The 56,042-nt window shown below is 61.8% G+C and carries 54 protein-coding genes and 1 tRNA gene (2 of these 55 running past the window's edge); 26 read left to right on the forward strand and 29 right to left on the reverse strand.

Annotated elements, in window-relative coordinates:
• On the forward strand, positions 1-30 hold the 3' end of the coding sequence (locus tag K3756_RS01670) for a hypothetical protein (protein ID WP_259990283.1). The gene continues 150 nt to the left of window position 1, outside the view; the window shows 30 of its 180 coding nt (coding positions 151-180); its start codon lies off the left edge, out of view; it ends in the stop codon at positions 28-30.
• Here the strand turns inward: K3756_RS01670 and map are convergent.
• Both map and sfsA read right to left on the reverse strand, forming a co-directional pair.
• Positions 24-833, reverse strand: a complete 810-nt coding sequence (map, locus tag K3756_RS01675) for a type I methionyl aminopeptidase (protein WP_259990284.1) — start codon at positions 831-833, stop codon at positions 24-26. The genes K3756_RS01670 and map overlap by 7 nt on opposite strands.
• A 29-nt stretch (positions 834-862) precedes the next feature.
• Positions 863-1,576 (reverse strand): DNA/RNA nuclease SfsA, encoded by a 714-nt coding sequence (gene sfsA / locus K3756_RS01680; protein WP_259990285.1) that lies wholly within the window; start codon positions 1,574-1,576, stop codon positions 863-865.
• Between the two features lie 45 nt (positions 1,577-1,621).
• Between sfsA and K3756_RS01685 the strand changes: the two genes are divergently transcribed.
• The 4 genes from K3756_RS01685 to K3756_RS01700 are packed head-to-tail and all read left to right on the forward strand — an operon-like array spanning position 1,622 to position 4,572.
• A complete protein-coding gene (locus tag K3756_RS01685; RefSeq protein WP_259990286.1) occupies positions 1,622-2,341 on the forward strand; it encodes a molybdopterin-binding protein in 720 nt (239 codons plus the stop codon).
• Positions 2,338-3,048 (forward strand): GNAT family N-acetyltransferase, encoded by a 711-nt coding sequence (locus K3756_RS01690; RefSeq protein WP_259990287.1) that lies wholly within the window; start codon positions 2,338-2,340, stop codon positions 3,046-3,048. Before K3756_RS01685 ends, K3756_RS01690 begins: the two co-directional genes overlap by 4 nt.
• 7 nt (positions 3,049-3,055) lie before the next feature.
• On the forward strand, positions 3,056-3,625 hold the full coding sequence (locus K3756_RS01695) for a peroxidase-related enzyme (RefSeq protein ID WP_259990288.1): 570 nt from the start codon (positions 3,056-3,058) through the stop codon (positions 3,623-3,625).
• Positions 3,622-4,572, forward strand: coding sequence for an OmpA family protein (locus K3756_RS01700; RefSeq protein ID WP_259990289.1), 951 nt, complete (start codon positions 3,622-3,624; stop codon positions 4,570-4,572). Before K3756_RS01695 ends, K3756_RS01700 begins: the two co-directional genes overlap by 4 nt.
• On the opposite strand, the gene K3756_RS01705 is transcribed toward K3756_RS01700, so the two are convergent.
• Complete coding sequence (locus tag K3756_RS01705) at positions 4,564-5,622, reverse strand: PAS domain-containing sensor histidine kinase (protein ID WP_259990290.1); 1,059 nt, start codon at positions 5,620-5,622, stop codon at positions 4,564-4,566. The two genes, K3756_RS01700 and K3756_RS01705, sit on opposite strands and share 9 nt — an antisense overlap.
• Positions 5,623-5,892: 270 nt before the next feature.
• On the reverse strand, positions 5,893-6,798 hold the full coding sequence (locus K3756_RS01710) for a LysR family transcriptional regulator (RefSeq protein ID WP_259990291.1): 906 nt from the start codon (positions 6,796-6,798) through the stop codon (positions 5,893-5,895).
• A 214-nt stretch (positions 6,799-7,012) separates the two neighbouring features.
• Here K3756_RS01710 and ppk2 point away from each other — a divergent pair, with 214 nt between their 5' ends.
• Entirely contained in the window at positions 7,013-7,903 is an 891-nt protein-coding gene (ppk2, locus tag K3756_RS01715) for a polyphosphate kinase 2 (protein WP_259990292.1), read from the forward strand.
• Positions 7,904-7,920: 17 nt separating this feature from the next.
• The gene (locus K3756_RS01720) at positions 7,921-8,160 is read left to right on the forward strand and encodes a YdcH family protein (protein ID WP_259990293.1); all 240 of its coding nucleotides are present in this window, start codon (positions 7,921-7,923) and stop codon (positions 8,158-8,160) included.
• Between the two features lie 44 nt (positions 8,161-8,204).
• Here the strand turns inward: K3756_RS01720 and K3756_RS01725 are convergent, their stop codons facing one another.
• On the reverse strand, positions 8,205-10,232 hold the full coding sequence (locus tag K3756_RS01725; protein ID WP_259990294.1) for an NADPH-dependent 2,4-dienoyl-CoA reductase: 2,028 nt from the start codon (positions 10,230-10,232) through the stop codon (positions 8,205-8,207).
• A gap of 127 nt (positions 10,233-10,359) precedes the next feature.
• On the opposite strand from K3756_RS01725, the gene K3756_RS01730 reads away from it, so the two are divergent.
• From K3756_RS01730 to K3756_RS01740, 3 genes are read left to right on the forward strand one after another with little or no spacing between them, the layout of a single operon-like run.
• Entirely contained in the window at positions 10,360-10,788 is a 429-nt protein-coding gene (locus tag K3756_RS01730) for a GNAT family N-acetyltransferase (protein WP_259990295.1), read from the forward strand.
• Positions 10,785-11,267, forward strand: a complete 483-nt coding sequence (locus tag K3756_RS01735; protein ID WP_259990296.1) for an RNA pyrophosphohydrolase — start codon at positions 10,785-10,787, stop codon at positions 11,265-11,267. The genes K3756_RS01730 and K3756_RS01735 overlap by 4 nt, the downstream gene beginning before the upstream one ends.
• Positions 11,267-11,758, forward strand: coding sequence for a hypothetical protein (locus K3756_RS01740; protein WP_259990297.1), 492 nt, complete (start codon positions 11,267-11,269; stop codon positions 11,756-11,758). The genes K3756_RS01735 and K3756_RS01740 overlap by 1 nt, the downstream gene beginning before the upstream one ends.
• On the opposite strand, the gene K3756_RS01745 is transcribed toward K3756_RS01740, so the two are convergent.
• The 3 genes from K3756_RS01745 to nth are packed head-to-tail and all read right to left on the reverse strand — an operon-like array spanning position 11,751 to position 13,983.
• Positions 11,751-12,341 (reverse strand): N-acetyltransferase, encoded by a 591-nt coding sequence (locus K3756_RS01745; protein ID WP_259990298.1) that lies wholly within the window; start codon positions 12,339-12,341, stop codon positions 11,751-11,753. The genes K3756_RS01740 and K3756_RS01745 overlap by 8 nt on opposite strands.
• Complete coding sequence (locus tag K3756_RS01750; RefSeq protein WP_259990299.1) at positions 12,341-13,333, reverse strand: adenosine kinase; 993 nt, start codon at positions 13,331-13,333, stop codon at positions 12,341-12,343. Before K3756_RS01750 ends, K3756_RS01745 begins: the two co-directional genes overlap by 1 nt.
• The gene (gene nth, locus K3756_RS01755; RefSeq protein ID WP_259990302.1) at positions 13,330-13,983 is read right to left on the reverse strand and encodes an endonuclease III; all 654 of its coding nucleotides are present in this window, start codon (positions 13,981-13,983) and stop codon (positions 13,330-13,332) included. Before nth ends, K3756_RS01750 begins: the two co-directional genes overlap by 4 nt.
• Positions 13,984-14,073: 90 nt before the next feature.
• Here nth and K3756_RS01760 point away from each other — a divergent pair, with 90 nt between their 5' ends.
• The 3 genes from K3756_RS01760 to K3756_RS01770 all read left to right on the forward strand — a co-directional run bounded on the left by K3756_RS01760 (position 14,074) and on the right by K3756_RS01770 (position 16,409).
• Positions 14,074-14,928 carry a methylated-DNA--[protein]-cysteine S-methyltransferase gene (locus K3756_RS01760; RefSeq protein ID WP_259990304.1) on the forward strand — a complete coding sequence of 285 codons (855 nt, stop codon included), beginning with the start codon at positions 14,074-14,076 and terminating at the stop codon, positions 14,926-14,928.
• A 124-nt stretch (positions 14,929-15,052) separates the two neighbouring features.
• Positions 15,053-15,724: an OmpA family protein gene (locus tag K3756_RS01765; RefSeq protein ID WP_259990306.1), complete on the forward strand. Its 672-nt coding sequence runs from the start codon at positions 15,053-15,055 to the stop codon at positions 15,722-15,724.
• A 139-nt stretch (positions 15,725-15,863) separates the two neighbouring features.
• Positions 15,864-16,409: an NADPH-dependent FMN reductase gene (locus K3756_RS01770; RefSeq protein WP_259990308.1), complete on the forward strand. Its 546-nt coding sequence runs from the start codon at positions 15,864-15,866 to the stop codon at positions 16,407-16,409.
• Here the strand turns inward: K3756_RS01770 and K3756_RS01775 are convergent.
• The gene (locus K3756_RS01775; protein WP_259990310.1) at positions 16,406-16,819 is read right to left on the reverse strand and encodes a VOC family protein; all 414 of its coding nucleotides are present in this window, start codon (positions 16,817-16,819) and stop codon (positions 16,406-16,408) included. The two genes, K3756_RS01770 and K3756_RS01775, sit on opposite strands and share 4 nt — an antisense overlap.
• 26 nt (positions 16,820-16,845) lie before the next feature.
• Here K3756_RS01775 and K3756_RS01780 point away from each other — a divergent pair, with 26 nt between their 5' ends.
• Positions 16,846-17,649: an acyl dehydratase gene (locus K3756_RS01780; protein WP_259990311.1), complete on the forward strand. Its 804-nt coding sequence runs from the start codon at positions 16,846-16,848 to the stop codon at positions 17,647-17,649.
• On the opposite strand, the gene K3756_RS01785 is transcribed toward K3756_RS01780, so the two are convergent.
• The gene (locus K3756_RS01785) at positions 17,646-18,677 is read right to left on the reverse strand and encodes an FAD-binding oxidoreductase (protein WP_259990313.1); all 1,032 of its coding nucleotides are present in this window, start codon (positions 18,675-18,677) and stop codon (positions 17,646-17,648) included. The genes K3756_RS01780 and K3756_RS01785 overlap by 4 nt on opposite strands.
• A 58-nt stretch (positions 18,678-18,735) precedes the next feature.
• On the opposite strand from K3756_RS01785, the gene mnmD reads away from it, so the two are divergent.
• Both mnmD and K3756_RS01795 read left to right on the forward strand, forming a co-directional pair.
• Positions 18,736-19,398 (forward strand): tRNA (5-methylaminomethyl-2-thiouridine)(34)-methyltransferase MnmD, encoded by a 663-nt coding sequence (mnmD, locus tag K3756_RS01790; protein ID WP_259990315.1) that lies wholly within the window; start codon positions 18,736-18,738, stop codon positions 19,396-19,398.
• Positions 19,395-20,264, forward strand: coding sequence for a DMT family transporter (locus tag K3756_RS01795; RefSeq protein WP_259990317.1), 870 nt, complete (start codon positions 19,395-19,397; stop codon positions 20,262-20,264). The genes mnmD and K3756_RS01795 overlap by 4 nt, the downstream gene beginning before the upstream one ends.
• On the opposite strand, the gene K3756_RS01800 is transcribed toward K3756_RS01795, so the two are convergent.
• Positions 20,229-22,202 carry a lytic transglycosylase domain-containing protein gene (locus K3756_RS01800; protein ID WP_259990319.1) on the reverse strand — a complete coding sequence of 658 codons (1,974 nt, stop codon included), beginning with the start codon at positions 22,200-22,202 and terminating at the stop codon, positions 20,229-20,231. The genes K3756_RS01795 and K3756_RS01800 overlap by 36 nt on opposite strands.
• A 162-nt stretch (positions 22,203-22,364) precedes the next feature.
• Here K3756_RS01800 and dapA point away from each other — a divergent pair, with 162 nt between their 5' ends.
• Entirely contained in the window at positions 22,365-23,240 is an 876-nt protein-coding gene (dapA, locus tag K3756_RS01805; protein WP_259990321.1) for a 4-hydroxy-tetrahydrodipicolinate synthase, read from the forward strand.
• 61 nt (positions 23,241-23,301) lie between these two features.
• Here the strand turns inward: dapA and K3756_RS01810 are convergent, their stop codons facing one another.
• The 10 genes from K3756_RS01810 to K3756_RS01855 all read right to left on the reverse strand — a co-directional run bounded on the left by K3756_RS01810 (position 23,302) and on the right by K3756_RS01855 (position 35,351).
• The gene (locus K3756_RS01810) at positions 23,302-23,715 is read right to left on the reverse strand and encodes a GNAT family N-acetyltransferase (RefSeq protein ID WP_259990323.1); all 414 of its coding nucleotides are present in this window, start codon (positions 23,713-23,715) and stop codon (positions 23,302-23,304) included.
• 53 nt (positions 23,716-23,768) lie between these two features.
• Positions 23,769-24,641 carry a DmsC/YnfH family molybdoenzyme membrane anchor subunit gene (locus K3756_RS01815; protein ID WP_259990326.1) on the reverse strand — a complete coding sequence of 291 codons (873 nt, stop codon included), beginning with the start codon at positions 24,639-24,641 and terminating at the stop codon, positions 23,769-23,771.
• Entirely contained in the window at positions 24,641-25,399 is a 759-nt protein-coding gene (locus K3756_RS01820) for a 4Fe-4S dicluster domain-containing protein (protein ID WP_259990328.1), read from the reverse strand. The genes K3756_RS01815 and K3756_RS01820 overlap by 1 nt, the downstream gene beginning before the upstream one ends.
• A 72-nt stretch (positions 25,400-25,471) precedes the next feature.
• Positions 25,472-28,297, reverse strand: a complete 2,826-nt coding sequence (locus K3756_RS01825) for a molybdopterin oxidoreductase family protein (protein WP_259990330.1) — start codon at positions 28,295-28,297, stop codon at positions 25,472-25,474.
• 13 nt (positions 28,298-28,310) lie between these two features.
• Positions 28,311-29,312, reverse strand: coding sequence for a phosphate acetyltransferase (gene pta / locus K3756_RS01830; RefSeq protein ID WP_259990332.1), 1,002 nt, complete (start codon positions 29,310-29,312; stop codon positions 28,311-28,313).
• Positions 29,313-29,350: 38 nt separating this feature from the next.
• Positions 29,351-31,129 carry a sulfoacetaldehyde acetyltransferase gene (xsc, locus tag K3756_RS01835; protein WP_259990333.1) on the reverse strand — a complete coding sequence of 593 codons (1,779 nt, stop codon included), beginning with the start codon at positions 31,127-31,129 and terminating at the stop codon, positions 29,351-29,353.
• 86 nt (positions 31,130-31,215) lie between these two features.
• On the reverse strand, positions 31,216-32,700 hold the full coding sequence (locus tag K3756_RS01840) for a PLP-dependent aminotransferase family protein (protein WP_259990335.1): 1,485 nt from the start codon (positions 32,698-32,700) through the stop codon (positions 31,216-31,218).
• A gap of 286 nt (positions 32,701-32,986) precedes the next feature.
• Entirely contained in the window at positions 32,987-33,244 is a 258-nt protein-coding gene (locus K3756_RS01845; RefSeq protein ID WP_259990337.1) for a glycine zipper 2TM domain-containing protein, read from the reverse strand.
• Positions 33,245-33,319: 75 nt separating this feature from the next.
• Entirely contained in the window at positions 33,320-33,904 is a 585-nt protein-coding gene (locus K3756_RS01850; RefSeq protein WP_259990339.1) for a bifunctional 2-polyprenyl-6-hydroxyphenol methylase/3-demethylubiquinol 3-O-methyltransferase UbiG, read from the reverse strand.
• Positions 33,905-33,953: 49 nt separating this feature from the next.
• Positions 33,954-35,351, reverse strand: coding sequence for an aspartate aminotransferase family protein (locus K3756_RS01855; protein ID WP_259990341.1), 1,398 nt, complete (start codon positions 35,349-35,351; stop codon positions 33,954-33,956).
• Positions 35,352-35,729: 378 nt separating this feature from the next.
• Here K3756_RS01855 and K3756_RS01860 point away from each other — a divergent pair, with 378 nt between their 5' ends.
• Complete coding sequence (locus tag K3756_RS01860) at positions 35,730-36,731, forward strand: ABC transporter substrate-binding protein (protein WP_259990343.1); 1,002 nt, start codon at positions 35,730-35,732, stop codon at positions 36,729-36,731.
• A gap of 63 nt (positions 36,732-36,794) precedes the next feature.
• On the opposite strand, the gene K3756_RS01865 is transcribed toward K3756_RS01860, so the two are convergent.
• A complete protein-coding gene (locus K3756_RS01865) occupies positions 36,795-38,921 on the reverse strand; it encodes a DEAD/DEAH box helicase (RefSeq protein WP_259990345.1) in 2,127 nt (708 codons plus the stop codon).
• A gap of 177 nt (positions 38,922-39,098) precedes the next feature.
• Complete coding sequence (locus tag K3756_RS01870; protein WP_259990348.1) at positions 39,099-40,271, reverse strand: aminotransferase class I/II-fold pyridoxal phosphate-dependent enzyme; 1,173 nt, start codon at positions 40,269-40,271, stop codon at positions 39,099-39,101.
• Positions 40,272-40,406: 135 nt separating this feature from the next.
• Here K3756_RS01870 and K3756_RS01875 point away from each other — a divergent pair, with 135 nt between their 5' ends.
• From K3756_RS01875 to K3756_RS01890, 4 genes are all read left to right on the forward strand, one after another.
• Positions 40,407-41,114 carry an ImuA family protein gene (locus K3756_RS01875; RefSeq protein WP_259990350.1) on the forward strand — a complete coding sequence of 236 codons (708 nt, stop codon included), beginning with the start codon at positions 40,407-40,409 and terminating at the stop codon, positions 41,112-41,114.
• The gene (locus tag K3756_RS01880; RefSeq protein WP_259990352.1) at positions 41,008-42,555 is read left to right on the forward strand and encodes a DNA polymerase Y family protein; all 1,548 of its coding nucleotides are present in this window, start codon (positions 41,008-41,010) and stop codon (positions 42,553-42,555) included. The genes K3756_RS01875 and K3756_RS01880 overlap by 107 nt, the downstream gene beginning before the upstream one ends.
• A gap of 86 nt (positions 42,556-42,641) precedes the next feature.
• Positions 42,642-45,956, forward strand: a complete 3,315-nt coding sequence (locus K3756_RS01885) for an error-prone DNA polymerase (protein ID WP_259990354.1) — start codon at positions 42,642-42,644, stop codon at positions 45,954-45,956.
• A gap of 54 nt (positions 45,957-46,010) precedes the next feature.
• Positions 46,011-47,291, forward strand: a complete 1,281-nt coding sequence (locus K3756_RS01890; RefSeq protein ID WP_259990356.1) for a glycerate kinase — start codon at positions 46,011-46,013, stop codon at positions 47,289-47,291.
• On the opposite strand, the gene K3756_RS01895 is transcribed toward K3756_RS01890, so the two are convergent.
• The 5 genes from K3756_RS01895 to K3756_RS01915 all read right to left on the reverse strand — a co-directional run bounded on the left by K3756_RS01895 (position 47,284) and on the right by K3756_RS01915 (position 52,580).
• On the reverse strand, positions 47,284-48,801 hold the full coding sequence (locus K3756_RS01895; protein WP_259990358.1) for a trimethylamine methyltransferase family protein: 1,518 nt from the start codon (positions 48,799-48,801) through the stop codon (positions 47,284-47,286). The genes K3756_RS01890 and K3756_RS01895 overlap by 8 nt on opposite strands.
• On the reverse strand, positions 48,798-51,200 hold the full coding sequence (locus tag K3756_RS01900) for an FAD-dependent oxidoreductase (protein WP_259990360.1): 2,403 nt from the start codon (positions 51,198-51,200) through the stop codon (positions 48,798-48,800). Before K3756_RS01900 ends, K3756_RS01895 begins: the two co-directional genes overlap by 4 nt.
• Before the next feature lie 105 nt (positions 51,201-51,305).
• The gene (locus tag K3756_RS01905) at positions 51,306-51,935 is read right to left on the reverse strand and encodes a LysE family translocator (protein ID WP_259990362.1); all 630 of its coding nucleotides are present in this window, start codon (positions 51,933-51,935) and stop codon (positions 51,306-51,308) included.
• A 133-nt stretch (positions 51,936-52,068) separates the two neighbouring features.
• A tRNA-Ala gene (locus tag K3756_RS01910) sits at positions 52,069-52,144 on the reverse strand.
• A 106-nt stretch (positions 52,145-52,250) separates the two neighbouring features.
• A complete protein-coding gene (locus K3756_RS01915; RefSeq protein WP_259990364.1) occupies positions 52,251-52,580 on the reverse strand; it encodes a TIGR02300 family protein in 330 nt (109 codons plus the stop codon).
• 125 nt (positions 52,581-52,705) lie between these two features.
• On the opposite strand from K3756_RS01915, the gene K3756_RS01920 reads away from it, so the two are divergent.
• The 4 genes from K3756_RS01920 (at position 52,706) to K3756_RS01935 (ending at position 55,128) form a co-directional block, all read left to right on the forward strand.
• Entirely contained in the window at positions 52,706-53,392 is a 687-nt protein-coding gene (locus K3756_RS01920; RefSeq protein ID WP_259990366.1) for a M48 family metallopeptidase, read from the forward strand.
• Between the two features lie 60 nt (positions 53,393-53,452).
• Positions 53,453-53,797 carry a DUF3140 domain-containing protein gene (locus K3756_RS01925; protein WP_259990368.1) on the forward strand — a complete coding sequence of 115 codons (345 nt, stop codon included), beginning with the start codon at positions 53,453-53,455 and terminating at the stop codon, positions 53,795-53,797.
• 30 nt (positions 53,798-53,827) lie between these two features.
• Positions 53,828-54,478 (forward strand): GntR family transcriptional regulator, encoded by a 651-nt coding sequence (locus tag K3756_RS01930; RefSeq protein ID WP_259990370.1) that lies wholly within the window; start codon positions 53,828-53,830, stop codon positions 54,476-54,478.
• Positions 54,479-54,675: 197 nt separating this feature from the next.
• A complete protein-coding gene (locus K3756_RS01935) occupies positions 54,676-55,128 on the forward strand; it encodes a GNAT family N-acetyltransferase (protein ID WP_259990372.1) in 453 nt (150 codons plus the stop codon).
• Between the two features lie 7 nt (positions 55,129-55,135).
• On the opposite strand, the gene K3756_RS01940 is transcribed toward K3756_RS01935, so the two are convergent.
• Positions 55,136-56,042: the 3' portion of an acetyl-CoA carboxylase carboxyltransferase subunit alpha gene (locus K3756_RS01940; protein ID WP_259990374.1), read on the reverse strand. The gene runs 56 nt beyond the window's last position; only the last 907 of its 963 coding nucleotides appear in the window; the start codon falls outside the window, past its right edge; the stop codon is at positions 55,136-55,138.

The raw sequence follows: 56,042 nt of genomic DNA on the forward strand, positions 1-56,042 counted from the left end.
ATGGGCGATCGCGATCTCAGGGATCAATAGGTCGGGTGAAACTTGCCCGCGGGCGAGAGTGTGAAAATTTCGAACCCGTCTTCTGTCACGCCGATCGAGTGTTCAAACTGCGCAGATAGGGATTTGTCGCGGGTGACGGCTGTCCAATCATCTGAAAGCGTTTTGGTTTCGGCGCGCCCCAGATTGACCATCGGTTCAATGGTAAAGAACATTCCGGGTTCCAATACCGCCTTGGTCCCCGGCTTTCCGTAATGCAGAACATTCGGTGGCGCGTGAAAAACGCGGCCCAGACCGTGGCCACAGAAATCGGTGACGACCGCCATCCGGTGGCTTTCGACAAACGTCTGGATTGCGTGGCCGATATCGCCAAAGGTGTTACCGGGTTTGACCGCTTCGATCCCCAGCATGAGCGCGTCATGGGTGACCTGAATGAGCCGTTCCGATTTGCGCGACAGTTTGCCCGCCACGTACATCCGCGACGTATCTCCGAACCAGCCGTCGACAATCACGGTGACGTCAATGTTCAGGATGTCGCCGTCCTTGAGTTTCTTGTCGCTCGGTATCCCGTGACAGACCACGTGGTTGACGGAAATACAGCTGGCGTGCTGGTAGCCTTTGTACCCGATGGTCGCCGACGTCGCGCCGGCATCGTTGACCTTCTGTTCAATGATGCGGTCAATTTCGCCCGTCGTCTGTCCGGGAAAGACATGCTCGGCAATCTCGTCGAGGATGGACGCCGCCAGCTGCCCCGCCGCCAACATGCCGGCCGAGTCGGATGGATTGTGAATGCGGATGCCGTCTTTGGTGGTGCGGCCCGTGTGCAGATCGTTCACTGCGCTCTCCGTATGGTGTTTAGGCCTGTTTAACCGCTGTGACGGCCAAGGACCAGAGGCCCGCCAATCACGACCTCTTCAGGACTTAATGTGGTGGCGATGCAAATTGTTTCAACGCCTGCCTCGGTCGCCGCTGCGTGGGCGCGGGCATAGGCCGGGTCGATGTCATCGGCGATGGTGACATGCGTACAGTCGGTGCGCTGCACAAGATAGAGCAGTATGGCGCGATGACCCTCCCGCGCGACTTGGGCGAGACCATTCATGTGTTTGGTGCCGCGTGCCGTGACGCTGTCGGGAAATTCGGCCTGACCCGGCGTTCGGGACAGGGTGACCGATTTCACCTCGACAAAGGCATCGGGCAGACCGTCCGCCGTCAGCAGGAAATCGATGCGGGAGTTGCTGCCGTATTTTACTTCCGGCCTGACGGTATCGTAACCGCCGAGCGCCATGATGCGGCGCTCCTGCAAGGCCTGCTTCAACACGCGGTTCGGCAAGCTGGTATCGACACCGGTGAAGTGCCCGTTCTCGTGATCCACCAAGCGCCATCCGTAGCGGAGCTTTTTGCGCGGATCATTGTTCGGCTCCAACCAGATCTTTGTTCCCGGTTCCGCCAACCCCATCATGGAACCGGGATTGGCGCAATGTGCGGTTACCTCTGTTCCGTCAGCAAGTGTGCAATCAGCAAGAAACCGTTTGTAGCGGCGGATCAGGCGAGCGGGGACAAGTGGGGTTTGAAAGCGCATGAGCGGGGCCTATACCGTGGGGAACACATGCTCAAGGAGGCAGATATGACCAACCCCAAGGCCGCGATGCTGGTGATCGGTGACGAAATCCTGTCGGGACGTACCCGGGATGCGAACATGCATCATCTGGCAGGAAAGCTGACCGAAATCGGTGTCGATCTGGCGGAAGTGCGGGTCGTGGGCGATGACCGGGATGTCATTGTGGATGCCGTGCAGTCGTTGTCGGACCGGTACGCGACGGTTTTCACATCCGGTGGCATCGGACCCACGCATGATGACATCACCGCGGACTGTATGGCCGCTGCCTTTGGCCAGACGATTGACGTGCGCGATGACGCCCGCGCGATCCTGCAGGCCCATTACGACAAGGCGGGAACCGAGCTGAACGCGGCGCGGCTGCGTATGGCGCGCATCCCAGAAAAGGCCGTATTGATCGAAAATCCTGTGTCGGCGGCTCCGGGTTTCACCATCGGCAATGTGCATGTGATGGCCGGGGTGCCATCGGTGTTTCAGGCGATGGTCGAATCCGTGTTGCCCGGTCTGACGGGCGGCGCACCCCTGCACAGCAAAACCTATACCGTGCACCGTGGCGAAGGCGATATCGCAGGGCCGTTGGGCCAGATCGCGCAAGAGCGCCCGGAGCTTTCGATCGGAAGCTATCCTTTTCAGCGCGACGGGCGTTATGGCTCCAACATCGTCGTGCGCGGGACCGATGAGACGGTGATCGCCGCCGCAATTGCCGATTTGCAGACCGCCTTGGGATGAATGATCTGGCGCGCCTTTACCGGGTGATCGAGGCCACATGGCCGCCCGCACGCGTATGGCGTGAGGCGGGTTTCGATTTGCGCGACGGGGATGGGGGCGGAAAACGCGTGTCGGCGGCGACCGCGGTAGATGCTCCCGACATTGACGCTGCCGAAACAGCGATGCTGGAGCGGGGTCAGCGCCCGTTGTTCATGATCCGCGCGGGAGAGGACGCTCTGGATAGTGCGTTGGCCGAACGGGGGTACGCGCGGATAGACGAAGTCATTCTTTATGCCCGGGATTGCGCAGGTCTGACCGAAAAACCGATGCCCCCCGTGACATGTTTCACGATCTGGGAGCCCTTGGCGATCATGCAGGAAATCTGGGCCCAAGGGGGTGTGGGTCGCGCGCGGTTGCGGGTCATGGGGCGGGCAGCGGTCAAGACCGCAATCCTCGCGCGGTGGAACGAGAAGCCGGCAGGTGTTGCTTTTGCGGCCATCGCCGAAGGCATCTGCATGGTCCATGCCGTCGAGGTCCTGGCCCACCAACGCCGACAGGGGGTCGCGGACTGGATCATGCGGGCGGCGGCCTTTTGGGCGCGGGACCACGGGGCAGAACGGCTTGCGGTTTTATGCGTGGCCGACAACAAAGCGGCAAATGCGCTCTATACCAAGCTGGGCTTTGCCGAGGTCGGGCGTTACCATTACCGCCAATACCCTGATGAATGAGGACCTTATGGCCACTGAACAGCCGACCGCCCTGGATTTGCCGATGGTTGATCCATTACCTGCTCCGACCCGAAAATACTTCGATGTGTGCACGGACAAACTGGGCATGGTGCCCAATGTCCTGCAGGCCTATGCCTTTGACATCGACAAGCTCAATACATTCACGGCGATGTACAATGATTTGATGCTGGGTGACAGCAATCTGACCAAGCTCGAGCGTGAAATGATCGCGGTGGTGGTGTCGGCTGTTAACCGGTGTTTCTATTGTCTGACCGCGCATGGGGCCGCTGTGCGTGATCTTTCCGGCGATCCGGTTTTGGGCGAGACGCTCGTGATGAACTATCGGGTTGCACGCCTCGAGCCGCGCGTGCGCGCGATGCTCGATTTTGCGGTCAAGCTGACAGAAGCGTGCGAAACGATCGAGGAAAAGGATCGCGAAGATCTGCGTGCGCACGGGTTTAGCGACCGCGACATCTGGGACATCGCGAGCGTTGCGGGGTTCTTCAACATGACGAACCGTGTCGCATCGGCAAGCGACATGCGCCCGAATGATGATTACCACGCACAGGCGCGATGATCCGTACCTGCGCCCTTGTGCTGGGCCTGTCCGTCTTGGGCGGGCAGGCGGTAGCGCTGGAGTTGTCCCTGCCTGCGTCCGCGCAGGTTACAGCGCAGCGCAATACCGAGCTCGACCGTTATGCCGCGCCCATTGGCGTATTTGCCGCGTCCCGCGTGCCGGAAGTCACGTTGGACGGCGCAGTGCGGCGCAGCGCATGGCGTATCGTTTCGCCCGGGTTGACACCGCTTCAGGTCATTGGGCCGCTGCGCCAGCAGCTTGAACAGAGCGATTACAGAATTGTGCTGGATTGCGGTGCGCTGGATTGCGGCGGATACGATTTCCGGTTCGCGACCGAAGTGCTTCCCGGTCCGAACATGTACGTCAACATCCGCAACTACCACTTCATCACGGCGTTGCGCGGGCCGTCAGACGCGCCCGTGGCTGCCATCACCGTGCTGGCGTCGACCACACGCGGGTCAGCGTATGTCCAGATCATCGAGGCCGGGCAGTTGGGAGAGGAGGCCGTCATTACGCCCTCGCGTGATGTACCGGCCCCTGTGGCAGAGCCAGCCGTTCCCGCTTTGTCCGCGGGTGATCTGCAGTCGGTTCTGTTTCGCGACGGGCACGTTGTGCTGCAGGGTTTGGAGTTTGACACCGGCGTGTCGCAACTGGGCGATGGGCCCTTCGATGCGTTGCAGAAACTGGCCGACGCGTTGGCCGCGCGACCCGAACAGCGCATCGCATTGGTCGGTCATACCGACGATCAGGGGAGTCTTGACGCAAATATAGCGATTTCGCGGGATCGGGCCCGTTCCGTGCGTCAGCGCTTGATCGAAAAATTCGGCATTGCGGCCAGCCGCATCGAAGCGCAGGGCATGGGCTACCTTTCACCGGTGGCATCGAACCTGACGCAAACGGGCCGCGAGGCAAACCGCCGTGTCGAGGCGGTCCTTTTGTCAGAGTGATTGTGTGCGGGGCATGCGCAGCGTGAATATCGTCTGCGCGTCATCCGAATGCACCGACAGGTTGCCACCGTGACCGCGCGCGATCTGTTGCGCGATGTAGAGACCGAGGCCCAGACCGTTTTGTGAATCGCGGGCGTCCGCGCGGGTGAAGGGTTCGAAAAGCATCTTTTGGGTGCTTTCGGGAATTTTCGCGCCGGCATTTGCCACCGCATACACCAAATCCCCGCCGTCGTCGTGTGCGGTTATCTGGATGGGCTGGTCCTTTTGGCCGTGAAAGGCGGCGTTGGCCAAGAGGTTGGATACAAGCTGCGATATCCGGTCGGGATCGCAGGTGACCGGATCGCAGAATGCGTAGGTTTCGACAAAACTCGCATCCGGGTGGGCGAGACGGATTTCCTGTGTGATTTGCTCCAGGACCGGCCGAAGCGCGACACCGGCCTGCAAATCGACACCGATGTTCCCGCCGAGTTGCGCCCGTGCGAAATCCATCACGTCGGTGATGAGCGCAGACATGCGATCTACGGACTGTTGCGCAAGGTCGATCAGCTGTGCGGATTGCGCGGTTTGCTTTTCCCTGCCGAGCAGCCGCAATGCAGAGCCAACCGCGGCGACAGGGTTGCGCAGATCGTGGCCGAGCACCGCGATAAACCGGTCGCGGAACCGCGCTTCCTTTTCCTGCTGTTCCAACTGGATCGCATTTTGTTTTTCTTCGGTCACATCGCGACCGATACAAAAGAACGCATTTCCGTCCGGCACGGCATTCCACGATATCCAGCGGTAGCTGCCATCGGAATGGCGGAAACGGTTTTCGTACCGGATAATCGGCTGTCCCTTTTTGATTTGCGCATAGCGTTCTGCCGAAGAGCCGAGATCATCGGGGTGCAGAAAATCAGTAAAGGGTCTACTCTCGATGTCCCGCTGGCTGATGCCGAGCACTGTTTGCCACGCGGGGTTCGTCCGGATGAACTGACTGTCGGCACCCAGAATGCCCAAAAGGTCAGGAATGACCTTCCACGTATGGCTATCGGTATCGAACGAGGTGTGGAGCACGGCAATTCCAAGAAGACTGTGAGCTGTCAACCAACGCCCACCCTGATGAGAGATAGCTGCTCTGACGCGATTTCAAGCCTGAGCAGATACAAACAAGAGCGGCGCTTTGACTAAGGGCGTTGCCTGCCGCCAAGCTCGGGCGTTTCTGTCGTGGGAAGGGCACATTGATTAGACCTCATCTGACCATCGTACGCGTAGGACAAAAAAACACCGGCATCAAACATGATGCCGGTGCAAGTATCACCGAGGGGAGATGGTGTTTCGTTTGGTTTACCAGTCGCTTGGGCCTTTTTCGGCAAAAGCGTTGACCAGAAAATCGATGAATGCGCGGACCTTGGGCTGGGTAAACCGGCCGGGAGGGTACACCGCATAGATGCCTTGGGTTTCCTGTGGGAGTTCGGGAATGGCATCCATTACGAGGCCTTTTTCCATCGCTTCCGCATAAAGAAAGCTGGGCAGGTAGGCGATGCCAAGGCCGGAAATCGCGGCATTGAGCAGCGATTGCCCGTCGTTCACAGACAACCAACCTGCGGTCCGCACCTGACGCTTTTCGCCCGACGGGGCGGTCAGCTTCCAGACGTTGCCGGACGACTGGTTGGAATAGTGGAGGAGTTTGTGATCGTTGAGATCGTCAATCTTTTCGGGACGGCCATACTGCTCGAAATACGAGGGTGAGGCGATCATGCGCTTTGTTGTTTCTGTCAACTTGCGGGCGCGCAGGGTGCTGTCTTCAAGCTCTCCGATGCGAACGGCCATGTCGAACCCTTCGGAGATCAGCTCAACATAGCGATTGTTGAGCACCATATTCACCGTGATATCCGGGAAGTCGGACAGGAATTCCGACAAGACCGGCGACAGGTGGTTTACGCCAAAATCCGTGGCGACCGAAATGCGCAGCAACCCGGAAGGGGCAGATTGCATCGACGTCACAAGTGCATCCGCTTCGCCAGCGTCATTCAGGACGCGCCGGGCGCGGTCATAGTAGGCCAGACCGATTTCTGTCGGGCTAACTCGGCGTGTCGTGCGGTTCAGCAGGCGGGCACCCAATCGCGCCTCCAGCGATGATACATGTTTGGAGACTGCGGACTTGGAAATGCCCATCTTTTTCGCGGCGTCCGTAAACCCGCCCTGATCCACCACAGTGGCGAATGCTTCCATTTCTGTCAGGCGGTCCATGTCCCATTCCCTTCGTTTATGCTTCGAAGGCTGTGTATGCGGACCAATCTAGGCGAGATCGGGGCGCGGGTGAGACAGTAGCAAGGTAATTGTGCGCATCGTTGATCAGGCGGAAACATCTGAACGCTGTGTTTCCCGCTCCGTGTTGATCTGGGTCAAAGCGCATGGGCGGGGCTTGCGCCAAGTTTCTTCAGGAAAAAGACAGGAGGTGGGTATGAAGACGTCAGATATTCCCGAGATACCAAAGGGCGACACTGAACGCGGCGCTGCGATCATCGGATTTGAACAGGGCGAGTACCCCTACAAGACAAAACTCGGCCGCTCCGCGTACGAAGCCGAAAAGGCCGCTCTTCAGGTCGAGCTGTTGAAGGTCCAGCACTGGGTGCAGGATACCGGTCAGCGGTTTGTGATGCTGTTTGAGGGGCGCGATGCGGCGGGCAAGGGAGGAACAATCAAGCGTTTCACCGAACACCTGAACCCGCGCAGTGCCCGTGTTGTCGCGCTCAATAAACCCACGGACGAAGAGCGCGGCCAGTGGTTTTTTCAGCGCTACATCAAACATCTTCCAACGGCGGGGGAGATCGTTCTGTACGACCGGTCATGGTACAATCGTGCCGGGGTGGAAAGGGTGATGAGCTTTTGCGAACCTGCCGAGTATCTCGAGTTCATGCGCCAAACGCCCGAGTTCGAACGCATGCTGACCCGCAGTGGCACGCGGCTGTTCAAGTACTGGTTTTCGGTTACCCGCGCGGAACAGGCGCGGCGGTTCAAGTCACGTGAGACCGATCCGTTGAAGCGCTGGAAACTGTCGCCCATCGACCGCGCATCGTTGGACAAATGGGATGACTACACCGAAGCGAAAGAGGCGATGTTCTTTTACACCGATACAGCCGATGCGCCCTGGACGGTCATCCGTTCAAACGACAAAAAGCGCGCGCGGTTGAATTGCATGCGCCACTTCTTGTCCCAACTGGATTACCCCGACAAGGACAGCGCAGTAGCCACCGCCCCTGATCCACTGATCGTGCATCACGCCGACGCGGTTCTGAAAACCACGGACCACATCCTTGCATCCTCGCTTCACCCCAAAAGCCGCAAAGGCTGACCCCTAGGAGATTTTGAATGAGCCACACGCCACACGAACTTGCTGCCGACTTTCCCGAACATGCAGAGGCCATCAGCGCACGCCGGCAGTCGGATGCGCATTTCGCCAAGCTTGCCGATGAATATCATACCCTGAACCGGGAGGTGCATCGTGCCGAAACCGATGTAGTACCTGTCAGTGACGAGCGGATGAATGAAATGCGCAAGCAGCGCATGGCCCTGAAAGATACGCTTTACGGATTGCTCACTAAGGGGTGAGAGGCGAGTGGCCCTCCCGCGCTGTGCTCGGGGAGGGCTATTCGTTAGAGCGTTGCGGCCAGACGTGTGCCCTGATCGATTGCACGCTTTGCATCAAGCTCTGCCGCGACATCCGCGCCGCCGATGACGTGGCAGGCAGTTCCTTGTGCCTCCAGCGTGTCTGCGAGGCTGCGTTCTGACAGCTGACCGGCACACAGAACAACCGTGTCTGCGGCAACAACCGTCGGATTTTCGCGCGCCTCACCGAAGGAAATATGCACGCCGTCGTCGTCGATTTTTTCGTAGTTCACCCCGGCGATCATATCGACGCCCTTCATCGTCAGCGCCGCACGGTGAATCCAGCCTGTTGTTTTGCCAAGCCCCTTGCCGGGCTTGGTGGCTTTACGCTGCATCATGGTGACCTGCCGTGCTGGCGCGTCGGGTTGGGGGCCCTCGGGTGCCAGACCCGCACGGTGATCCTGCGTATCAGCGACGCCCCATTCACGCATCCATTCGGGCAGGTTCAATGTTGGGCTTTCGCCTTCGTGAACCAGAAACTCAGATACGTCGAAACCGATGCCGCCAGCCCCGATCACCGCAACTGTTTTGCCCGGAGTGGCGGTGCCGTTCAGAACATCGATATAGCTGACCACGCCGTCCCGGTCCTGACCCGGAATTTCAGGGTCGCGCGGCACGACGCCAGTGGCAATAATTACCTCGTCGTAGTCCTTTAGATCGGCTGCCGTGACTTCGGTTTCGAGTTTGACGTCGACCCCCTTCAGCGCGATCTGGACGCGGTACCAATCCACGAGACCCCAGAATTCTTCCTTGCCCGCGACCTGCTTGGCGAGGTTCAACTGACCGCCGATTTCGGTCTGGCGGTCAAACAGGGTTACAGAATGGCCGCGATCGGCGGCGGTGATGGCGGCGGACAGACCGGCAGGGCCAGCGCCGACCACGGCGATGCGCTTGGCCTGATCGGCAGGCTCGATCGTCAGCTCGGTTTCATAACAGGCGCGCGGGTTGACCAGACAGCTGGAAATCTTGCCCGAGAACGTGTGGTCCAGACAGGCCTGATTGCAACCGATGCACGGTGCGATGGTTTCGCCCTTGCCCGCCGCCGCCTTTGCCACGAAATCGGCATCCGCCAGCATCGGGCGGGCCATCGACACCATATCGGCGCAGCCGGTGGCCAGCACGTCTTCGGCCACTTCGGGCGTGTTGATCCGGTTCGACGTGATCAGCGGGATCGATACCTTGCCCATCAGTTTCTTTGTGACCCAGGCAAAGGCCGCACGCGGTACAGAGGTCGCGATGGTCGGAATCCGCGCTTCGTGCCAGCCGATGCCGGTATTGATGATTGTTGCGCCCGCCTTTTCGATTTCTTGTGCAAGTTGCACAACTTCTTCGTAGGTGGACCCGTTGGGCACCAGATCGATCATCGACAGGCGGTAGATCACGATGAACTCGTCGCCCACCGTTTCGCGCACGCGGCGCACCACCTCGATGGGCAGGCGCATCCGGTTTTCGTAGGATCCGCCCCAGCGGTCTTCGCGCTCGTTGGTATGCGTGACGAGGAACTGGTTCAGAAAGTAGCCCTCAGAGCCCATGACCTCGACACCGTCGTATCCGGCCTCTTTTGCACGGCCCGCACATGCGGCGATATCGCTGATCTGCTTCTCGATGCCGTCCTCGTCAAGCTCGGTCGGCGGAAACGGAGAAATGGGGGATTTGATCGCCGAGGGCGCCACGCATTTCGGGCCATAGGCATAGCGCCCCGCGTGTAGGATCTGCATCGCGATTTTGCCGCCGGCGTCATGGACACGGTCCGTCACAACGCGGTGGTTTTCGACATCCTTGTCACTGGTCATCATTGCGGCACCGGGCAGCACCGACCCTTCGAGATTGGGTCCGATCCCGCCCGTTACCATGAGCCCCACCCCGCCGCGCGCACGTTCGGCGTAAAACTCGGCGACCCGGTTCCAGTCCTTCGTTTCCTCCAGCCCGGTGTGCATCGACCCCATCAGGACGCGGTTCTTCAGGGTCGTAAACCCAAGGTCGAGGGGGGCAAGCAGGTGCGGATAGCTGGACATGGGAGACCCTTTTGAGAAATGTTGTTGACGTGAAGCATGGCCGCGTCAGCGTGGCTTGTCACGAAGAACGCGGCGTCAGGGAAGAACAGTGCAGATCAGACGGGCAAACGCAAAGGATTATACTGGATTGGGCCAAGTCATGTATGACGCGATACATGCAGAACCGAGCCCCTACACCGAGGCAGAGCGGCGGGCATGGCTTGCCAAACCGCCAGCGGCTGCCGAATGGCATGCAAGGTTGGCACGACAATCTGTTTGGTATGCATCGGACGCCGAGGGCCCCGCTGGATTTATGACGCTGGAAGGCAGCTATCTTGATTTTGCATATGTTGTCGCACGGGGGCGGGGGACCGGTGTGTTCCGCGCATTATATCGCTGTGTAGAAGACCACGCCCGGCGCGGCGGTCAACCGGCAATCCGCACCCACGCCAGCCTTATGGCACAGCCCGCTTTTGCCGCCGTCGGCTTTGCGGTACTCAGGCACGAAGCGGTGCCACGCGCGGGTCAATTCCTGCGCCGTGCCGAAATGGAAAAGAAACTGGAGCCAGCCCCGTGACCCCCGAAGAGATTGAAAAACTGCCCTACCGGCCCTGTGTCGGGATAATGGTCGCCAATGCCGACGGACATGTGTTTGTCGGCCAGCGGGTTGATCGCGACTACGACGCCTGGCAGATGCCGCAAGGCGGGGTAGACAAGGGAGAGGCCCCGCGCGACGCCGCGCTGCGCGAGTTGGAAGAAGAAACGGGCATCACCCGTGACCTGGTCACAATCGAAGCCGAAAGCGCTGATTGGCTGCCCTATGAACTGCCCCATGACCTTGTCCCGAAGCTGTGGAAGGGCAAATACCGCGGGCAGAAACAGAAATGGTTCCTGCTGCGCTTTCACGGAAGCGATGCACAGGTGAACATCCAGACACAGGAGCCCGAATTTGCATCATGGAAATGGATGGCCGCGGCAGAAATGCTGGATGGAATCGTCCCGTTCAAACGCGAAGTCTATGTGCGTGTCGTCGAAACGTTCAAGGACGCATTGTGATGTGGCGGTCTGCTCTGACGGTTCTGGTCGCCGGCTTTCCCCTGCCGGCGCTGGCGCTGTCATGCATGCCATACTCGGTGGAAAATGCCTTTCTCGATGCGCAGGCATCCAAGGCGCAGTTTGTTGTCGTCCGCGGGATGCTGGATTTCGACGAAAGCCTGCTGCCCCGTGTCGATTGGGATAACCAGAGCGCGACACCGCCGCTCACCACGCTCGAGGCAGAGTTGATTGGCACATCGCTGACAAATGCGGGGTTCTCGCTGCCGTTCGACCGGCGGGTCACGCTCGAAATTGCGTGTTTCGGTCCATGGTGTGCGAGCGCCGAAAAAGGAACGGAAATGCTCGCGTTCGTAGAGCTCGGCGCCGATGGACCAGTCGTGGCGACCAACCCGTGTGGCGGGTATCTTTTCGGTCGCGCAACCGACGCGATGTTCAAAACGGTAGAGAGATGCATGAGTGGCGGCGAATGCAGCCCGATGGCTCTCAAATAATCGGGATCCACGCAGCCGCTTCGCGCGGAAGAACGCCAGTGACACGCGGATCGTCGGCAACTTCGACCTGCCGCCGATACGGGGTGAACCCCGACCGGATGTAGAAGTTCACCGCCTGCGGGCTGTCGATGGTGCAGGTATGGACGTGGAAACGCTCAATGTCGTTGCTCCACGCCAGATCAATTGCCTGGTTCATCAAAAAACGGCCTGAGCCCGATCCGATCAGCTTGGGCGTCAGACCGAAGTACGCCAGTTCGCACTCTGCGTCCTGACGAAAGTCCAGCTCGAGCAGTGCCTCGTCCTGACCGTCGCGCGACAGTGTGTAGAATGCGACCTTGGGATCATTCAGTATCTCGGTCAGTGCCGCGTCGTCGAGGACCATGCGCCCGAACCACAGCCATTCCAGCGACCCCACCCGCATGAACACGTCGCGGTACCATTCGAGCGTGGGGGACACTTTGCGAAACGCTACACCCTGCGGCAACGACATCGGCGTCACGTCGGGCTTCGCGTGCATTTCCAGATGGGTCACCACCATCGCAAGCTTGCCCTCGGCGACGTCGTGAAACCCATCCGCCAACATCACAGCAGCCCCAGCGTTTTGAATTCCGCCATCATGTCCTTTTGCGGGCGCGGGCCGACGTGGCTGATGACTTCGGTGGCACACAGGTTGCCCATGCGCGCGCATGTCTCGAGGCTCTGGCCCGTTGCCAGACCATAGAGGAAGCCGGCCGCAAACTGGTCACCCGCGCCGGTCGCATCGACAGGAACAACCCGTTCGGGGGCCGGCACATCAACGCGCTCCGCACCCTGAATGACTGTCACGCCGTCGCCGCCACGGGTACAGACCATCGTGGGACACATCGCGGCGGTTTTCGCCATCGCGGTTTCCAGATCTTCAGTCTCAAACAGCGATTTGATCTCGAGTTCATTGCCGATGACGAAGTCGAGTTCATGCTCGATCATTTGCAGGAAATCGGCGCGGTGACGCTCCACGCAAAACGGATCGGAAATGGCAATACCCGCCTTGCCACCCCCCGCTTTGGCGGATCGTGCGGCCTCGCGGAATGCGGTTTTTCCTTCGTCACGGTCGAACAGATACCCTTCGAGCAGCATGATCTTCGCGTTGCCGGTGACCTCCTGCGGCACGTCCCGCGAACTCAGGCCGGTCGAGATGCCGAGATACGTGTTCAGCGAGCGTTCCCCGTCGGGTGTCACGAAAATCATGCAACGCGAGGTTGGCAGCTCCCCGTCCGGCACAGGTGCGTTTACGAAATCGATGCCGTTGTCGATCATCGCATCGGCGTAGAAGTTGCCTAGCGTATCATCCCGCACCCGCCCGATGAACGCGGTTTGCAGGCCCAGCGCACCCACACCGGCAATCGTGTTCGCCACAGCGCCGCCGGGCGTCTGCAACCGGTCTTTCATCGAGCCGTACAGCACTTCGGCGCGATCCTGCTCGATCAGCTGCATAATGCCTTTTTCGATACCCATATGCCCGAGAAAGCTGTCGTCGGCGTGGGTAATGACATCGACAACGGCGTTACCGATGCCAACCAGATCGTAGGTTTTCATTCTGTCTTGTCCTTGTATTCGCATAGATCGCGGATGATGCAGGTCCTGCATTGCGGCTTGCGTGCCTTGCAGTGATAGCGCCCGTGCAGGATCAGCCAATGGTGGGCATGAAGCTGATAATCCGCGGGGATATGATCTTCGATGGCGCGTTCCACCGCCTCGACGGTCTTGCCCGGTGCGATACCGGTACGGTTGCCAACCCGAAAGATGTGGGTGTCGACCGCCTGTGCGGGTTGTTGCCACCACATGTTCAGCACCACATTGGCCGTCTTGCGGCCCACACCCGGCAGTGACTGGAGCGCGGCGCGCGAATTGGGTACTTCGCCTGCGTAGTCGTCCACGAGGATCTGGCTCAGCTTCATGACGTTCTTCGCCTTCTGACGAAAAAGCCCGATCGTCTTGATGTGCTCGGTGAGCCCATCGAGACCCAGATCAAGCATCTTTTGGGGGGTGTCCGCGATCTGGAACAGCGCGCGCGTCGCCTTGTTCACCCCTGCATCGGTCGCTTGTGCCGACAAAGCCACAGCGACAACCAGAGTGTAGACGTTCACGTGCTCCAACTCGCCCTTCGGCTCGGGTTCGGCTGCGTGGAACCGCTGCATCATGGCGCGGATGGTGTGATAGTCGAGCTGTTTCGCGGGCTTTGTCATGGCGGTCGGTATGCGCGGAAATGCAAGAAGGGGCAAGCATTGCGCAGCTTTCGGGTCGCGCGGCGGGGCTTGCGTGCGTAATCTGGATGCATGAAACACGAACGCCCCCGGGAAAACAGCTATCACTACGGTGTCATGCGCCGCGCAATCGAAATGATCGACGCGGCGGATGAGCCTCTTTCACTCGATGATCTGGCCGCCCGGATGGGGATGAGCCCCGCGCATTTCCAGCGCCAGTTTTCTGCTTGGGTTGGCGTGTCGCCCAAGCGATTCCAGCAATATCTGACGTTGGGCCACGCCAAGGCATTGTTGCGTGACCGTTTCACGACGCTGGAGGCATCGCACGCGCTGGGCCTGTCGGGCAGCGGGCGTTTGCACGATCTGTTCGTGAGATGGGAAGCGATGAGTCCGGGGGATTTTGCGAAGGGCGGTGAGGGGCTGCACATTCGCTATGTCTGGCGCGACACACCCTTTGGCGAGGCACTGGTTGCCGGTACGGATCGCGGCATCTGCGGGCTGGCCTTTGCCGCGGAAATGGGACGCGATGCAGCCTTTGCCGATGTGACATCGCGTTGGCCGGCTGCAACCTTCGGTGAAGGGGGTGACGACCTGCATCAATGGGCCGATGCCGTCTTCTCCGGTCAGGGCGAAGCTACAGTCCAGCTGATTGGCGCGCCTTTCCAGATCAAGGTGTGGGAGGCGCTTTTGCGTGTCCCCTCGGGACAGGTCACCACATATTCCGAGATCGCACAGGCCATCGGATCACCGCGCGCGGTACGTGCCGTCGGAACAGCCGTTGGGCGCAATCCGGTCGGGTATCTGATCCCGTGCCACAGGGCGTTGCGCAAATCGGGCGGTTTGGGTGGCTACCACTGGGGGCTGCCGGTCAAGCGCGCGATCCTTGCCTATGAAAGCGCGCTGGCGGACAACCGCGTATCGCAATAGGTGCGCGGGAAGACGCCGATTCCCCGTAAAGAAGCGTTTTGAAGTCGATCAATATCGCCTATATTGTACGCACACGAAGATGCCCTGCCCGAACGGGGCGCAACAACAGCAAGGCAGTAAAGCTATGACATTTACGAAATTTCCCCTCGCCGCCGCTCTGGCGGGCGTTGTCGTTCTGGGCGCGTGCACTGATACAGGTTCGATTCTCGCGCAGCCGGACGATCCAAACCAGAAGGCCAAGAATGGCGCGCTGATCGGTGCGGCATCCGGCGCGGTAATCGGTGCGTTGTCGAAAGGTGACGGCAACCGCGACAACGGTGCGCTCAAGGGCGCTCTGGTCGGTGCCGCCATCGGTGGGGGCGCGGGCCTCCTCCTCGACAAGCAAGAAGCGGACCTGCGCCGCCAACTCGATAGCCGTGTGGTGATCACCAACACGGGCGACCGGCTGATCGTGACCCTGCCACAGGACATCACGTTCGACACCGACAGCACCGACGTTCGGGCGGGCATTCAGGGCGACCTGCAGGCACTGGCGCAAAACGTGCAGGTCTATGAAAATTCTACCCTGCAGATTATAGGCCACACCGACAGCGACGGCGACGCGGCCTATAACCAGCAACTGTCCGAAGGCCGCGCGGCATCTGTTGCGAACGTGCTGCTGAACAACGGCGTGCCGGGCGGACGTATCCGCACCTTTGGCCGTGGCGAAAGCCAGCCGATCGCGTCCAACCTGACGCCCGAGGGCAAGCAGCAAAACCGCCGTGTAGAGATCGTGATCCTGCCAAACGCGGCCTGATCCCGACACCAAGCTGCAATTCGATGCCCCGCGCCCGCAATGGCGCGGGGTTTTTCGTAAGACGGAGGCGCTGCCCCCTTGAGGTCGGCCGTTTTTGCATCAGGTAAAAGACCTGATTTGTAGAAACGAGGATTTCATCATGGCAGCTCCGAAACTTGTCGGTTTGTCCGGCTCCCTGCGCGCGGCGTCGACCAACACCAAGCTATTGGCAGAGGCGGCACGCCTGTTCGGTGAAGATGCCGATTACACACTGCTCGATCTGGAGTTTCCACTTTATGATGGCGATGACGAAGCGGCCAACGGTGTGCCGGCCAAGGTGACACAAGCCGCGCAGCGCATCGCCGGGGCGGACGCCGTCATCATCTCGACACCCGAATATAACAAGGGCCCGTCGGGCGTGCTCAAGAACGCGCTCGATTGGATCAGCCGAACCGGCGAAAAGCCGTGGGCCGACAAACCCGTCGCCGTTATGTCCGCCGCGTCCGGACGGGCCGGGGGAGAACGCGCACAAATGGTGCTGCGTGCCTTCATGGTGCCTTTCCGGCCGCGCATTCTGCAGGGCCCCGAAATCCATCTGGCGGGATCCTCCGACGCCTTTGACGACAATGACCGCCTAAAGGGCGAGACGTATATCAAGGAACTTGGCGAATTAATGACCCATCTGCGGGCCGAAGCCGGTTTCTAGCGCGACACCGCGATTTCGATAAGGTTGCCATTGGGATCGCGCAGATAGATCGACGTGATCGGGCCGGTTGCCCCCGAGCGGGGAACGGGCCCTTCCTCGACAGCGACATCGCACATATCCAGATGTGCCAGCCAGGCCTCGAGCGTGGCCTGTGTGAGAAAGCATAGATCGGCCGAGCCGGGCAGGGGGCGTTTCGCCTTTGGGTCAAATTCCCGCCCCGCCTTGTGCAGGTTGATTTTCATGTCGCCGAAGCGCAGCGCCCACCGCTGCGATCCGTCCGCCACCTGAAACTGCATCGGCTCCATCCGCAGAACGTCGCGATAAAAGGCGACCGTCGTTTCAATATCCGCCACCGTCAAAACCAGATGATCGAGCTGTTTCAGGGTTCCAGCGAAAGAGGATTGCGGCACGGCGGTAATTCTCCCAAATTCGGTCCATGCAGCATGATACGACCACGCCCGTCCGTCAACGCGACCTGATCGACCCGGCCCGCGCCGACGCACTCATGGCCACTCTGGGTTTGTCCGCGACGTTCCGGGAGGGCGATCCGCTGCCTCCCTTCGTGCACAACATCTATTTCTGGGATGCGCAGCCTCCCGCGCAGCTTGGCCGTGATGGCCACCCGCGGGTAGGTGGGCTGATCCCCGACACGGGTCTGCCGCGCCGCATGTGGGCAGGCGGACGCTTGCTCTTTGACGCGCCTTTGCGGGCCGGGATCGTGGCAGAACGGCACAGCGTGTGTGAAAGCGCCGTGACAAAACGCGGTCGTACCGGCCCGTTGGCCTTTGTGACTTTGCGCCACGAAATCCGGCAAGCAGGTCAAACCGTTCTGCGTGAGTGGCAGGATCTGGTTTATCGGCAGGACCCTGGCCCCGAGGCGCAGGCGCCGGTGCCGCCGCGGTCAGATGACGCCGCGCAAGATACGCGTGTCGCCACGTTCGATGCCACACAGCTCTTTCGCTACTCCGCCCTGACCTTCAATGGCCACCGCATCCACTACGACCGAGCTTACGCCAAATCTGTGGAAGGCTATGCCGGTTTGGTGGTTCACGGTCCTTTACTGGCGCAGCTACTGCTTTTGTGGGCCCATGAAACCGATGGTTCGGTCGACAGCTTCCGCTTCCGCGCCACGGCACCGCTTATGGATTTTGAAAGCGCCACACTATGCCGCGACGGACCGCGCCTGTGGGTACGCGGACCCGACGGGCGTCTGTGCATGACAGCTCAACTCGGCGATTAGAGGTTGTCGGTCACCCGGAAGCCTTCCGGAATGGTGTCTTTGCCCTCGAGGATCAGATCCGCCATCACGCTTGCGACTTTCGGTGCCATGCCAAAGCCGATCTTGAACCCGCCATTCGCGATGTAGTGATCGGGCCGGTCGGGCCAATGGCCCAACATCGGCGCCCGCGACCTTGATCGTGGTCGCACACCGGCCCAACGCAGAATGACCGGCGCATCGGCCAGCGCAGGCACGGCCGCGCGCGCGGTCGCGATAACATCGTCAAGGGCCGCGTCGGTTTGGGCTGGATCATCGTACAGCCGCTCCGAGGTAGAACCGATCGCCACGGTTCCATCCAGATGGGGAATGATATGCACACCCTGCGCAAAAATCTGTGGACGTCCGCGTGCATCGTGAGCCAGCAGCGCGGCCTGCCCCTTTACCCCGGCCCCCATGCTTCGGGTGTGGGTTTCGCTCAATTCGAGTAAACCCGCGACACCGGTGGCCCAAAGCTGCGGTCCGTGCTCGGGTGCATCGGTTTCCAACGTCACGCCCTTTTTCTCCAGTGCGCCCGCAAGGGCGGCGCAGGCTTGTCGGGGATGCAAATGGGCACTCAGGGTATCGTGGATCAACTGCCCCGTGGGGCTGTCCGGCATCCAATCGTGCGTTGATCCGTTCACGATCTGCCAACGCGCGTGATCGCCCCATAACGCCGCGGCCCCTTCCATCCGGCCCTGCGCGAGGCGCAGCGCATGTTCATCTGCAATTGGCTGGAATCGGCCCGTGCGGGCGTATCCTGCCTTTCGGCCACTGATCTCTTCGACGTCTCGCCAGAAGTTTTCTGCCATCAACAGACTGTCGAGCTGAAACGCCTTTTTGGGGTTCCAGTTCTCCGGTACATGCGGCGCCAGTGCGCCGACGATACCGCCCGAACTGCCCGCCCCAAGCCCGTTGGGATCGACAAGCCGCACACGCGCGCCGCGTTGCACGCATGCCCAGGCGATGGACAGGCCAAAAATTCCGGCGCCCCGAATGGTCAGATCGGTCATTGTCAGCCCCTTCGCAATGCGACACAGTCCGCTTGGTCCAAGCATATAGGTCGGCCCGGTGACAAACCCCACAGCAAAGATCGAATGGCGTGACGGCGGTATCCCCGTGTCAACGCAATTCGACGACCCTTATTTCAGTCTCGACAACGGCGCGGCCGAGACGCGGCATGTCTTTCTGGACGGCAATGGCTTGCCCGACCGCTTTTCGGACGGGTTTCATGTGGGAGAGCTCGGGTTCGGCACCGGTCTGAATTTCCTTGTCTGTTTGCAGGCATGGCGGGACGCGGGTTGCGCCGGCACGTTGCGGTTCACCTCTTTCGAGGCGTTTCCGATGGCAATGCCCGATCTGCGGGCCGCCTTGGGGGCCTTCGAGGGATTGCCGATCGAAACAATGGCCTCTTTGGACGCCTTCCCCACCAGATTGCAGGGAGAAGATTTTGACCTGACGGTCATCCTCGGGGATGCGCGTGAAACGCTCCCCGCATGGACGGGCACATGCGATGCGTGGTTTCTCGATGGGTTTTCCCCTGCGAAAAACCCCGAAATGTGGTCAGCGGCGCTGATGGGCGAAATAGGCCGACACACCGCGCAGGGGGGCACTGCGGCGACTTATACCGCGGCAGGTTTCGTGCGGCGCGGATTGCAGGACGCGGGTTTTGATGTAACCCGTACCGCAGGTTTCGGGCGCAAGCGTCACATGACACGCGCGATCAAAGGATGAGCCAATCCAACAATATTCCTTTGGGTATTGGCCTGATGGTGCTGACAACGCTTGTGTTCGCGGTTCAGGACGGTTTGTCGCGCCATCTCGCGGGTGAATACAACGTGCTGATGATCGTGATGATCCGCTACTGGTTTTTTGCGGCATTTGTCATCGCGATCGCACGGCGTCGAGCGGGGGGGATCCGCGCTGCGGCCCGCACGGATCAGCCGGGGATCCAGATACTGCGCGGTCTTTTGCTGTCGACCGAGATTTGCGTCATGGTGGCCGCCTTTACCATTCTCGGACTGGTCGAGAGCCACGCTGTCTTCACCTGCTACCCTCTCCTCGTCGCGGCGCTGTCAGGGCCTGTTCTGGGTGAGCGGGTGGGATGGCGGCGCTGGCTGGCCATCGGTGTCGGTTTTGTCGGGGTGCTGATAATCCTGCAACCGGGTGCCGCTGTTTTCGATCTGCGGGCCCTTATCCCATTGTTGGCGGCCGCGATGTTTGCGGTCTATGGCCTGTTGACACGCTATGCAGGGCGGCGCGACAGCACTGCCACCAGCTTTTTCTGGACGGGCGTCGTGGGGTGTGTCGCGATGACAGTTGCGGGTGTCTGGTTCTGGGAACCGATGACGCGCTCCGATTGGGTCTGGATGGGGGCGCTGTGCCTGACAGGGGTCAGCGGCCACTGGCTGCTGATCCGCTGTTACGAGGTGGCCGAAGCAAGCGCGGTTCAACCTTTCGCATATTTCCAGCTGGTTTTTGCCGCTGCAATCGGTCTGAGCGTCTTTGGCGAAAGCATCCGTGCGAATGTGGCAATAGGGGCGGCCATAATCGTGGCCGCTGGCCTATTTACGTTCTGGCGCGAACGGCAGCAGAGTTGAGCCTACCAATTCGTCGCTGAAAGGGATCGGCAAAGCCTCCTTGCCCAATCGTGCACGGTAGACGGGCAGGCTTTCGGTGACGCGCATGATATAATTCTGCGTCTCGCGAAACGGAACCATTTCGATCCAGTCCACGATGTCGATGTCACCTTTGCGCGGATCGCCGTATGCGGACATCCACCGCGGCGGGCGTGCCGGTCCGGCGTTGTAGGCCGCAGAGACCATAACCACATTCCCGCCGAACCGACCTGCCATCTGGCTCAGATAGGTCGCTCCCAGACGCGCGTTGTACTCCGGGTCCGCTGTCAGTCTATCGGTCGTGTGCTGCGGGCGGACGCCCAGATCGCTTGCCACGTCGCGCGCCGTCGCGGGCATCAGCTGCATCAATCCGCGCGCGCCGGCGCTGGACTGGACCACAGGATCGAATTCGCTTTCGCGCCGCGCAATCGACAGGGTCATTTCCGGAGCCATCGGAAGATCGGCCTCGGCGACAGGGTGCAGGGCGTAATAGGGGGCCGGTATCTGCAGACCCCGCCGTGCGGCGCGTTTTCCGATCATTACCGCGATATGGGGTTGTTGAACATCGATCGCGGCCTGTCCGAGCAGTTCAAGATCGTCGGCCAGCAGTTGGTCGGCGAGGTGCGTCCAGAACCGTTCTGCTAGGTTCATCTCACCCGAGGCCTGCAACAAAAGCCCCGCTTCGAAAAGCGGATCGTCGGCCAGGGGGCTGGTGCGCCAATCCTGCGGCGGTGTCCGGCCCGCAAGCGCGGTATCGAATGGCAGGTTTGCTTTCTCCGCGGCCAGCAGACCATAGAATGAGGTCTGGAACTTCGCGCCTTCACCATATGCTACCGCAGCACCCTCGGGATCGCCCAGGGCCTCTAGCGCGCGGCCTTGCCAGTATCCTGCACGGCCCTGACTGATTGGGCTTTGGACAGCGCTGTCGTGGTTTTCGAAATGTGTGAGTGCCCGCGCAGGATCCTTCAGAAACCGCAAGGCGATGTAGCCCGACAGCCATTCCAGATCCGCGTAATCCGACCCGGGTGCAATAAAGTGCTGCGACGCCATCTTGTAGGCGCGTTCAGGGTCGCCCGAGCGCATTTCACCGCGGGCGAGCGCGCGACGGCGGTTGCCCCACGCGGCCGGATCACCCAACGCCTCGGCAGAGGTCGATGCCGACACCAACAGGTCCTTTGCGCTGTCGGTCAAACCCTTGCGGATGCGCCACTCGAACCGTGCATGGGAAAGTCCGCCATTGCCGAGCAATTTTTCGGGCATATCCGAGACCAGCGTGTCGGCATTGCCGGTCTGCCGGTAAAGCGCGATGCGGGCTTCTGCCAGCTGCCGCGCGTCCGCATCGACAAGCGGGTACATCTGGCGCGCCTCGTCATACTCACGGGCAAAGATCATCGCGTCCAGCCGGGCGGTGTGATGCGTTTTCAAAAGATCGGCGTGATCCTTCAGAAACAGCGATTGGCTGTTTGTGTTCATGGGCATCGTGCGCCACGCCTCAACAATGTTGATATCGGCCTCACCGGTTTCGCCTGCACGCGCCAAAGCTGCCGAATGTGCAAGCACGCCTTTGGGTGTTTGGGGGCCGGTCGTGGCGAAAAACGCGAGGATTTCCTCGTCACTCTGTGCGACGATCACCGGTTCGGAACGGCGGCGCAGATAATCCTCACCGGGCCAGTCTGCGCGACGTTGCAGGAAATCCTTTATTTCGGCGGCGCTGCCTTGGGCTGCGCGCAATTTATGCCACAAAATGACATCGCGGGCGACGGCGCCATCACGTTCTGCGATCTTCAGTGCTGCACCGAAATCGCCACCGCGCATTGCGTCGATAGCCCACCCCAGCGGTCTTGGACGCTCGGCAGCAGCAGGAACGCCAAGCGCAATCGCCAATACCAGCGCGGTCATGAGACGTGTCATCACTTGCATTTCCTATCCTGCTCACCGTAAGTGCAACATAGCCAGCACCGGATGTCTTTCAATGAAGGGCGGTCGCTGCGGGCCACTTCTCACCACACCTTGATCGACAGGGTGGCGGTTTTCTTCATCGCGGGGCGTCTTGGCCTCCAGCACCGAAAAAGGAGCGTGCACATGTTTAAAGGTTCTATGCCTGCCCTCGTCACGCCGTTCAGGAACGGCGAGCTGGATATTGAGACACTCAAGAAGCTGGTGGAGTGGCATATCGGGGAAGGCACCAACGGGTTTGTACCTGTAGGCACGACCGGCGAATCGCCGACCCTGACCCACGCCGAGCATGAAACCGTCGTCGAGGAGGTTGTGAAGGCAACCGCCGGGCGCGTGCCGGTCATCGCGGGCGCGGGCAGCAACAACACCGTCGAAAGCATCCGCTTTGCCCAACACGCGGAAAAGGTCGGTGCCGACGGTATTTTGGTCGTGACGCCCTATTACAACAAGCCGACGCAACGCGGCCTCATCGCGCATTTCACCGCGATCCACGACTGCTGCGCGTTGCCGATCATCATTTACAACATCCCCGGTCGTTCTGTCGTCGATATGACACCCGAAACAATGGCCGAATTGGCCAAGCTTGACCGGATCGTCGGCGTCAAGGACGCGACCGGCGATCTGGCCCGGGTCTGCGACCAGCGCCTGCATTGTGGCCGTGATTTCATCCAGCTTTCGGGCGAGGATGCGACGGCACACGGCTTTAACGCTCAGGGCGGCACCGGCTGTATCTCCGTGACGGCGAATGTCGCGCCAAAGTTGCTCGCCGAGATGCAAGCCGCTTGCGCCTCGGGCGATTATGCGACTGCCTTGAATATTCAGGATTTGCTGATGCCGCTGCACAAGGCGATCTTCACCGAGCCCGGTTTGGTCGGCGCGAAATACGCCATGTCCCGACTGGATCTTTGCTCGGACGAGGTCCGTCTGCCGCTCACTGGATTGAGCGACAGTACCAAAGCACTGATCGACGCCGGGATGCGCCACGCCGGGCTGATCGGCTGATTGCATTCAAAAGGCTTTGACTTCAACGGGCGTCCGAAAGGGCGCCCGTTTTCCTGCGTGGCTAGATTTTTCGCGCCATATGCGGAATGGTGCGATCGGGGATAGACCCTGAAGGCGATGTGCCCTCGAGGTGGAATCCAAGGGTCTGGTAGAACGCGACCGCCGCAGGATCGGCATCCAGCCTCAGCTCGCGAAAACCTCTGGCCCGCGCTTGCAACAGCAGATGGCCCCATAGCGCTCGTCCGATGCCTTGGCGCTGGTGCGCAGGGTCGATGAAGAAGGCGTGCACTTCGCCACAGTCTGGCGAAAGGGAGGTCAGAGCGGCACAGCCGAGTATCTGCGCGCCGCGTTTCGCGACCCAGTAGGGTGTCGCGCTGATCCTGTCCGGCGTGACGCGCAATTCCTCCGCGCACATGGCCATGAAAGCCGCGTCATATCCGTTGGACTGTTTGGACCGCATGATAAGTGCGGTCAACGCCACCGCATCCTGCGCAGCGGCGCGCGTAATTGTGATTGCCGCGCTGCCAGTCACCGTTTGCCGTAGTAAAGGCCGACGACGTGCTCTGCTTCTGCAAAAAACAACCAGCGCGCGGTCAGAACACCTGCCACGTGGCTGACTACCGCGAAAAGCGCGATAAAGTGGTTAAAGGGCAGCATCAGCAGGATCACGGGGACAACGGCCATCAGCAATATGGCGATGATGCGCAGCTTTTGCGCGTGTTTGCGCCCGATTTCGTGCACAAATTCCCGCAGCAGATAATTTGTACCGGTATGCGGCGGCTCGAATGCGCGCACGCTGCCACGATCGCCAAGGCGGGTTGCGGAAGCCATATCGGTACCGCTGTCGCCGAAAGCCTTGTCGCCGGTAAACCAGGTCGCGACCTGAATGGCGCCGGCGAACGCCAGAAGTACGATTGCCCATGTGACCTGACCGGACAAAAGCGCACCACCTGCCAGACAGATGGTCAGGAAGTTACCCGGTGTGAGCGGGCTGTTCCAGCGTGGAACGGTCTTGAGCTGGCCATAGATCATCGAGGTCGTAAAGACGGTGGCAAAGCTCATCACTGCGCCAAGAACCCCCAGAATAGTCCAGCGTTCGCCGAAGAACACCAGGCCTGCGCCATAGATGCCCATCAAAACCAGTGCCGCGACCGCGCACCATGCTTCGCGGCTCAGCCAGCTGGTCTTCCATTGGGTAAACGCCTTCAGCGCGCGCTCGGGATGGCCCAGATGGAAGGTGGACGAAATCAGACCACCGACTGCCAGAAGGTAGGCAATGGTGAAGAACGCAAAGGCGTTCAGACCCGTCATTCCGGGATAGCCCAAGCCGAGAAAGATCAACAGGCCGAAGCCCAATCCCGAAAATGTGGAGAAAAAGATAACGGAAGGTGCCGGGTGCATCAGAGTTTCTCCAATGTCTTGTCGAGCCAGCCGAGGAAGCCCTTGGGCTCGGCGGCGACAGGTTCAAGGAAGGGGGCGAGAATATCGATCTGTTCATCCGCGCCCGAGAGCTGGTCCTTGGGACGGGGGGGCAGATACTTGTTGACGGGCTTCGTGCCCTGCTCGGGCATCAAATCAACACCGCCACGTTCCGCGACAAGCTGGCTCACGTCGGAATCGGGATCGCCCAGATCACCGAAATGCCGTGCCCCCGCCGGACACGTGCGCACACAGGAAGGAACGCGGTCCACTTCGGGTATGTTTTCGTTATAGATCCGGTCCACGCACAGCGTGCATTTCTTCATCACGCCTTCCGCTTGATCCATTTCCCGCGCACCATAGGGGCAGGCCCATGCACACAGGCCGCAGCCGATACAATCGCTTTCGTTGACCAGAACGATTCCGTCCTCGACGCGCTTATAGCTCGCACCGGTCGGGCAAACGGTCACGCATGGGGCATCTTCGCAATGCAGACAGGATTTGGGAAAGTGGATGAGTTGCGCCGCGCCTGCATCGGGCTGCACTTCATAGCTGTGGACCCGGTTGAGGAACGTGCCCGACGGATCGGCACCGTAGGGATCCTGATCGGACAGCGGTGCGCCGTAGTTCTCTGTATTCCAGCCCTTGCACGAAATCACGCAGGCATGGCAGCCGACACAGGTATCGAGGTCAATGACGAGCCCGAGTTTCTTGTCGGTATGGGTTGGCAGTTCAGTCATGGGCGTCTCCCAGCGGGCGGGGGCGTTTCGGGGCGATGTGGGATGAGTTTAAGGGGCAAGATGAAGGATTGATCATTTGCCCACTTTCCACGCCAGTTTTTCCGGACCTGTTCCGACGGGTGATTTGATCGCAGGAAGTTCTGGTTGCGACTGTGCGTCATCGGGCGCTTCGACCTTGCGCAGGTTTACCTTGAGGTCGAACCATGCGGCCTGCCCGGTGATCGGGTCGGAATTGGACCAGCGCAGGCCGTCGCCCTTTGGGGGCAGCAATTCGTGGATCAGGTGATTGAGCAGGAAGCCTTTAGTGGCTTCGGGGGCATCAGTGTCGAGTGCCCAGGCGCCTTTGCGTTTGCCGATCGCGTTCCATGTCCAGATCGTATTTTCGTTGAGCGCGGCCATTTCCATGACCGGCACCGTAATCGCGCCGTGAGGGGAGGTGATTTCGGCCCAGTCGCCGTCGGCCAGATCGTTTTCGCGCATCAGCTTTGTCGGCAGGTACATCGGGTTGCGGCCGTGCAGTTGGCGCAGCCACGCGTTCTGGCTTCCCCATGAATGGTACATCGCCATTGGCCGCTGTGTGAGCGCCGTGATGGTGAAGCCTTCGTTCCCGTGCTGGTCGGTTTCGTACCAAATCGGTAGAGGAGACATGGTCTGTTTGATGCGGGCGCGCAAATGTTCGGGTGGCTGCCTGTCGCCATGCCCTTCGGCGGCCAACTGGAACTTGCGCATCGGTTCGGCGTAGAGCGTAAACAGGTAGGGTGTGGGTTTGTCGTAGAGACCCATTTTGACCGCCCAATCCTGATAGGCGGTATTCCAGGGCTTGTAGTAGTTCGCCCCGTCGGGGATATGTTCGACGAAAAAGCCGCCGTTTTCGATGTAGTTATCCAGCTGGTTTTCATTGACGCCGCCGCGTCCCGCTTGCAGGCCGTCTTCGCCGATGCGCCATCCGGCAAGCGGGCCGACGCCGGGGCGGCGTTCGTGGTTGACGATATAGTCGGCATAGTCTGCGTATCTCTGACTGCCGTCGTCATTTACGAAACCGGGCAGGCCCAGCTTTGCGCCAAGATCGCACAGGGCGGACTGGAAGCCTTTGACATTGCGGTCCGGTTCGACCACCGGCCATCTGATCGCGTCCGCAGCGGCGTCTGCTTCGCAGATCGGCCGGTCGAGCAGCGAAATACAATCGTGGCGCTCGAGATACGTCGTGTCGGGCAGAATGAGATCGGCATAGGCCACCATTTCCGAGCTGTAGGCGTCGGAATAGATGATCCGCGGGATCACGTAATCGCCGTTCTCATCCTTGTCCGTAAGGATTTCCATTACGCCGCCGGTGTTCATCGATGAGTTCCACGACATGTTTGCCATGTACATGAATAGGGTGTCGATCTTGTAAGGATCGCCCGCGTGCGCGTTTGAAATCACCATATGCATCAGCCCGTGTGCGGACATCGGGTTGTCCCAGGTGAAGGCCTTGTCGATGCGCGCGGCAGTTCCGTCTTCTTGCAACATCAGGTCTTCGGGCCCGTGCACGAAGCCGAGATGCGGCCCGTCGAGTGCGCAGTCGGGTTTCACGCCGCAATGCGGTTTGGGATGCGCCGTTGCGGGTTTGGGATAGGGGGGCTTGAACCTGAAACCGCCGGGCACTTCGACGGTGCCCAGAATGATCTGGAGGGTGTGCAGCGCGCGGCAGGTCTGGAACCCGTTGGCGTGGGCCGAAATGCCGCGCATCGCGTGAAAGCTGACAGGGCGGCCTGTCATAGATGTGTGTGTTTCCCCCCGGAAATCGGTCCATTCGTGGTCAAGCTCGAACGCTTCGTCAAAGGCGACGCGTGCCAGTTCGGCGGCGATGACGCGGATGCGTTTGGCCGAAATCCCGACTTTTTCGGCAACCGCTTCAGGGGCATATTCGTCAGACAGATACATCTCGGCCATCTGGTGAAAGACCGGCCGGTGTGTCACGCCCTTGGCGCGGTGGGTCGCGGCGAGATCGGGTTTCACACCGGGTTTGTCAAAAGCGGTCAGCTTGCCCGTGACCCGGTCAATGACCAGCTCTTTGCCGTCTTCATCGCGCAGCTTGAGGCCGAATTCGGGGGACTTCTCGTCACCGTTCACCAGCACTGCCGCGTCGGTGTACTGCGCCAGGTAGTGCAGATCGATTTTACCCGCTTTCATAAGGCAGTGGATCATCGACAGGATGAACAGCCCGTCGGTGCCCGGCGTGATCCCGACCCAATCGTCGGCAACCGCGTTGTAGCCTGTCCGGATCGGGTTCACCCCGATGACCCGTGCGCCGCGGGCCTTGATCTTGCCGATACCCATCTTGATCGGATTGCTGTCATGGTCTTCGGCCACGCCGAAGAGCATGAAAAGCTTGGTGTGATCCCAATCCGGCTGGCCGAATTCCCAGAACGCGCCACCCATCGTGTAGATGCCGGCTGCGGCCATGTTGACCGAGCAGAAACCACCGTGGGCCGCGTAATTCGGTGTGCCGAAAGCCTGCGCCCACATCGAGGTGAAGGATTGCGACTGGTCCCGACCGGTGAAGAAGGCCAGCTTCGCGGGGTTTTCCTTGCGGATCGGCCCCAACCATCCCGCCGCAATGTCGTAGGCTTCTTCCCAGCTGATTTCCTCGAATTCGCCCGAGCCGCGCTCACCAACCCGCTTCATCGGCGCGCGCAGCCGCGACGGCGCGTTGTGCTGCATGATCCCAGCCGAGCCTTTGGCACATAGAACGCCCTGATTGACGGGGTGGTCACGGTTGCCTTCGATATAGGCCACCTCGCCGTCTTTCATGTGCACGTTGATGCCGCACCGGCAGGCGCACATGTAACAAGTGGTCTTGCGAATTTCGTCAGAGACTTTCGGGCTCAGATCCAGCACAGGCTGCTTGTGGGTCATGGTGTCTCCGGTTTTAGGATGGGGCGGTTTGCAGGGTGGTGACCGCGATCATGTTTGTCACATCCTGCGCGGTGCAGCCCCGTGACAAATCGTTCGCGGGGCGGGAAAGTCCTTGGAGGACGGGGCCAATGGCGTCACAGCCTCCGATCCGTTGGGCAATCTTGTAGCCGATGTTGCCTGCGTCCAGATTCGGGAAGATGAGAACGTTGGCGTGGCCCGCAACATCCGATCCGGGCGCTTTTGATGCGCCCACCTCGGGCACGAACGCGGCGTCGAACTGCAATTCGCCATCCGATGGCAGTTCGGGATGGGTGTCGCGCAGGATTTCAAGCGCATCCGTAACCTTTGTCACCCGGTCATGCCGCGCAGAGCCTTTGGTCGAAAAGCTGAGCAACGCCACCTTCGGCGCATCCCCCAGCAGCTGTTCACATGAACTTGCCGATTGAGCCGCAATGGCGGCAAGCTCGGCGGCGTCGGGGTCGATGACAAGGCCGCAATCGCCAAAGACCATCGCGCCGCGCCCCGAGGGGTGATTTTCGGGAAGGACCATCAGGAAAAACGACGATACAAGGGCGGCGTCCTTTGATTTGCCGATCATCGTCAGGGCTGCGCGCACGGTGTCGGACGTCGTGGCAACTGCCCCCCCGACCGTGCCGTCGGCGTCGCCGTTGCGGACCATCAAAGCGGAAAAGATCAGCGGCTCGCGCGCCTGTTGGGCGGCGGCCTCCTCGCTCACACCCTTGTGCTTGCGCAACTCGAGGTAAAGCGCGGCATAGACTTCGGTGCGGGGCGATGTTTCCGGGTCTTCGATGAACAGGTTTTCGCGGTCAGCGGCGCCGTGCTCGGCCACCAGCGCCGATACCGCAGCCTGCGGCCCTACGAGCGTCACAGGGCCCATGCCCGCATCAAGCGCTGCAATGGCACCGGCCACGACCCTTGGATCGTGGCCTTCGCTCAGGACAATATGGGCAGGCCGGGCAGCCGCGCGGCTTTGCAGGTCACGCAGCACTGTCATTCCGGCCTGTCCTTTCTGTATGTGGCGCCTGCGCGCGCTTAGACAGTTTGATCACGCATGTCCGCAGCGTCGATACCGGCCACGGCCACAGGCTTTTTCATCGCGTCACGGCGGAAAGGCTCACCCAGTTCCTGGTTGATCATGGCTTCGATCAGCGTGGTTTTACCGTGCTTCATCTGGTCCTCGATGGCCTTGTTGAGCGCCGCGGTCAGCTCTTCCTGCGTGCGGGCGACAACACCCACAAGACCACAGGCTTCGGCGATACCGGCATAGCTGACTTCTTCGTCCAACTCGGTGCCGACAAAGTTGTCATCGAACCACAGGGTCGAGTTACGCTTCTCGGCGCCCCACTGGTAGTTGCGGAAGACAATCTGCGTCACGGCAGGCCAGTCGCCCCGGCCAATGGCCGTGAGTTCGTTGACTGCGATGCCGAAGGCGCCGTCACCGGCAAAACCGACGACCGGCACGTCCGGCTGACCGATCTTCGCACCGACAATCGCCGGAAGCCCGTAGCCACATGGGCCAAACAGACCGGGCGCCAGATACTTGCGGCCTTCGTTGAACGATGGATAGGCGTTGCCGATGGCGCAGTTGTTGCCGATATCGGAGGAAATGATCGCCTCGACCGGAAGCGCCTGCTGGATCGCGCGCCATGCCATGCGGGGGCTCATCCAATCGGGCTTGTCCGCCCGTGCCCGCTGGTTCCATGTCGTGCCCGGATCGTCCTGTTCTTCGTTCATCGAAGTCAGCTCTTGCGCCCATGCCGATTTGGTCTGTGCGATCAGGGATTTGCGCTCTTCGCGGTCCGTGTCGCCAGCCGTATCGGACAGTTTGGCCGTCAGGGATTTCGCGACTTTGGCCGCATCGCCGACGATGCCGACGGTTACCTTCTTGGTCAGGCCGATGCGATCGGGGTTAATGTCGACCTGAATGATCTTGGCGTCTGTGGGCCAGTAATCAATGCCGTAGCCCGGCAGGGTCGAGAAAGGGTTCAGGCGTGTGCCGAGGCACAAAACGACGTCTGCCTTGTTGATCAGCTCCATACCCGCCTTGGAGCCGTTGTAGCCCAGAGGGCCGGCAAACAGCGGGTGGTTGCCGGGGAACGCGTCATTGTGCTGGTAGCCCACACAAACCGGTGCATCGAGCTTCTCTGCGAGCACCTTGGAGGCTTCGATCCCGCCCTGCGCCAAGACCACGCCCGCACCGTTCAGGATGACGGGGAATTTCGCGGTGGACAGCAGCTCGGCGGCCTTGTTGATCGCTTCCTCGCCGCCGTTGGGGCGTTCGAACTCGACAATCTCGGGGATTTCGATGTCGATCACTTGTGTCCAGAAATCACGCGGGATGTTGATCTGTGCAGGCGCGGAGGCGCGCTTGGCCTGAATGATCACGCGGTTCAGTGTTTCGGCAACACGTGCGGGATCGCGCACTTCTTCCTGATAGGCCACGCAGTCTGCGAACAGGTTCATCTGTTCCATTTCCTGAAAACCGCCCTGACCGATCGTCTTGTTGGCCGCCTGCGGCGTGACCAGCAACAGGGGTGTGTGGTTCCAGTAGGCTGTTTTGACCGCGGTGACAAAGTTCGTGATGCCGGGGCCATTCTGCGCGATCATCATCGACATTTTTCCTGTCGCGCGGGTGTAGCCGTCAGCCATGAAGCCACCGGAGCCTTCGTGCGCGCAATCCCAGAATTTAATACCAGCGGCCGGAAATATGTCCGAGATCGGCATCATGGCGGAGCCGATGATCCCGAAGGCGTGCTGGATCCCGTGACGTTGCAGTGTTTTGACGAATGCTTCTTCGGTGGTCATCTTCATGGGGGGTGATCCTCAGGATTAATGTAAGTCGAATCTGGTTTGGGCGGACAATACCGAAGCCAAACCGCTGCAGTTAGGGCCAGATGCTACGCCGAAATAGGTCCAAGCCTTCGCATCTGGTTGATTTCATGAGCAAGTAATTTCAGCCCTGCGGGTATCCGGCTGGCAGGGATGGAAGAGTATCCCAGACGGTAGAAATTGACCGGTTGTTCATCGCCGCCAAAGAAGGAATGCCCCGGCTCGATCAGAACATCGCGTGATTTCAAGCGCTCAGCCAATTCGCTGGTGTTCACGCCTTCGGGTGCGCGCATCCAGAACGACGATCCGCCATGCGCCCCTTGGCCCGCGATTTCGAGCCCGAGGCCGCGAATGCAATCCTCCATCGTTGCGCGCCGTTCGTGCAGCGCGGTGCTCATCCGGCGGATGAGTGCGTCGTAATGCCCCAGCGAAAGAAAGTAAGACGCCGTGCGCTGGATATGGCCCGGAGGGTGGCGCAGCACGCTCGCGCGCAGGGCGCGGACCTCGCGAATGAAGGGTTCCGAGCCCACGAGATACCCCAGCCGAAGCCCGGGAAAGAGTGATTTTGAAAAACTGCCGACATAGATCACACGCCCGTCGGTATCGAGCGATTTGAGCGCAGGAGACGGGGCCCGCAGGAAGGATGTCTCGAACTCGTAGTCGTCCTCGACGATCAGTGCGTCCATCTCGCGTGCCCGCTCCAGCAGCGCGCGCCGCCGGTCCAGCGGCATCGTCGCATTGGTGGGGCATTGATGGCTGGGGGTCGTAAAAATCACGTCGGTATCGGGGGGCACGGCTTCGGGCGGCAGGCCGTATTGGTCCACCCGGACCGGCGTCACATGGCAACGAGACTGGATCAGAATGTCGCGCAACGCATGATAGCAGGGGTCCTCGAGCGCCGCGCGGCGCCTTTGCGTGAGCAGGACTTGCGCCGTCAGCCAAAGGGCATTCTGCGCACCGAGCGTGATCAGGATTTGCTCGGGCGCCGCATTTATGCCGCGGCGGGGCAGGGTGTGACGCGCGATGAATTCGATCAGCTGCGGATCGTCCTGATCGTAGTAGTCAGACGTCATCGATGTGAAATCGCGCTGCCCCAGCGCCTGCAAAGCGCACAATCGCCAATTGGCGTGATCAAACAGTGTTCTATCGGCCTGACCATACACAAAAGGATGGCGGTAACTGGCCCAATCCTGCGGTTTGCTGGGCGTTACACCGCCGCTGAAGCGTTGCCCCAATGCCCTTGTCCAATCTACGGCGTCCGTGCTTTCGGGGGGCGGCGTAAATGCGGGCGGGGCGGGGGCATTGTCGGAAACGAAGTAGCCCGAGCGCCCGCGCGACGTTAGATAGTCATTTGCCAGAAGCTCGGTATAGGCGATCGTGACCGTGATCCGGCTCACCCCGAGATGTGTGGCAAGCTTGCGGGTGGAGGGCAGCTTTTCACCCTTTTGAAACCGTCCCGACAGAATGCCTTGCGCAATCATCTGCTGGATCTGCGACTGCAACGTGCCCTGTCCATCGGGCTGCAAGAAGAATGTTTCGACTGGAAGGGTCATAAGGCCTGATACAGTGGACCTAATTTAGGATCAATCTGGACCTATCATCGAGCGAAATGATTTCACGCCATTGGACTTAGCATACCAGATGTAATCGAAATTGAAAGTTTAAAATGAGACTTCCGGTTTCATAAGGGCCTCAATGATCGCTCTGCGTGGGGTTTTTCCTGGTTCAGGCGGTCTTGTAGGCGGCCGATAAGGCCAGTTTGCGGAATTGACTGCCGTGTCGCATAAAAAAAGCCCCCGGCACTGCCGGAGGCTTTCTTGTTCAGCGGATGTGCCGAAATCAGGGGCAGGCGGCAGTATACCGGGTGCCGTTGGGGTTCTGATACACACATTGGCCGTTGTTCGCGCGACCGATGTAGTTACCCGCAGCTGCACCTGCCGCACCACCGATCAGTGCGCCGACCACACGGTCGTCATCGCCGGACACGGCGGCACCGGCGGCGGCACCCACAGCGGCACCTGTCAGCGTGCTCTGGTTTTCTGTGTCACATGCCGCGACGAACGCCACGACGGGCAGCATCATCAAAAACTTCTTCATGAGAGTATCTCCTGTTGTACAAGCTCGAAACGCGGTGCCGCGTCTTTGGTTCCCGATATAGCAGCGACCTGCGGTTTAATTCCCTACTTTGTGACAGATAAGCCAGATCCAGCTGACGCCCCCGTTGCGGTTTGCGGATTGTTGCGACGCGGCGCGCAGCGGCGCCACAGAGCGTAACGTATCGGGCAGCGGCAAAGGATGTCTGACCGGATCGACGTCAAATCCGGGCCTGTCCGGATTACAGGCGCCCATCCGCAACGACATCACCAGTACGCCGCCGGGCGCGAGCAGATCGGCCAGCCTGCCCAAGGCGCGCGCCCTGTCCTCGGGATGTACGTGATGCCAAACAGCGCTTAGGATGATCAGATCATGCTGCCCCTGAAGACCCTGCAGATCGGGCAAGCAGGCGTTCCGCCACTCGATGCTTTTCCCCGTCGTCCTTGCATGAACGTTCAGGGCGTCGACCGGCTCGACCGCAGTCACGTCAAACCCCTGCCGCGCAAACCAAAGTGCATCACGACCGGTGCCTGCACCAACGTCCAGCACGCGCGCGGGTGGCTTTGGGAATACAGGCCGGACAGGAGCGTAAAGCGCCGCCGGGTCTATGGCATCATAGGTGGGAATAAGGGTCGCGGTGGCGCGGGCGTATCCGGCGACCACCTTTGCGGTGTGGTCCCTGCCCCCATCCGGGGCAGGGACTTTCGCAGTTTCAGCCTTGGCCAAAAACCCGACCGAGTGCGCCGTCCACGGCGGCGATGATCTGGTCGATATCGTCCTTCTGGGCAATCAGCGCCGGAGAGAAGCACAGCGTGTTGTTCTTGCCCGGCAGCGACCGGTTGGTCGCCCCGATCACAACGCCTTGCTGCATACAATCGGCAACAACCGCACCCACGATCTTTTCGTGGATAGGAGTTTTGCTCGCGCGGTCCTCCACAAGCTCCGCTCCAAGGAACAGACCCTTGCCACGTACTTGCCCGATCACGGCATGTTTGTCCGACAGCTCTTCGAGCTGTTCGAGCATGTAGTGACCCATGTCGGTGGTGTTCTGCAGCAGGTTCTCGCGCTCGATGATGTGCATGTTCTCGATGGCCGCCGCGGGGCCTGCGGTGCAGCCGCCAAACGTCGAGATGTCGCGGAAATAGTTCATCGGATCGTCGGCGTTATCCTTGAACATGTCGAACACCGCTTCGGTCGTCACCAGACAGCTGATCGCGGCATATCCCGATGCCACACCCTTGGCCATCGTCACCATGTCCGGCTTGATGCCGTAATGCTGGTATCCGAACCAGGTGCCTGTACGGCCCACGCCGCAGACAACTTCGTCGATGTGCAGCAGGATATCATATTGGTCGCAGATCTCGCGCACCCGCTCCCAATAGCCATCAGGGGGAGTGATGACGCCACCACCTGCCGTGACGGGCTCGAGGCAGAGCGCGCCGACGGTTTCGGGGCCCTCGCGCAGAATGATCTTTTCGATCTCGTTGGCGGCCCAGACACCGTAGTTTTCCTCTGGCGCGCCCTCTTGCTCGTGCTTGCGATACTCAAGGCAGTGCGGCACGCGGATGAACCCTTCGGGGAAGGGGCCGTATTGCGCATTGCGCTCGTCCTGACCGCCTGCGGCCATCGTGCCGATGGTGCCGCCGTGGTAGTCGCGCTCGCGGTAGAGGATCTTGTGCTTCTTGCCGCCATAGCGCTTGTGGGCGATCTGCCGGACGATCTTGAAACCCTTCTCGTTGGCTTCCGATCCGGACGAACAATAGTAAACGCGGCTCATGCCGGGCATCTTGTCGATCAGCATTTCCGAAAAAATCGATCCGGGGATCGACCCTGCGGTGCCGCCAAAGAAGTTCAGCTTGATCAGCTGGTCGCGCACGGCATTGGCAATCGTTTCGCGGCCATAGCCCACGTTCACGGTCCAGACACCGCCGGACACGGCATCGATATGTTCTTTGCCCTTCTGGTCCCAGACCCGCATGCCTTTGCCTTCGACGATGATCCGCGGATCGGTCGTCTCATAGGGTTTGTGCTGGCTCAGGTGGTGCCACACGTGGGCGCGATCCGCCTCGACGATGCGGGAGATGTCGTTTTCGTTGAATGAACCGTCCATTGGGCGAACCTTTCATAAGAGCGGAAAATTGGGAAATCACGTGCCGAACTCTTCAGCGATACCATACCAGACAGGGTTTCGTCGCGAAAAAATAGGGCCAGTAGGTCCCGATGAATAGAGCCACTTTGAACAGGGATGCAATTTCAGGCGCTTTTTAAAGGGCATCCGGCGTCTTCCTGCGCGACGGCCGAAGTGTCAGAGCTCGGCATCGCAGACCGATATCCTACGTTGAGTGGTATTTCACGCCTCGGAGAATCACCCCCGGGGACCCTGCAAAACCGGTTTGCAACTGTCGGAACCATCGCTCAGGGTGCGGCGGGCGACGGTACGCACGGATAACGCGGTGCCGATAACGAAAAACGAGGGGAGCTCTTGAGAATGATCATGAAAACAGTAAGCGCGCTTATCGCAGGTGCGGCGTTGTCGGTGGCGGGAACGACCGCGCGGGCGGACGGCCACGAAAAGCTGACGATTGCCTATTTCCTCGAATGGCCGATGCCCTTCCAGTTTGCCAAGGTGAATGGCACCTACGAAAAGGCGCTGGGCAAGAAGATCAACTGGGTCAGCTTCGAGAGCGGTGTGGCGATGTCGGCGGCGATGGCGTCCGGCGATATCCAGATTGCCGTGAGCCAGGGCATCCCGCCGTTCGTCGTGGCCACGTCCGGTGGTCTGGACCTGCAGGCCGTGGATGTCGCTGTGTCCTATTCCGAGAACGACAATTGCGTCGTGGCCTCCGCGCTCGAGATCGACAAGAACTCCGCGTCCGAGCTGGCAGGCAAAAAGGTCGCCGTGCCGCTGGGTACTGCCGCGCATTACGGCCTGATCAAGCAGATGAACCATTTCGGCGTTGATCTCGAAAGCCTTTCGGTTGTCGATATGGCCCCCGCAGAAGGCGCCGCGGCGCTCAATCAGGGGGCGGTCGACATGGCCTGTGGCTGGGGTGGCGCACTGCGGCGGATGAAGGAAAACGGCAACGTGTTGCTCACAGGGGCCGAAAAGGAAGAACTGGGCATTCTGGTTTTCGATGTGACCTCTGCACCGGCATCTTACATCGCCGAAAACGGGGATGAGCTGGCCACGTTCCTAAAGGTCACTGCCGAGGCAAACGCCATGTGGAACGACGAAGCGAACCGCGCCGAAATGGTATCGGTGATCGCACGTGATGCCGGCATGGACGAGGATGCAACCGCCGATACGATGGCGACATTTGTGTTTCCGACAGTCGCCGAACAACTGAGCGACAAATGGCTGGGCGGCGGCAGTCAGGAATTCATGGACGGCGTGGCACAGGTCTTTCTGGAGGCCGGGTCGATCGATAACCGGCTCGGCAGCTATGCAGGTACGGTCAACACCGGCCCCCTGAGCGCCGCCGCCCGTTAGCGGCAGACAAAAGGCCCCGAAACACGAGGTTTCGGGGCCTTTTGCTTTGGCCTTGCGACGCGATTACCCTTTGCCGGGTTTGCCGCGTCTCGGTGTCGCTTCTCCGCCGCGTTTGGGTTTGCCCGGAGGGGTAAAGCGTTTGGACGGATCGTTCTGACGCTTGTAGCCGCCACCGTCGCCAGCGCCCGCCGATGCCGCATCTTTTCCCGGTTTTTTCCAGACAGGTTTTGCGCCGGATTTGCCCGCAGGCTTGCCGCGCGGTTTGTCGGCGTCGCGCGAACGCTCTGCGCCGGGTTTGTCTTTCCACACGGATTTTGCCTTGGGCTTTTCGCCCGGCTTCATCGGTGTGCGCTCCGTCTTGTGCGATTTTGACGGGCGGCTTGCGTCACGTTTGCCTTTCGCGGGTGCGGTGCTGCGGGGTTTATACTCCGCTGCGGGCGCGTCATCGCGCGGGGGGCGCGGTTTGCGGGCAGGTTTCGGCGCGTCAGGGTCGAACGATGGTTTGCCGCGATGCGCAGGTTTGGGGCCGCGGTCGTCACGGTCGGCACGCGGACCGCGATCGGGGCGCGGGCCTCGGTCACTGCGGTGATCCGGGCGGGGGCCCTTGGGGCCAAAGTCCGGTTTGCCCTGCATCCGCTCGAGGGTCACACCCTCTTCGGCCTGCATGTCAGTGCCCAGTGCAGCGGTCAGCTTGGCAACCGCGCCTTCTGCCACTTCAACAAAGGAAAAACGCGGCATCGAGCGGATTGCGCCCAGATCGTCACGGCCCAGATCGCCAACACGGCACAACATCGGCAGGAGCGTGCGCGGGCCTGCGCCGTCTTCGCGGCCAACGGATACCTTGAACCAGACCGAAGGCCCGAACTCGGGCCGGTCCTTGGCGGGGGATTTATCTCCGGGATCGGCCAGCTCTTCGGGGGCCGATGCGCGGGCGCGGTAAAGGTTCACGAATGCGGTGGCCAGTTGTTCCTTGGAATACCGCTCGGCAAGGGTCGCCACGAAAGTCGCCGCATCTTCGGGGGCGGGGGTGTTCCACGCATCATCCGACAGCAGGCGTTCTTCGTCGGCGGCGTTGACCTCTGCGGCGGAGGGCGGCACGCCCCATTCCGCGTCCAGCTTGGCCCATTTCAAAAGGCGTGTGGCCTTTGATTTCATCTTGGCGGGCACGATCAGGGCCGAAACCCCCTTGCGACCGGCGCGGCCTGTCCGGCCGGAACGGTGCAGCAACGTGTCCGAATTGGTTGGCAGATCGGCATGGATCACCAGTTCGAGGTTGGGCAGGTCGATGCCGCGGGCCGCCACATCCGTGGCCACGCAGACCCGCGCGCGTCCGTCACGCAGCGCTTGCAGCGCGTTGGTACGTTCCGACTGGGTCAGCTCCCCCGACAGCGCCACCACCGAAAAGTTGCGGTTCGTCAGACGTGTCGTCAGGCGTGCCACGGCGGCGCGGGTGTTGCAGAAGATGATGGCGTTCTTGGCCTCATAGAAGCGCAGCACGTTGAGGATCGCGTTCTCGGCGTCGCGCGGATGCACGGCTAGCGCACGGTAGGTGATATCGGCGTGTTGCTTGGCCTCGGACTTCACGGTCACGCGCTGCGCATCGCGTTGGTAGCTTTGGGCCAGCTTGGCGATGGCGGGGGGCACGGTGGCCGAGAACAGCAAGGTGCGGCGGGTGTCGGGCGCTTCCTGAAGGATGAACTCCAGATCCTCGCGGAACCCCAGGTCCAGCATCTCGTCGGCTTCGTCCAGCACCACGGCGCGCACGTCACCCAGATCGATGTTGTTGCGTTTGATGTGATCACACAGGCGGCCCGGTGTGGCCACGACGATATGCGCCCCACGGTCGAGGGCGCGGCGTTCGGTGCGCGTGTCCATCCCGCCCACGCAGGTTGTAACGACCGCGCCTGCCTTGCCGTAAAGCCACGTCAGCTCGCGGCTGACCTGCATGGCCAGTTCGCGGGTCGGCGCGATGATCAGGCCCAGAGGCGCGCCCGCGCGGCCGAACTGGTCGCCTTCGGACAGCAGCGTCGGCGCAATGGCCAGCCCGAATGCGACCGTTTTGCCCGATCCCGTCTGGGCCGAAACCAGCAAATCCTGGTCAATCAGCGCGGTGTCGGTCACCGCTTCCTGGACGGGTGTGAGAGTGTCATAGCCCTGTTGGGCAAGGGCGTCGGCAATGGATGTGATCAAGGGATGTTCCTGAAAGGCGCGAATAAGGGAGTTGCGCCTGCCCTACTGGGTTCAGTCGCAAATGTACATTGGTGATCGGGAATGGCGGCGTTGCGCCGGGCGCGTGGCTGGCGGCAGGTGCCGTGACCGATGCAGGCCTCTAACGCCTTTGGCATCGGGGCGCAAGGAGCGCCTGCGCTAGCGGGCGTGCTCGGCGTAATGCTGCGTCAGATGCGCTTTCATCGCCTTGATCCCGTCTTTGACGGGGCGGTCGCGGCCCAGACCGATGCGAAAATGCCTCTGCGGTGTTTCGGCGACATCAGAGGTGTATATCGACGCAGGCAAAAGCAAGACGCCGCTTTGCTCCAGCAGATTACGGCAGAATGTTTCCACGCCGTCGGCGCCATTATAGCGCGGGAAGGCCACGCAACCGCCCTGTGGCGCACGAAAATCCACTAGTCCGGGAAAATCCATGAACAGATCCTGCGCCAGTGCGACATTCTCCTTCAGCAGGGCGCGGTTGCGCGCCAGAATCCGGTCGCGCGCCCGCAACGCGATCAGGGCCAGCCGTTCGCTTGGGGCCGAATTGCAGATCGACAGGAAGTGTTTGTAGCGTTCGACCTTTTGCAACAGATCGTGGTCGGGGCAGGCGATCCAGCCGATGCGCAGGCCCGGCAATCCGTAGGCCTTTGACATGACGTTCAGTGATATGCCGCGTTCATAGATATCGGCGATCTGGGGCATGCGGTCCTGTTCGTGCAACTCCACGCCGCGGTACACTTCGTCGCTGAGTATCCAGATGCCGCGGTCACGGCACAGCGTGACCAGCGCCTCCAGATCAGCACGCGGGAGCAGGGCGCCCGTGGGGTTATGCGGAAAGTTGAGCGATATGAGCTTGGTATTGGGGCGGATCGCAGCCTTGACGGCATCCATATCGAGGCGCCATTCGGCTGCATCCTGACTGCCCTCGGCGCGGGTCAGCGGCACGCCGGTGACGTCGCAAATCTGCAAAGGCACGGTTTCCGCGCTTTGGTAGTTGGGGGTCGGAACGATGATATGGTCGTCTGGTGTCAGCAGCACGCGGGCCACGGCGTAAATCCCTTCGCCCGCCCCGGCCAGACACAGGATATTTTCGGCCGCCATCGTGTCATAGGTGCTGGCGATTTCCGCGCGCAGGTCCGGTGCGCCCCATGTTTCGGTATAGCCGAGCCAGAGGGTGTCAAACGCGCTGCGGTCGGCATCGCTTGCCATGTCCAGCAGATCGGCCTGCGACAGGCTTTCCATGTCGGATGCCGTCATGTGGTGGCGGGCCTTGAATTCCCACTCGGAAAAGAAAACCTCCAGTCCGAAGTCGCGCATCTTGCTGGCCATCTGTATTCTCCCCGCCCCATTGCGTGACGCAAGGTAGGCCGGGTCGGGGCCGAAGGGTAGGGGGGATGCGACAAAAGGGACTCGTAATGGGGGCTGGACTCGCGTAGAACAAAAAGAGAACAAAAGGAGGGATGTATGTTGGTCGATTCTTCTTTGGGGCAGGTTGTGACCCTCGGCGCACGCCGTGGGGTGCAGGATGTGCCCACCCCAGCCGCGGGTCAGGCGGTGCTCAAGGATGTGCTGGCGGGCCAGCCGTTCGATGCGGCCGTGACCGGCTTTGTGGTGGCATGCCTGCCACGCTCAAAGGCACCGGTACTGTGGGTGCAGGACCGCAAATCGCGACTGGAAAACGGCCGTGTGTACGGGCCTGCGCTCAGGGGGGTGACCCTGTTGCGGGTCGAGGTGAGCCATCCGCGCGATGTACTGTGGGCGATGGAAGAGGGCGCTGCCTGCGCGGGGTTGTCCGCCGTGGTGGGCGAAGTGCATGGCGCGCCGCCCGCGCTGGATTTCACGGCCAGCAAACGGCTTGCCATGCGGGCCGAAGCAACGGGAATTCCTGTCTGGTTGATCCGGTCCGGCGAAGAGGGCGGGTTGAGTGCGGCGCGCGAACGCTGGCGGATCTCGTCGCTGCCCTCCGCGCGTCATCCGCACAATGCCGCCGCCCCCGGCACTGCACTATGGGAGGCAGAGCTGTTTCGCGCCCGCGGTCGTGCCCCCGGTACATGGGTGGCCTCACATGACGCCGATGCCCGACAAGACGCGGATCGCCTGCGCTTTCTTCCCCGATCTGGCGATGGATCGCTGGCGGAGGATCGTGGCACAGCAGCGCACGCTGCCGGATGACACGGTGCCGGTGGTGTTGTCGGCAGAAGGCACGCATGGGCATGTGGTTCACACCATGAGCGCGGCGGCGGCCGCGCGCGGCATCGTGGCAGGTGCGCGGGTGGTGGACGTGCAGGCCATTCATCCCGATTTGCACGTAGAGCATGCCGATGCGGCCGGTGACCGGGCCATGCTGGACCGTCTGGCGCTCTGGGCGCGGCGGTGGTGCCCCTGGACGGTGGCCGACGGAGACGACGGCCTGCTTCTGGATGTGACGGGAGCTGCGCATCTGTTCGGGGGCGAGGCACAGATGCTGCGTGACATCGGCGCACGGTTCGCCATGCAGGGGCTGCAGGCGCGGCTCGCGATGGCGCCCACACGGGGGGCGGCGCAAATGCTGGCCCGATACGGCGGGGCGGGGCGGATCTGTGGAGCCGATGATCTGGTCGAAACGCTTGGGCCACTACCGGTGGCGGCCCTGCGCTTGCCGTCTGAAACGGTGCGGTTGCTGGACCGGCTGGGTCTGAAAACCATTCGGGGTCTGATGGATGTGCCGCGCAGCGCGCTGATGCGGCGTTTTGCCGGGGCTGACGCGCGGATCAATCCGCTGCTGTTGCTGGACCGTGCATTGGGGCGCAGCGCCGATCCGCTGGATGCGCCGGCGGATGCCGATGTCTGGATGGCACGGGTGCGCATGGCCGAGCCTGTGATGGATCCGGTGCCCTGGCTGGAGGGGTTGGCAGAAGACCTGTGTGCGCAACTGGCCAAGGCCGAAAGGGGCGCGCGCCGGTTGCAACTGACGATCTACAGGGTGGACGGGGAATGGCGCTCGCGCGCCGCGGCAACGGCACAGGCCAGCCGCGATCCGGCCCATATGGTGCGCTTGCTGAGTGGCAAGATCGACGGGATCGACCCCGGTTTCGGCTTTGATCTGATGACGCTGGAGGCGCAGCGGGTCGAGCCGCTTTGTCTGCATCAGGACAGTCTGGACGGGGCCCGCGATGCCGCTGCGGATGTGTCTGCACTGCTCGACCGCCTGACGGCCAAGCTGGGCCCAGACAAGGTAAGCTGGCAGACATTCGTACAAAGCCACCTGCCCGAAAGGGTCGAGGGGCGGGCATCGGTTCTGGCGGGGGACACCGCAGAGCGTATGATCGACCTGCCGCGCGAACGTCCGCTGCGTCTGCTGGAGCCGCCCGAGGAGATCGGCGTGCTTTATGCGGTGCCCGAAGGGCCGCCCGCACGGTTCCGATGGCGGCGCGTCAGCTACCTGATGGCGCGGTTCGAAGGGCCGGAACGGGTGGCCCCCGAATGGTGGCGCGCGCGCCCCGAAACCCGGCTGCGTGACTATTACAAGGTAGAAGTGGGTGATGGGCGCCGGTTGTGGCTCTACCGCGAGGGGATCGTGGGGGACGGGCGCGGGGGGGATCCGCGCTGGTTTGTACACGGAGTGTTCAGCTGACCCCGCCCGGCGCGCGTCTGCGACGACGCCCCGCCCGCCGTCCCACACCGCAATAACGCAAACTGTTCGGAGCAGGCTGCCACCTGATGCCAGAGCAAGAAGGTCATAAACGCCGCACCCAGGACGGCGACGATCCGTTCCACTGGAACGATCCCGGCCCCTATGTGGAGCTGGGCCTTGCATCGTGCTTTTCGTTTTTGCGCGCCGCCTCTGACGCCATTGATCTGACGGCGACGGCCAATCTGCTGGGATATCATGCCATGGGCATCGCCGATCACAACACGCTGGCGGGGGTGGTGCGCATCCACACCGAAGCGAAGATCACCAAGGTACGCCCCCTGATCGGCGCCCGGCTCGAGCTGTTGTGCGGCACACAGCTGCTGGCCTATCCGCAGGACCGCGATGCCTATGCCCGACTGTCGACACTGCTGTCGCGGGGCAAGATGACGGACGAGAGCGGCGGCTGGCAGGAAAAGGGCGAAACGCATCTGACGCTAGAAATGCTGGCGGCGCACGCCGAAGGGATACATCTGATCGTGATGCCCCCCGAAAATCTGGATGTCTTTGCCGCCGGTCTGGGGCGGTTGTGCAATGCGCTGCCCGGGCTGCGTCATGTGGGGGCGGCCTATCTCTACCGCGGCGACGACGTTGCGCGCATCAACCGGCTGGACCAGATCGCCCATGCCCACGGGCTGGGCATCCTGGCCACCAACGATGTGCTGTATCACGCCCCGCAACGGCGCCCCTTGCAGGATGTGATGACCTGCATCCGCCACGGGACCACCATCGACCACGCCGGTTTCCTGTTGGAGGCCAATGCCGAAAGGTACCTCAAGCCGCCTGCCGAAATGTGCCGCCTGTTCGAACCGTGGCCCCATGCCATCAAGGCGACCCGTACCGTGGCGGATGCCTGCACCTTCAGTCTGGATGATCTGAAATACGAATACCCCCACGAAATTGTCCCCGACGGACGCACCGCAATGGAGGAGCTGGAGCGTCTGACCTGGGAAGGAGCGGCTTGGCGCTATCCGGACGGGATCAGCGACCACATCAAAGAGCTGATTGCCAAGGAATTTGACCTGATACGGCTCAAGAAGATCGCCCGCTATTTCTTGACAATCAACGACATCGTGCGCTTTGCCCGCCATCAGGCACAGCCGCCGATCCTGTGTCAGGGGCGCGGGTCCGCGGCCAACTCGGTGGTCTGCTTCTGTCTGGGCATCACGTCGGTCGATCCTGCCGAACACGACGTGTTGTTCGAACGCTTTCTCAGCGAAGAACGGGACGAGCCGCCGGACATCGACGTGGATTTCGAACACGAACGCCGCGAAGAGGTGATCCAGTATATGTACGACACCTACGGGCGTGACCGGGCGGGGCTGTGTGCCACGGTGATCCACTACCGCCCCCGTTCCGCCATCCGTGAGGTGGGCAAGGCGATGGGCCTGTCCGAAGATGTCACCAGCAAGCTGGCCAGCACCGTCTGGGGCAGTTTCGAGGGCCGGATGGGCGATGAGCGGGTCAAGGACGCGGGCATGGACCTGACCGATCCCTACCTGCGCCGGGTGATCGCGCTGGCGCGCCAGATGACCGGCATGCCCCGTCACCTTAGCCAGCACGTCGGCGGTTTTATCCTGACGGAACGCCCGCTGACCGAAATGGTGCCCATTGGCAACGGCGCCATGCCGGATCGGTCCTTCATCGAGTGGGACAAAGACGACATCGACGCCCTGGGCATCTTCAAGGTGGATATCCTGGCGCTCGGGATGCTGACCTGCATCGCCAAGGTGTTCGATCTGCTGGGCGCGCACTACGGGGTGCACCATGATCTGGCCAGCGTGCCGGTGGACGACGAAGACACCTATGACATGCTGTGCGCGGGCGACAGTCTGGGGGTGTTTCAGGTTGAAAGCCGCGCGCAGATGGCGATGCTGCCGAAACTGCGACCGCGTGTGTTCTATGATCTGGTGATCGAGGTGGCGATCGTGCGTCCCGGCCCCATTCAGGGCGATATGGTCCATCCCTATCTGCGCCGCCGTCAGGGGCTCGAAGGGGTCAGCTATCCCGCGCCGGGGCCGGAGCATCCGCAGGACGAGTTGCTCAAGATTCTGGGCCGGACGCTCGGGGTGCCGATCTTTCAGGAGCAGGCGATGAAAATCGCCATCGACGCGGCACGCTTTTCCGCCAAGGAAGCAAACGAGCTGCGCAAGGCGATGGCGACGTTCCGGTCGCGCGGCACCATCGAGTTGTTGCAGCAAAAGATGGTGGGCCGGATGGTGAGCCGTGGCTATGCCCGCGAATTTGCCGAGCGCTGTTTCAACCAGATCAAGGGCTTTGGCGAATACGGCTTTCCCGAAAGCCACGCCGCCAGTTTTGCCAAGTTGGTCTATGTGTCCAGCTGGATGAAATGCCACTACCCTGCGGCCTTTGCCTGTGCGCTGCTCAACAGCCAGCCGATGGGGTTTTACGCCCCTGCCCAGATCGTGCGCGACGCGCGCGAACACGACGTCGAGGTGCGCGGCGTCGATGTCAATTATTCCGATTGGGACTGCACGCTCGAACCCTGCGCGCAAGGTTTTGCACTGCGGCTTGGCCTGCGCCAGATCGATGGAATGCGGCAGGACGCAGGGCTGCGGATCATGGCGGCGCGCGACGCCCCTTTCATCGACGTGGGCGAGCTCAAGGAACGGGCCAAGCTCGACCGTGGCACCACCCGGCGGCTGGCGGCGGCAGATGCGTTCCGGTCGGTGGGGATCGACCGGCGACAGGCGCTGTGGCAGGCGCAGGGGCTGCGCGACGCCCCCGCCTTGCCGATCTTCGAGCACGCAGAGGCGGCGGCGGTGGGCCCCGATCCGGTTGTGGATCTGCCCGCCATGCCACAGGCCGAACATGTGGTGGCCGATTATCAAACGCTGCGCCTGTCGCTCAAGGCGCATCCGATGGCCTTTTTTCGCGCCAGCCTGCGGGCGCAAGGGTTCTCCAGCTCGCACAATCTGATCCACATGGCGCACGGGCAGCGGGTGTCGCTCGCGGGGCTGGTGCTGGTGCGCCAGAAACCCGGCAGCGCCAAGGGCGTCTGTTTCATCACGCTGGAGGACGAGGACGGTGTGGCCAATCTGGTGATCTGGCCCAAGCTGTTCGAGCATTACCGCGCCGATATCATGCAGGCCCGGTTGATGGTGGTGCACGGGCGGATGCAAACGGACGGCAAGGTCATACACGTGGTGGTCGACCGGCTTGAGAACCGCACGGACCGGCTCGATACGCTCGCCGACGAACGCGTGCCTGCCACGACCGTGCGCGGCGATCATCCCAACAATCCGCTGCCCGGACAGGTCGGCGGCGGGCGGCGGCATCCGCGCGATGTGCGTGTGATCCCCAAGTCGCGGGATTTCCATTGAAGGACGGGTGCCGGTGGCTAAGGTAGGCCCGCAACCGCACCGCATGAGGTCTCCATGATCGATCCCCGCAAGCGCGCCTTTCTGACCGGCCTTTTCGACGCGGCCGTGACCGCCGCCGACGCGCGGGCCGCATTGGCAGGACATCTGCCCGGCAAACCAAAGGGGCGCACCGTTGTGGTCGGTGCGGGCAAGGGCGCGGCCCAGCTGGCCGCCGCGTTCGAAGACCTGTGGGATGGACCGGTGGAGGGGGTTGTCGTCACGCGCTACGGCTATGCGGCGCCCACGCGGCACATTCGCGTTCTCGAAGCGGCCCACCCTGTGCCTGATGCCGCAGGGCGCGCTGCCACCGCCGCGCTCTTTGATTGCGTGGTCGGTTTGGGGCCGGATGATCTGGTCGTCAGTCTGGTCTGCGGGGGCGGATCGGCCCTGCTGCCCAGCCCGCCCGAGGGCCTGACGCTGGCCGATGAACAGGCGCTCAACGCGGCGTTGCTGGCGTCCGGTGCGCCCATCGGGGTCATGAACGCGATCCGCAAACATTGCAGCGGCATCAAGGGGGGCAGATTGGCCGCCGCCGCATATCCCGCACGGGTCGTCAGCCTGATCGTGTCGGATGTGCCGGGCGACGATCCCGCCCAAGTGGCATCGGGACCGACAGTGCCGGATGCCGTCACGCTCGAGGATGCCCGCGCATTGATCGCGACACGCGACATCGTTCTGCCCGACGCAATCACCGCACATCTGAACGGCAACACCGCACACGCGCCCGCACCCGATGATCCCGTCTTTGCGCGCAACACAGTGCGTGTGATCGCCTCCGCCCGCCTGTCGCTCGAGGCTGCATCGAATGCGGCGCGCGCGCAGGGGCTGGATGCGGTGATCCTGTCGGACGCGATCGAGGGCGAGGCCCGCGTTATCGGTCAGATGCACGCGGCGATCGCCTGCGAAGTGGCCGCGCACAACCGCCCCTTTGCCGCCCCAGTCGTGATCCTGTCGGGGGGCGAAACGACGGTGACCCTGATGGGCGACGGCGGACGCGGCGGACGCAACACCGAATTCCTGCTTTCTTTTGCCCAAGGGATTGCCGAGCGGCCGGACATCGCAGCACTTGCTGCCGACACCGACGGCATCGACGGGTCGCAGGACAACGCAGGTGCCTTTGCCGATGGCGCAACCGTCGGCGCGATGCGGGCGGCCGGGATCGATCCTGCCGCGGCGTTGCGGGCCAATGATGCGTGGGGGGCGTTCGATGCGGCAGGCACCCTGTTCGTGCCCGGACCAACCGGCACGAACGTCAATGATTTCCGGGCTATCCTTGTGGGCGACGTGCCTAGCTGACCGGCGGCGCACCGCCCGCCTCGGTCAGATGGGCCACCGTGTCTTGTAGCGTGGCCAGCCGGTCGGCATCCACCTGCGCGGTTACCGGCCCGTTCAGGATATCCTGCCATACGTGCGTGGCCCGCGTGCTGGCGTCTTCGGCGCCCCGTTCGGACCATGTGCCATAGTTGGCATAATCATGCACGATCGGCTGGTAAAACTCGCTCTGGTACCGCGCCATCGTGTGATCGGTGCCAAAGAAGTGGCCCGACGGACCGACATCTGCAATCGCGTCCAGACCCATGTCGCTGCCGCCCGTTTCGTGCGCCACACAAAGCTCGGCCACCATGTTCAGCACTTCGACGTCTGTCACCAGTTTTTCGTAGCTCACGGTCAGCCCGCCTTCGATCCATCCGGCGGCATGGATCACCACCGTGGCCCCCGCCATCAGGCACCCCCAGGTCCCCATCTGCGTCTCATTCGCCGCCTGCACATCGTTGAGATTGCTGGCCGACCCCGTCGCAGACCGCCACGGCAACCCGATGTGGCGGGCAAGCTGTCCCGCTGCGAGCGAGGCGCGGAAATGCTCGGGCGTGCCAAAGACCGGCGCGCCCGATTTCATATCCACGTTTGACGTGAAAGTGCCGTAGCACACCGGCGCGCCGGGGCGCACCAGTTGCGTGAGGGTGATCGCGGCCAGCGCTTCGGCGTGGCTGAGCGTGATGGCACCCGCCACGGTGATCGGTGCCATCGCCCCCATCAAGGTAAACGGCGTGACGATACTGACCTGCCCTGCGCGGGCAAAGTCGATCAGCCCTTGCGCCATTGGAATATCCAGCGTGCGCGGCGAGTTTGTATTGATGATGGTATAGCTGCAGGGGCGGGTGCGAAACGCTTCATCGTCCAGCCCGCGATAGGCGGCCAGCATCTCAAAGCTTTGTTCGACCTGCGGCGTGCCGCGCGAGAAGATAAACGGCACCTTGTCGGTGAGCCGCGCCTGCGCTTCGAGCATGAAATAGTGACGCAGGTGGATCGGAACATCCTGAGGCTCCACCACTGGCGGGATCATGTGCAGCACATCGAAATGCTGGGTCAGGCGGATGAGATCGCAGAAATCCGCCCCCGTGCCGGGCCGGCGGCCCTTGATGCGGTCGGTGGCGTGCGGCGCACCGGCGCCGGGCTGAAAGATCAGGCTGCCGAGTTCCAGCGTCACGTCCCGCTCGGGGTTCCGGGCAGACAAGTGAATGCTTTCCGGCGCTGTTTCCAGGGCCTGCTCGATGATGTCGCGGCCCAGACATACCATGTCGTCATCGCCGAGACGGGCACCGGCTTTCGCATAGAGGTCCCGCGCTGCAGGCAGCAGAACCCTGATGCCATGCGTCTCGACGATATCGAGCGCCGCATCGTGCATGGCGGCGATATGATCGTCGCTGAAGGCGCGCATGGGCGGGAAGGGATTGCGCAATTGCCGGTAGTTCGGGGTGCGGGCCGGGGCCGTCTGGTCGCGGCCCCGGCGGCGTCCGGTTCTCATGCCCGGATCACCTTGCCCTCGGGGTCGTAGGGGGAAGGATCGATCACTTTGGCCGCACGTTCCACGCCCACCACATGCACCCGAAGCGCCGTGCCCGGTTGCGCCTTGTCGCTATCGACAAGGGCCATCGCCAGCGATTTGCCGACCGTGTGGCCATAGCCGCCCGAGGTCACAAAGCCGACCTGCGCGCCGTCGTGCCAGATCGGCTCGTATCCCGACGCATCCGCGCCTTCTGCATCGATTTCCAGTGTCACCTGCCGTTGCGCGGGCCCGTTCCCGTCCCGTTCGGCCAGTGCCGCATCGCGGCCCACGAACCCTGCGCGGTCCCAGTCGATCCAGCGGTCCATGCCCGTCGTGGCGGCGGTGTATCCTTGCGTGAATTCCGCCGACCAGATGCCATAGCTTTTCTCGAGCCGCAGGCTGAGCAGGGCATTGAACCCGAATTCGATCATGCCCTCATCGGCACCGGCGTCCAGCAGCAGATCGCGCAGCATGGCGTGATCGCCCATACGGCAGTGGATCTCGAACCCCAGCTCTCCTGTCACGGAAAGGCGACCGACCTTGGTGCGGAACAATCCGATGTCGAAATGCCGGCACCCCATGAACGGCAGGGCAGCCGCATCGGCGTTCAGCTTTTCCAGAACAGCGCGGGATTTCGGACCCGACAGCGACAGGCCAGCAACCTCCTCGCCCAGATCGCGCAGCACCACATCCGCCCCCATGTGATCGTCAAACCAGCGCGCATGCCAGCGGCGCAGATAATAGCTGCCCATGATCCAGTAGGTCCCGTCGCCCCAGTTGAAAAGCGTCAGGTCCCCCTTCAGCCGGGCATCTTCGCCCAGCATCACAGCGAGCCGCGCGCGGCCCGGTTTCGGCAATCTTGTGGCGAAAATGCTGTGCAGCCAGTCCTCTGCGCCTTCTCCCGATACCTCGAACCGCGAAAAACCGGTGATGTCGAGCAGACCAACCCTGTCGCGCACCGCCTTGCACTCGGCGGCGACAATATCGAACGCATTGGAGCGTTTGAGCGAGGGCTGCTCTTCGAAACCCTTTGGCGCGAAATAAAGCGGCACCTCGAGATCCCAGCTTTGGCCCCATTTGCACCCCTTGTCGGTCATCGCGCCGTAGGAAGGTGTGGTTTTCAGCGGCCGCCCGGCGGGCAACTGTTCGTTAGGATAGGTCATCACGAAACGGCGCGAATAGAATTGGCCGGTCGTTTCCTTGATGTACTGCTTGTTCTCGGCCCAGATGCCATAGCGGGCGACATCCATGCCATACACATCGGCCTCCGGCTCGCCGTGGATCATCCATTCGGCCAGCGATTTACCAACGCCACCGCCTTGCAGGAACCCGGCCATCACGGCGCAGGCGCTCCAATAGCCTCGCTTGCCCGGCACGGGGCCGACCAGCGGGTTGCCGTCGGGCGAGAATGTAAACGCGCCATTGACCCATGTTTTCACGCCGACGTCCTGCAGCGCGGGATAGCGTTCGAACCCCATGATCAGCTCTTTTTCGATGCGGTCGGGGTCTTCCTGCTGCAGCTCGAACCCGTATTCCCACGGCGCGCCATCCATCATCCAGTGTTGGTGGTCGACCTCATAGATCCCCAGCAAGACACCTTTCTGGTCCTGCCGCAGATAGGTAAAGCCCTCCAGATCGACGGTCATGGGCACCTCGAAATCAAGCGCTTCCAATGCCGGGATCGTGTCGGAGATGAGGTAGTGGTGATTGAGCGGCGAGACCGGCAGCTCGACCCCCGCCATGCGGCCCACCTGTTTTGCCCACAGGCCCGCGGCGTTGACGACATGCTCGCAGGTCACGGTGCCCTTTTCGGTCACCACTTCCCAGCCTTCCAGCGTCTGGTTCAGTTCCAGAACGCGGTTATGCTCGACCACGCTGGCGCCGTATTTCTTGGCCGCACCGGCGTAGGCATGCACCGTGCCCGTTGTGTCGATGTATCCTTCGCGGTCGGCCCACATGCCGCCCAGCAGACCTTCGCCCGACATGATCGGGTTCAGCGCGCAGGCTTCTTCCACGCTGACCAACCGGCAGTCGTTGATGCCGATGGATTGAAAAGTCCGGTAGGCCGATTGCAGCCATTCCCACCTGTCCGGCGTGCCCGCCATCGTCAGGCCGCCGGTCATGTGCATGCCGATGTTCTGGCCCGATTCCTCTTCGATGGTGCGCAAAAGGTCGATGGTGTAGGATTGCAGCTGCGCGATGTTCGGATCGGCGTTGAGCGCGTGAACGCCGCCCGCCGCGTGCCAGCTCGATCCGGCGGTCAGTACCGAGCGTTCAATCAGGCAAACGTCGCTCCAGCCCATCTTGGCCAGATGATACAGCACCGACGTGCCCACAACGCCGCCCCCGATAACGACGACCCGGTAATGCGAATTCATGGCTGACCCCTTGCTGATACCCGTTCGGGCTCAGCTTAGCGGCGGTCGGATCGCGCGAATAGACACTTCTGTACATAAATTTGTCTGTTTGCGACCTTTGCGGGATCACGCCGTGCGTTTGAAGGCCGCGGTGGCCACGCCCATCGCCACCAGAGCGGCGCCGCCAACCCGCGACATCCCGGCGAGCACGGCGGGTCTGGCGATGCGGGCGCGCAACCGGTCCGCCAGCAGCGCATAGGCGAGCGCGTTAAGCCCAGCCAGACTGACAAACGTCGCCACGAGGATCGCAAACTGCGGCACCAGCGCGGTGTTCACGTCGATGAACTGCGGCACGAAGGCAATGAAAAAGACGATGGATTTCGGGTTCAGTGCCGTGACGGCCGCGGCGTGTCCGAATACCTGCCGTGCGGAGGTGTCCGTTTGCGCGGTGACGTCCCCGAATTCGGCGCTCCGCGCTGAGCGGAACAGTTTGATCCCCAGATAGACCAGATACACCGCGCCGACCCACTTGAGCATGGTGAAAAGCGTGGCCGACGCAAGCACCAGGGCCCCCAACCCGGCGAGCGACGCGCTCATCGCGATCAGATCGCCCAACGCGACACCGGCTGCGGTTGCGACAGCGACGCGTTTGCCTTGGCTCAGCGCATAGGACAGCACCAGAAGCACCGTCGGTCCGGGGATCAGCAAAAGAGCCAGCGATGCGGCTACGAAAGCCAGCCAAAGTGAAAAATCCATCCGAAATCTCCGATCCGCCTAAGGTGTTGCCAGAGTAAGGCATGGATCGGCAATGCCGGTAAAGGGCCTGACGCGGCAGACGGAAGACGCGCGTTCCGGTTGACTGGATAATGTGCTGGAAAGGGGGGAGTGTTGGTGGAGCATAGCGGGATCGAACCGCTGACCTCCTGCATGCCATGCAGGCGCTCTCCCAGCTGAGCTAATGCCCCATCGTGGACCGTGGTCCGAATGGTACGGTGTCGCCACCGATGCGCCGTGTACTAGGCGCAAGCTTCGGCGGGATCAAGCGAAAAAATGCCCGCCCCGCCGAAACAATCAGCTGTCGTCATCCTCGGATGCGACGTCTGCGATTTCTTCCAGAGGTACAGTTGTATCCTCGTCATCATCGTCGTCCAGAATGTCGTCGTCCAGATCGACATCAACGTCATCGTCATCCACCAGATCCTCGTCCTCGGATGCCTCTTTGACCTTGGCTTTGGTGGTTGCGGCATCTGCGGCGTCGGCGGCGATCATGCGGGACTTGGAAATGTCCACTTCCACGACCTCGCCCGTGTAGGGGCTGATGATCGGGTTTTTATTCAGATCGTAGAAACGCTTGCCCGTGGTGGGGCAAAGGCGCTTGGTTCCCCATTCTTCGTTGGGCATATCGGTCCCCTTCAAGATTTGCGGTTGCATTTGGGTGTTCGTGTATAGAAGATTCTGGGCAAGTGCCATACGAAGGGCAGGCTGTCAAAGCCAAAAGCCTTAACTCCTTTATTCGCAGGCCCCAGATGACGGACCAGCACCTGCTTGGCGACCCTCCCATTGCGTTGACCCTGCGCCGATCTGCCCGTGCGCGGCGGATCAGTCTGCGAATCTCGCAGCTGGACGGGCGGGTGACACTGACGATGCCGAAACGGCTTGCGGAGCGCGAGGCGCTGGCCTTTGCGGCCAGCAAGGAAGACTGGATCAGGCACCATCTGGCGGCGCGCGGAGCAGATGTGCCGGTTGCCATCGGCGCGCAGCTTCCCTTGGGCGGGCAGATGGTCGAGGTGGTCGCGGGGCAAGGGCGGCGCGTCGAGATCCGCGCGGACACCATCCACGTCCCCGGACCCGCGGACCGGGTGGGCAAGCGGTTGCAGGCGCACCTCAAGGAGCTCGCCCGCGACAGGCTGGCGGGGGCGTGTGACGATTATGCCGCCGCGCTGGGCCGGTCGTATGACCGGATCAGCCTGCGCGACACGCGGTCGCGGTGGGGGTCGTGCACGTCCGATGCGGGGCTGATGTTTTCATGGCGGTTGATCATGGCACCGCCTGACGTGCTGGACTATGTGGCGGCACATGAGGTCGCGCATCTGGCCGAGATGAACCATTCGCCCGCGTTCTGGGCAGGGGTGACGCGCATTTACGGTGACTATGATCCGCCGCGCCGCTGGCTGCGCACGCATGGCAGCGGATTGCACCGGTACAAATTCTAGTCTGAACTTTCCCGTTGTGCGGCGCGTTGGGTCGCCACCGCATGAACAGGAGAATGACAGATGTCTTCATCGAAATCACAAGACGAAATCTGGGACGAATGGCGCGATCTGGTCAACATGGCCCCACAGGAGCTGGAGGACTGGCTGGAGACCGAGGAGTCGAAATCCGTTGGCGATACGGAGGATCGCGAATCCACGGGGCACAAGTCGGGCCGCCGCATTGTAAAGATCAAGCGCACCAACAAGGACGATCTGAGTGACGACCAGTGGGACCACATGGCGACCGTCGTCGGCTATGTGAAACGGCATCTGTCGCAGGGCGGGCCGGACTCCGATGTGGAAGAATCGGACTGGCGCTATTCGTTGATGAACTGGGGGCACGACCCGCTGAAAGACGACGATTGACGGGGCATAAATTTGTGATCACAAAGAGGCATGAACCTGACCTCGCGCCCCGTTGATCCTGCCCCGCTTGCCCATGACAGGGTTTACCGACAGCTGCGCAGCCGTGTTATGTACGGCGATATTGCGCCCGGTCAGGCCCTTACGCTGAGGGGGATCGGGCGCGAGTACGAGGTGTCGATGACACCGGCGCGGGAGGCGGTGCGGCGGCTGGTGGCGGAGGGGGCATTCACGATGTCGAACTCGGGGCGGATCGCCACGCCGGAGCTCAGCAACGAGCGGATAGAGGAGCTGGCCGCGCTTCGGGCGTTGATCGAGGTGGAGCTGGCAAGCCGCGCCTTGCCGCGCGCGCATATGGCGCTGATCGAACGGTTGCAGACCATCAACGGCAAGGTCGGCGAGGCCGTGGCCCACCGCGATGCCGTCAGCTATATCCGCACCAATCTGGAATTCCACAGAGCCTTGTATTTAAGGGCGCAGGCCCCTGCGATGCTGGCGATGGCGGAGACGGTGTGGCTGCAGATGGGGCCAACGATGCGCGCACTTTACGGGCGCTTGCGGCGGACCGAACCCCCGCAGTTTCACCGGCTGATCATTGCCGCGCTAAGGGCGGGTGACGAGCCGGGACTGCGGCTTGCGGTGCGTTCGGATGTGACGCAGGGGCTGCGGATGCTGGCAAGCTGAACCACCGCCGCTTGACGCCTTGGGAGGATATGCACACAGTGTGCACCATGCGTACACACACTGTGCATACGATTGCGTTCTATCCCCGCGGCTGACCAGACGCGGACGATTTCCCCATTCCAGATGACTTCGTGCCGCCGGTCGGGCGCGCGCCGCGGCCGGCGGGGCGCACCACAGACCGACAAAAGGCCGACACCATGACACAGCCCCTACTCCGCCCCGTCGAGACCCGCGATTTGCCGCGGTTGTTCGAGATGATCGTCGCGCTTGCCGCGCACCACGGCGATACGCCGGGGCTGACTCCGCAAGCCCTGCGCGACGACGTGACGGGCGATCATCCGTGGGTCAGGGTTCTGGTCGCCGAAGCGGATGGTGTGCCGATCGGATACGGGGCGCTGTGCCCGCTGGCGCAGCTTCAGCACGGGGTGCGCGGGATGGACATGCACCATCTGTTCGTAGAGGCCGCGTGGCGGGGCCACGGTGTGGGGCGCGCGCTTATTGAGGGGTGTGTCGAACTGGCGCGGGCGCTCGGCTGCCGCTATGTCACGGTGGGCACACACCCCGACAACCTGGCCGCGCAGCAGGTCTATGCCGCGGCAGGGTTCGAGACATTGTCGTCGCCCGGACCACGCTTCATCCACAAGATGTGAGCGGGGATCAGGCCGCGAGGCCGCGATCACCCATGTCGAGGTACTTCTCGCGGCGGTCCTTGACGAGCGCCTTGGCGTCCTTGTCGGACAACGACTTGAGCATTTCGTCGATCATGGCACCCACGGACGCGATGGCGGTCTGCGGGTCGCGGTGCGCGCCGCCTTTGGGTTCGGGGATGATCCGGTCGTTGACGCCCAGTTGCTTGAGATCTTGCGCGGTCAGGCGCAACGCTTCGGCAGCTTCGCGCATCTTTTCGGCGTCTTTCCACAGGATCGACGCGCAGCCTTCGGGCGAGATCACGGAATAGACGGAGTGTTCGAGCATCGCGACACGGTTGGCCGTGGCAAAGGCCACCGCCCCGCCCGATCCGCCTTCGCCGATGATGACAGACACCAGCGGCACGCCGATCTGGAGGCATTTTTCGGTGGCGCGCGCGATGGCTTCGGATTGGCCGCGTTCCTCGGCGCCCTTGCCGGGGTAGGCGCCGGGCGTATCGACGAGTGTTATGACGGGCAGGCCGAACCGGTCGGCCATGTCCATCAGGCGCACCGCCTTGCGGTATCCTTCGGGGCGCGCCATGCCGAAATTGCGTTCGATGCGCGATTTGGTGTCATTGCCCTTCTCGTGGCCGATCACCACGACGGGCGTGTCGTTGAACCGTGCAAGCCCGCCCATGACCGCGTGGTCATCGGCAAAGTTCCGGTCCCCCGCCAGCGGCGTGTATTCGGTAAACAGCGCGTCAATATAGTCCTTGCAGTGGGGCCGGTCGGGGTGGCGGGCCACCTGACATTTGCGCCAGGGCGTGAGGTTTTTATACAGATCGTCCAGCATCTTGGCCGCTTTGGCGTCGAGCGCCTGCGCTTCGGTGGTGACATCGGTTCCGGGGTCCCGCTTGGCCATGGCGCGCAGCTCT

The organism is Sulfitobacter sp. S190 (assembly GCF_025141935.1).
Classification (GTDB): domain Bacteria; phylum Pseudomonadota; class Alphaproteobacteria; order Rhodobacterales; family Rhodobacteraceae; genus Sulfitobacter.

Coding starts and splice junctions, on each gene's coding strand:
- sfsA (WP_259990285.1), bottom strand. CDS start 1,576: ATGCGCTTTCAAACCCCACTTGTCCCCGCTCGCCTGATCCGCCGCTAC.
- K3756_RS01685 (WP_259990286.1), top strand. CDS start 1,622: ATGACCAACCCCAAGGCCGCGATGCTGGTGATCGGTGACGAAATCCTG.
- K3756_RS01690 (WP_259990287.1), top strand. CDS start 2,338: ATGAATGATCTGGCGCGCCTTTACCGGGTGATCGAGGCCACATGGCCG.
- K3756_RS01695 (WP_259990288.1), top strand. CDS start 3,056: ATGGCCACTGAACAGCCGACCGCCCTGGATTTGCCGATGGTTGATCCA.
- K3756_RS01700 (WP_259990289.1), top strand. CDS start 3,622: ATGATCCGTACCTGCGCCCTTGTGCTGGGCCTGTCCGTCTTGGGCGGG.
- K3756_RS01710 (WP_259990291.1), bottom strand. CDS start 6,798: ATGGACCGCCTGACAGAAATGGAAGCATTCGCCACTGTGGTGGATCAG.
- ppk2 (WP_259990292.1), top strand. CDS start 7,013: ATGAAGACGTCAGATATTCCCGAGATACCAAAGGGCGACACTGAACGC.
- K3756_RS01720 (WP_259990293.1), top strand. CDS start 7,921: ATGAGCCACACGCCACACGAACTTGCTGCCGACTTTCCCGAACATGCA.
- K3756_RS01725 (WP_259990294.1), bottom strand. CDS start 10,232: ATGTCCAGCTATCCGCACCTGCTTGCCCCCCTCGACCTTGGGTTTACG.
- K3756_RS01740 (WP_259990297.1), top strand. CDS start 11,267: ATGTGGCGGTCTGCTCTGACGGTTCTGGTCGCCGGCTTTCCCCTGCCG.
- K3756_RS01745 (WP_259990298.1), bottom strand. CDS start 12,341: ATGTTGGCGGATGGGTTTCACGACGTCGCCGAGGGCAAGCTTGCGATG.
- K3756_RS01750 (WP_259990299.1), bottom strand. CDS start 13,333: ATGAAAACCTACGATCTGGTTGGCATCGGTAACGCCGTTGTCGATGTC.
- nth (WP_259990302.1), bottom strand. CDS start 13,983: ATGACAAAGCCCGCGAAACAGCTCGACTATCACACCATCCGCGCCATG.
- K3756_RS01760 (WP_259990304.1), top strand. CDS start 14,074: ATGAAACACGAACGCCCCCGGGAAAACAGCTATCACTACGGTGTCATG.
- K3756_RS01765 (WP_259990306.1), top strand. CDS start 15,053: ATGACATTTACGAAATTTCCCCTCGCCGCCGCTCTGGCGGGCGTTGTC.
- K3756_RS01770 (WP_259990308.1), top strand. CDS start 15,864: ATGGCAGCTCCGAAACTTGTCGGTTTGTCCGGCTCCCTGCGCGCGGCG.
- K3756_RS01780 (WP_259990311.1), top strand. CDS start 16,846: ATGCAGCATGATACGACCACGCCCGTCCGTCAACGCGACCTGATCGAC.
- K3756_RS01785 (WP_259990313.1), bottom strand. CDS start 18,677: ATGACCGATCTGACCATTCGGGGCGCCGGAATTTTTGGCCTGTCCATC.
- K3756_RS01795 (WP_259990317.1), top strand. CDS start 19,395: ATGAGCCAATCCAACAATATTCCTTTGGGTATTGGCCTGATGGTGCTG.
- K3756_RS01800 (WP_259990319.1), bottom strand. CDS start 22,202: ATGCAAGTGATGACACGTCTCATGACCGCGCTGGTATTGGCGATTGCG.
- dapA (WP_259990321.1), top strand. CDS start 22,365: ATGTTTAAAGGTTCTATGCCTGCCCTCGTCACGCCGTTCAGGAACGGC.
- K3756_RS01815 (WP_259990326.1), bottom strand. CDS start 24,641: ATGCACCCGGCACCTTCCGTTATCTTTTTCTCCACATTTTCGGGATTG.
- K3756_RS01820 (WP_259990328.1), bottom strand. CDS start 25,399: ATGACTGAACTGCCAACCCATACCGACAAGAAACTCGGGCTCGTCATT.
- K3756_RS01825 (WP_259990330.1), bottom strand. CDS start 28,297: ATGACCCACAAGCAGCCTGTGCTGGATCTGAGCCCGAAAGTCTCTGAC.
- pta (WP_259990332.1), bottom strand. CDS start 29,312: ATGACAGTGCTGCGTGACCTGCAAAGCCGCGCGGCTGCCCGGCCTGCC.
- xsc (WP_259990333.1), bottom strand. CDS start 31,129: ATGAAGATGACCACCGAAGAAGCATTCGTCAAAACACTGCAACGTCAC.
- K3756_RS01840 (WP_259990335.1), bottom strand. CDS start 32,700: ATGACCCTTCCAGTCGAAACATTCTTCTTGCAGCCCGATGGACAGGGC.
- K3756_RS01845 (WP_259990337.1), bottom strand. CDS start 33,244: ATGAAGAAGTTTTTGATGATGCTGCCCGTCGTGGCGTTCGTCGCGGCA.
- K3756_RS01855 (WP_259990341.1), bottom strand. CDS start 35,351: ATGGACGGTTCATTCAACGAAAACGACATCTCCCGCATCGTCGAGGCG.
- K3756_RS01860 (WP_259990343.1), top strand. CDS start 35,730: ATGATCATGAAAACAGTAAGCGCGCTTATCGCAGGTGCGGCGTTGTCG.
- K3756_RS01870 (WP_259990348.1), bottom strand. CDS start 40,271: ATGGCCAGCAAGATGCGCGACTTCGGACTGGAGGTTTTCTTTTCCGAG.
- K3756_RS01875 (WP_259990350.1), top strand. CDS start 40,407: ATGTTGGTCGATTCTTCTTTGGGGCAGGTTGTGACCCTCGGCGCACGC.
- K3756_RS01880 (WP_259990352.1), top strand. CDS start 41,008: ATGACGCCGATGCCCGACAAGACGCGGATCGCCTGCGCTTTCTTCCCC.
- K3756_RS01885 (WP_259990354.1), top strand. CDS start 42,642: ATGCCAGAGCAAGAAGGTCATAAACGCCGCACCCAGGACGGCGACGAT.
- K3756_RS01890 (WP_259990356.1), top strand. CDS start 46,011: ATGATCGATCCCCGCAAGCGCGCCTTTCTGACCGGCCTTTTCGACGCG.
- K3756_RS01895 (WP_259990358.1), bottom strand. CDS start 48,801: ATGAGAACCGGACGCCGCCGGGGCCGCGACCAGACGGCCCCGGCCCGC.
- K3756_RS01900 (WP_259990360.1), bottom strand. CDS start 51,200: ATGAATTCGCATTACCGGGTCGTCGTTATCGGGGGCGGCGTTGTGGGC.
- K3756_RS01905 (WP_259990362.1), bottom strand. CDS start 51,935: ATGGATTTTTCACTTTGGCTGGCTTTCGTAGCCGCATCGCTGGCTCTT.
- K3756_RS01915 (WP_259990364.1), bottom strand. CDS start 52,580: ATGCCCAACGAAGAATGGGGAACCAAGCGCCTTTGCCCCACCACGGGC.
- K3756_RS01920 (WP_259990366.1), top strand. CDS start 52,706: ATGACGGACCAGCACCTGCTTGGCGACCCTCCCATTGCGTTGACCCTG.
- K3756_RS01925 (WP_259990368.1), top strand. CDS start 53,453: ATGTCTTCATCGAAATCACAAGACGAAATCTGGGACGAATGGCGCGAT.
- K3756_RS01930 (WP_259990370.1), top strand. CDS start 53,828: ATGAACCTGACCTCGCGCCCCGTTGATCCTGCCCCGCTTGCCCATGAC.
- K3756_RS01935 (WP_259990372.1), top strand. CDS start 54,676: ATGACACAGCCCCTACTCCGCCCCGTCGAGACCCGCGATTTGCCGCGG.